Source organism: Citrobacter sp. Ca225, from assembly GCF_030337175.1.
In the GTDB taxonomy this organism is placed as follows: Bacteria; Pseudomonadota; Gammaproteobacteria; order Enterobacterales; family Enterobacteriaceae; genus Citrobacter_A; species Citrobacter_A amalonaticus.
On the sequence record NZ_JAOWCD010000052.1, the window covers coordinates 1 to 57,285 of the forward strand.

The 57,285-nt window shown below is 53.1% G+C and carries 56 protein-coding genes, 2 pseudogenes and 1 other annotated feature (1 of these 59 only partly in view); of the genes and pseudogenes, 25 read left to right on the forward strand and 33 right to left on the reverse strand.

From position 1 onward, the window contains the following. Together OGW13_RS04265 and OGW13_RS04270 are read right to left on the reverse strand one after the other, a co-directional pair. Positions 1-1,084 (reverse strand): IS3 family transposase gene (locus tag OGW13_RS04265; protein WP_287115741.1). Its coding sequence is split into 2 segments (ribosomal slippage), with 1,085 coding nucleotides annotated over them: positions 1-847 and positions 847-1,084; the frame shifts between segments, so codons are not numbered across the junction. This gene is flagged as partial in the annotation. Between the two features lie 65 nt (positions 1,085-1,149). Then, a pseudogene (locus OGW13_RS04270) lies at positions 1,150-1,668 on the reverse strand (recombinase family protein); the annotation flags it as partial. Positions 1,669-1,758: 90 nt separating this feature from the next. Between OGW13_RS04270 and tonB the strand changes: the two are divergent. Then, positions 1,759-2,475, forward strand: coding sequence for a TonB system transport protein TonB (gene tonB, locus OGW13_RS04275; RefSeq protein ID WP_196010261.1), 717 nt, complete (start codon positions 1,759-1,761; stop codon positions 2,473-2,475). 48 nt (positions 2,476-2,523) lie between these two features. On the opposite strand, the gene yciA is transcribed toward tonB, so the two are convergent. From yciA to OGW13_RS04300, 5 genes and pseudogenes are all read right to left on the reverse strand, one after another. Continuing rightward, complete coding sequence (yciA, locus tag OGW13_RS04280; protein ID WP_043000515.1) at positions 2,524-2,922, reverse strand: acyl-CoA thioester hydrolase YciA; 399 nt, start codon at positions 2,920-2,922, stop codon at positions 2,524-2,526. Between the two features lie 99 nt (positions 2,923-3,021). Beyond that, complete coding sequence (locus OGW13_RS04285) at positions 3,022-5,208, reverse strand: TonB-dependent siderophore receptor (protein ID WP_287115743.1); 2,187 nt, start codon at positions 5,206-5,208, stop codon at positions 3,022-3,024. Between the two features lie 175 nt (positions 5,209-5,383). Continuing rightward, complete coding sequence (locus OGW13_RS04290) at positions 5,384-5,923, reverse strand: septation protein A (RefSeq protein WP_043000517.1); 540 nt, start codon at positions 5,921-5,923, stop codon at positions 5,384-5,386. Positions 5,924-5,978: 55 nt separating this feature from the next. Beyond that, positions 5,979-6,722, reverse strand: coding sequence for a YciC family protein (locus OGW13_RS04295; protein ID WP_043000518.1), 744 nt, complete (start codon positions 6,720-6,722; stop codon positions 5,979-5,981). A gap of 28 nt (positions 6,723-6,750) precedes the next feature. Next, positions 6,751-6,828, reverse strand: a pseudogene (locus OGW13_RS04300) (YkgJ family cysteine cluster protein); the annotation flags it as partial. Positions 6,829-7,078: 250 nt separating this feature from the next. Here OGW13_RS04300 and ompW point away from each other — a divergent pair. Further along, on the forward strand, positions 7,079-7,732 hold the full coding sequence (gene ompW / locus OGW13_RS04305) for an outer membrane protein OmpW (protein ID WP_043000519.1): 654 nt from the start codon (positions 7,079-7,081) through the stop codon (positions 7,730-7,732). 73 nt (positions 7,733-7,805) lie between these two features. Here the strand turns inward: ompW and OGW13_RS04310 are convergent, their stop codons facing one another. From OGW13_RS04310 to OGW13_RS04325, 4 genes are all read right to left on the reverse strand, one after another. Further along, entirely contained in the window at positions 7,806-8,684 is an 879-nt protein-coding gene (locus OGW13_RS04310) for a manganese catalase family protein (RefSeq protein ID WP_044267184.1), read from the reverse strand. A gap of 20 nt (positions 8,685-8,704) precedes the next feature. After that, positions 8,705-9,211 carry a ferritin-like domain-containing protein gene (locus OGW13_RS04315; RefSeq protein WP_043000521.1) on the reverse strand — a complete coding sequence of 169 codons (507 nt, stop codon included), beginning with the start codon at positions 9,209-9,211 and terminating at the stop codon, positions 8,705-8,707. A gap of 64 nt (positions 9,212-9,275) precedes the next feature. Further along, positions 9,276-9,776, reverse strand: coding sequence for a YciE/YciF ferroxidase family protein (locus OGW13_RS04320; RefSeq protein WP_044267182.1), 501 nt, complete (start codon positions 9,774-9,776; stop codon positions 9,276-9,278). A gap of 88 nt (positions 9,777-9,864) precedes the next feature. Continuing rightward, positions 9,865-10,047, reverse strand: coding sequence for a con-10 family general stress protein (locus tag OGW13_RS04325; RefSeq protein ID WP_044257720.1), 183 nt, complete (start codon positions 10,045-10,047; stop codon positions 9,865-9,867). 581 nt (positions 10,048-10,628) lie between these two features. Here OGW13_RS04325 and OGW13_RS04330 point away from each other — a divergent pair. Next, entirely contained in the window at positions 10,629-12,092 is a 1,464-nt protein-coding gene (locus OGW13_RS04330) for a GGDEF domain-containing protein (RefSeq protein WP_043000524.1), read from the forward strand. A gap of 36 nt (positions 12,093-12,128) precedes the next feature. Here the strand turns inward: OGW13_RS04330 and trpA are convergent, their stop codons facing one another. Genes trpA through OGW13_RS04355 form a run of 5 tightly spaced genes read right to left on the reverse strand, consistent with a single transcriptional unit; the run spans position 12,129 to position 18,657 of the window. Further along, positions 12,129-12,935 carry a tryptophan synthase subunit alpha gene (trpA, locus tag OGW13_RS04335; RefSeq protein ID WP_044327870.1) on the reverse strand — a complete coding sequence of 269 codons (807 nt, stop codon included), beginning with the start codon at positions 12,933-12,935 and terminating at the stop codon, positions 12,129-12,131. Further along, positions 12,935-14,128 carry a tryptophan synthase subunit beta gene (trpB, locus tag OGW13_RS04340; RefSeq protein WP_044257721.1) on the reverse strand — a complete coding sequence of 398 codons (1,194 nt, stop codon included), beginning with the start codon at positions 14,126-14,128 and terminating at the stop codon, positions 12,935-12,937. The genes trpA and trpB overlap by 1 nt, the downstream gene beginning before the upstream one ends. A gap of 9 nt (positions 14,129-14,137) precedes the next feature. Beyond that, complete coding sequence (gene trpCF / locus OGW13_RS04345; RefSeq protein WP_054176349.1) at positions 14,138-15,496, reverse strand: bifunctional indole-3-glycerol-phosphate synthase TrpC/phosphoribosylanthranilate isomerase TrpF; 1,359 nt, start codon at positions 15,494-15,496, stop codon at positions 14,138-14,140. Between the two features lie 3 nt (positions 15,497-15,499). Next, the gene (trpD, locus tag OGW13_RS04350) at positions 15,500-17,095 is read right to left on the reverse strand and encodes a bifunctional anthranilate synthase glutamate amidotransferase component TrpG/anthranilate phosphoribosyltransferase TrpD (protein WP_044257722.1); all 1,596 of its coding nucleotides are present in this window, start codon (positions 17,093-17,095) and stop codon (positions 15,500-15,502) included. Beyond that, complete coding sequence (locus OGW13_RS04355) at positions 17,095-18,657, reverse strand: anthranilate synthase component 1 (RefSeq protein ID WP_287115744.1); 1,563 nt, start codon at positions 18,655-18,657, stop codon at positions 17,095-17,097. The genes trpD and OGW13_RS04355 overlap by 1 nt, the downstream gene beginning before the upstream one ends. Before the next feature lie 23 nt (positions 18,658-18,680). Further along, positions 18,681-18,775 (reverse strand) — a sequence feature (Trp leader region). 158 nt (positions 18,776-18,933) lie between these two features. On the opposite strand from OGW13_RS04355, the gene rnm reads away from it, so the two are divergent. The 3 genes from rnm (at position 18,934) to rluB (ending at position 21,408) form a co-directional block, all read left to right on the forward strand. Further along, positions 18,934-19,815 carry an RNase RNM gene (rnm, locus tag OGW13_RS04360; protein ID WP_287115745.1) on the forward strand — a complete coding sequence of 294 codons (882 nt, stop codon included), beginning with the start codon at positions 18,934-18,936 and terminating at the stop codon, positions 19,813-19,815. Further along, positions 19,812-20,432 (forward strand): L-threonylcarbamoyladenylate synthase, encoded by a 621-nt coding sequence (locus OGW13_RS04365; protein ID WP_043000530.1) that lies wholly within the window; start codon positions 19,812-19,814, stop codon positions 20,430-20,432. The genes rnm and OGW13_RS04365 overlap by 4 nt, the downstream gene beginning before the upstream one ends. A gap of 100 nt (positions 20,433-20,532) precedes the next feature. Then, complete coding sequence (rluB, locus tag OGW13_RS04370; protein WP_043000531.1) at positions 20,533-21,408, forward strand: 23S rRNA pseudouridine(2605) synthase RluB; 876 nt, start codon at positions 20,533-20,535, stop codon at positions 21,406-21,408. 42 nt (positions 21,409-21,450) lie between these two features. Here rluB and cobO read toward each other — a convergent pair whose 3' ends face one another. After that, the gene (gene cobO, locus OGW13_RS04375; RefSeq protein ID WP_044257724.1) at positions 21,451-22,041 is read right to left on the reverse strand and encodes a cob(I)yrinic acid a,c-diamide adenosyltransferase; all 591 of its coding nucleotides are present in this window, start codon (positions 22,039-22,041) and stop codon (positions 21,451-21,453) included. Further along, positions 22,038-22,799: a YciK family oxidoreductase gene (locus OGW13_RS04380; protein ID WP_125339770.1), complete on the reverse strand. Its 762-nt coding sequence runs from the start codon at positions 22,797-22,799 to the stop codon at positions 22,038-22,040. Before OGW13_RS04380 ends, cobO begins: the two co-directional genes overlap by 4 nt. A 214-nt stretch (positions 22,800-23,013) precedes the next feature. On the opposite strand from OGW13_RS04380, the gene sohB reads away from it, so the two are divergent. Next, positions 23,014-24,060: a protease SohB gene (gene sohB / locus OGW13_RS04385; protein ID WP_043000534.1), complete on the forward strand. Its 1,047-nt coding sequence runs from the start codon at positions 23,014-23,016 to the stop codon at positions 24,058-24,060. Between the two features lie 50 nt (positions 24,061-24,110). Here sohB and OGW13_RS04390 read toward each other — a convergent pair whose 3' ends face one another. After that, complete coding sequence (locus tag OGW13_RS04390; RefSeq protein ID WP_042318668.1) at positions 24,111-24,362, reverse strand: YciN family protein; 252 nt, start codon at positions 24,360-24,362, stop codon at positions 24,111-24,113. Positions 24,363-24,757: 395 nt separating this feature from the next. On the opposite strand from OGW13_RS04390, the gene topA reads away from it, so the two are divergent. The 6 genes from topA to acnA all read left to right on the forward strand — a co-directional run bounded on the left by topA (position 24,758) and on the right by acnA (position 32,416). Beyond that, positions 24,758-27,355 carry a type I DNA topoisomerase gene (topA, locus tag OGW13_RS04395; RefSeq protein WP_043000535.1) on the forward strand — a complete coding sequence of 866 codons (2,598 nt, stop codon included), beginning with the start codon at positions 24,758-24,760 and terminating at the stop codon, positions 27,353-27,355. Between the two features lie 216 nt (positions 27,356-27,571). Further along, positions 27,572-28,546, forward strand: a complete 975-nt coding sequence (gene cysB, locus OGW13_RS04400; protein WP_287115747.1) for an HTH-type transcriptional regulator CysB — start codon at positions 27,572-27,574, stop codon at positions 28,544-28,546. A 300-nt stretch (positions 28,547-28,846) separates the two neighbouring features. Continuing rightward, positions 28,847-29,008 carry a YmiA family putative membrane protein gene (locus tag OGW13_RS04405; RefSeq protein ID WP_072140644.1) on the forward strand — a complete coding sequence of 54 codons (162 nt, stop codon included), beginning with the start codon at positions 28,847-28,849 and terminating at the stop codon, positions 29,006-29,008. Positions 29,009-29,010: 2 nt separating this feature from the next. Continuing rightward, the gene (locus tag OGW13_RS25820) at positions 29,011-29,184 is read left to right on the forward strand and encodes a YciX family protein (protein ID WP_229233559.1); all 174 of its coding nucleotides are present in this window, start codon (positions 29,011-29,013) and stop codon (positions 29,182-29,184) included. Positions 29,185-29,313: 129 nt separating this feature from the next. Next, a complete protein-coding gene (ymiC, locus tag OGW13_RS04415) occupies positions 29,314-29,409 on the forward strand; it encodes a small membrane protein YmiC (protein ID WP_225738869.1) in 96 nt (31 codons plus the stop codon). A gap of 331 nt (positions 29,410-29,740) precedes the next feature. Continuing rightward, positions 29,741-32,416, forward strand: coding sequence for an aconitate hydratase AcnA (gene acnA / locus OGW13_RS04420; RefSeq protein WP_043000537.1), 2,676 nt, complete (start codon positions 29,741-29,743; stop codon positions 32,414-32,416). A 50-nt stretch (positions 32,417-32,466) separates the two neighbouring features. Here acnA and ribA read toward each other — a convergent pair whose 3' ends face one another. Beyond that, positions 32,467-33,057, reverse strand: a complete 591-nt coding sequence (gene ribA / locus OGW13_RS04425) for a GTP cyclohydrolase II (protein ID WP_044257729.1) — start codon at positions 33,055-33,057, stop codon at positions 32,467-32,469. A gap of 196 nt (positions 33,058-33,253) precedes the next feature. Here ribA and pgpB point away from each other — a divergent pair, with 196 nt between their 5' ends. From pgpB to yciH, 5 genes are all read left to right on the forward strand, one after another. Continuing rightward, a complete protein-coding gene (gene pgpB / locus OGW13_RS04430) occupies positions 33,254-34,018 on the forward strand; it encodes a phosphatidylglycerophosphatase B (RefSeq protein WP_287115748.1) in 765 nt (254 codons plus the stop codon). Positions 34,019-34,168: 150 nt separating this feature from the next. Then, positions 34,169-34,477, forward strand: coding sequence for a LapA family protein (locus tag OGW13_RS04435; RefSeq protein ID WP_042318731.1), 309 nt, complete (start codon positions 34,169-34,171; stop codon positions 34,475-34,477). A 6-nt stretch (positions 34,478-34,483) separates the two neighbouring features. Then, a complete protein-coding gene (gene lapB, locus OGW13_RS04440; RefSeq protein WP_043000540.1) occupies positions 34,484-35,653 on the forward strand; it encodes a lipopolysaccharide assembly protein LapB in 1,170 nt (389 codons plus the stop codon). A 176-nt stretch (positions 35,654-35,829) separates the two neighbouring features. Continuing rightward, positions 35,830-36,567 (forward strand): orotidine-5'-phosphate decarboxylase, encoded by a 738-nt coding sequence (gene pyrF / locus OGW13_RS04445; RefSeq protein WP_043000541.1) that lies wholly within the window; start codon positions 35,830-35,832, stop codon positions 36,565-36,567. Next, the gene (gene yciH, locus OGW13_RS04450; RefSeq protein ID WP_043000542.1) at positions 36,567-36,893 is read left to right on the forward strand and encodes a stress response translation initiation inhibitor YciH; all 327 of its coding nucleotides are present in this window, start codon (positions 36,567-36,569) and stop codon (positions 36,891-36,893) included. The genes pyrF and yciH overlap by 1 nt, the downstream gene beginning before the upstream one ends. Before the next feature lie 113 nt (positions 36,894-37,006). Here yciH and osmB read toward each other — a convergent pair whose 3' ends face one another. The 13 genes from osmB to pspF all read right to left on the reverse strand — a co-directional run bounded on the left by osmB (position 37,007) and on the right by pspF (position 51,573). Beyond that, complete coding sequence (gene osmB, locus OGW13_RS04455) at positions 37,007-37,225, reverse strand: osmotically-inducible lipoprotein OsmB (protein ID WP_042318738.1); 219 nt, start codon at positions 37,223-37,225, stop codon at positions 37,007-37,009. Positions 37,226-37,483: 258 nt separating this feature from the next. After that, positions 37,484-38,233 carry a DNA-binding transcriptional regulator YciT gene (gene yciT, locus OGW13_RS04460; RefSeq protein WP_043000543.1) on the reverse strand — a complete coding sequence of 250 codons (750 nt, stop codon included), beginning with the start codon at positions 38,231-38,233 and terminating at the stop codon, positions 37,484-37,486. A gap of 90 nt (positions 38,234-38,323) precedes the next feature. Continuing rightward, positions 38,324-38,506, reverse strand: coding sequence for a YciZ family protein (locus tag OGW13_RS04465; RefSeq protein WP_044257733.1), 183 nt, complete (start codon positions 38,504-38,506; stop codon positions 38,324-38,326). 182 nt (positions 38,507-38,688) lie between these two features. Next, complete coding sequence (gene pdeR / locus OGW13_RS04470) at positions 38,689-40,680, reverse strand: cyclic di-GMP phosphodiesterase (RefSeq protein WP_044257827.1); 1,992 nt, start codon at positions 40,678-40,680, stop codon at positions 38,689-38,691. A 247-nt stretch (positions 40,681-40,927) separates the two neighbouring features. Further along, a complete protein-coding gene (locus tag OGW13_RS04475) occupies positions 40,928-42,862 on the reverse strand; it encodes an exoribonuclease II (protein ID WP_287115749.1) in 1,935 nt (644 codons plus the stop codon). Between the two features lie 89 nt (positions 42,863-42,951). Continuing rightward, positions 42,952-44,091, reverse strand: coding sequence for a carboxymuconolactone decarboxylase family protein (locus tag OGW13_RS04480; RefSeq protein WP_142765170.1), 1,140 nt, complete (start codon positions 44,089-44,091; stop codon positions 42,952-42,954). A gap of 200 nt (positions 44,092-44,291) precedes the next feature. After that, positions 44,292-45,080, reverse strand: a complete 789-nt coding sequence (gene fabI / locus OGW13_RS04485; protein WP_125339767.1) for an enoyl-ACP reductase FabI — start codon at positions 45,078-45,080, stop codon at positions 44,292-44,294. A gap of 123 nt (positions 45,081-45,203) precedes the next feature. Beyond that, positions 45,204-46,010, reverse strand: coding sequence for a peptide ABC transporter ATP-binding protein SapF (gene sapF, locus OGW13_RS04490; RefSeq protein WP_043000548.1), 807 nt, complete (start codon positions 46,008-46,010; stop codon positions 45,204-45,206). Between the two features lies 1 nt (position 46,011). After that, positions 46,012-47,004 carry a peptide ABC transporter ATP-binding protein SapD gene (sapD, locus tag OGW13_RS04495; protein WP_043000549.1) on the reverse strand — a complete coding sequence of 331 codons (993 nt, stop codon included), beginning with the start codon at positions 47,002-47,004 and terminating at the stop codon, positions 46,012-46,014. Continuing rightward, positions 47,004-47,894, reverse strand: coding sequence for a peptide ABC transporter permease SapC (gene sapC, locus OGW13_RS04500; protein ID WP_043000550.1), 891 nt, complete (start codon positions 47,892-47,894; stop codon positions 47,004-47,006). Before sapC ends, sapD begins: the two co-directional genes overlap by 1 nt. After that, the gene (gene sapB, locus OGW13_RS04505) at positions 47,881-48,846 is read right to left on the reverse strand and encodes a peptide ABC transporter permease SapB (protein WP_043000551.1); all 966 of its coding nucleotides are present in this window, start codon (positions 48,844-48,846) and stop codon (positions 47,881-47,883) included. The genes sapC and sapB overlap by 14 nt, the downstream gene beginning before the upstream one ends. Beyond that, positions 48,843-50,486 (reverse strand): ABC transporter substrate-binding protein SapA, encoded by a 1,644-nt coding sequence (sapA, locus tag OGW13_RS04510; RefSeq protein ID WP_044257738.1) that lies wholly within the window; start codon positions 50,484-50,486, stop codon positions 48,843-48,845. Before sapA ends, sapB begins: the two co-directional genes overlap by 4 nt. Before the next feature lie 112 nt (positions 50,487-50,598). Beyond that, positions 50,599-51,573, reverse strand: coding sequence for a phage shock protein operon transcriptional activator (pspF, locus tag OGW13_RS04515; RefSeq protein WP_044267222.1), 975 nt, complete (start codon positions 51,571-51,573; stop codon positions 50,599-50,601). 168 nt (positions 51,574-51,741) lie between these two features. Between pspF and pspA the strand changes: the two genes are divergently transcribed. From pspA to OGW13_RS04550, 7 genes are all read left to right on the forward strand, one after another. Next, the gene (gene pspA / locus OGW13_RS04520) at positions 51,742-52,410 is read left to right on the forward strand and encodes a phage shock protein PspA (protein WP_287115750.1); all 669 of its coding nucleotides are present in this window, start codon (positions 51,742-51,744) and stop codon (positions 52,408-52,410) included. A gap of 54 nt (positions 52,411-52,464) precedes the next feature. After that, entirely contained in the window at positions 52,465-52,689 is a 225-nt protein-coding gene (pspB, locus tag OGW13_RS04525; protein WP_042318763.1) for an envelope stress response membrane protein PspB, read from the forward strand. Next, positions 52,689-53,048, forward strand: coding sequence for an envelope stress response membrane protein PspC (gene pspC, locus OGW13_RS04530; RefSeq protein WP_043000555.1), 360 nt, complete (start codon positions 52,689-52,691; stop codon positions 53,046-53,048). The genes pspB and pspC overlap by 1 nt, the downstream gene beginning before the upstream one ends. Positions 53,049-53,066: 18 nt before the next feature. Then, the gene (pspD, locus tag OGW13_RS04535) at positions 53,067-53,291 is read left to right on the forward strand and encodes a phage shock protein PspD (RefSeq protein ID WP_043000556.1); all 225 of its coding nucleotides are present in this window, start codon (positions 53,067-53,069) and stop codon (positions 53,289-53,291) included. A 159-nt stretch (positions 53,292-53,450) separates the two neighbouring features. Next, positions 53,451-55,160, forward strand: coding sequence for a sugar phosphorylase (locus OGW13_RS04540; protein ID WP_099433053.1), 1,710 nt, complete (start codon positions 53,451-53,453; stop codon positions 55,158-55,160). 13 nt (positions 55,161-55,173) lie between these two features. Continuing rightward, positions 55,174-56,466, forward strand: a complete 1,293-nt coding sequence (locus OGW13_RS04545; RefSeq protein ID WP_044257746.1) for an ABC transporter substrate-binding protein — start codon at positions 55,174-55,176, stop codon at positions 56,464-56,466. Positions 56,467-56,486: 20 nt separating this feature from the next. Then, positions 56,487-57,285 carry the 5' portion of a carbohydrate ABC transporter permease gene (locus OGW13_RS04550; protein ID WP_043000559.1) on the forward strand. It continues 83 nt past the right edge of the window, so the window shows 799 of its 882 coding nt (coding positions 1-799); it begins with the start codon at positions 56,487-56,489; the stop codon falls past the right edge of the window.

Genomic DNA, 57,285 nt, shown 5'->3' on the forward strand with positions numbered 1-57,285 from the left:
GAACCATGCCGACGCTTACTGTTATAAAACATTTCGATGTAATCAAAAATATCGCTGCGGGCTTCTTCCCGCGTTCCGTAGATTTTTTTCTTTATCCGTTCACGTTTCAACAACTGGAAAAAGCTTTCTGCAACCGCATTATCATGGCAGTTACCGCGACGGCTCATGCTGCCCTCCAGGCCGTGTGATTTCAGGAACGACTGCCACTCATGGCTTGTGTACTGACTGCCCTGATCCGAATGAACCAGCACCTGTTTTTGGGGATTACGCCGCCATACAGCCATCAGCAGTGCGTTCAGGACAATGTCCTTTGTCATCCGGGATTGTATGGACCAGCCGATAATTTTGCGTGAGAACAGATCAACAACCACGGCAAGATACAGCCAGCCTTCGTGGGTCCTGATGTAGGTTATGTCCGTTACCCAACTCTCATCCGGAGCATCCGGATTGAACTGTCGCTGGAGCCTGTTGGGCGACACGATACTGGCCTCGCCTTTACGTGCCCGCGGGCTCCGGTATCCGACCTGAGCCTTTATCCCGACACGTTTCATCAGTCGCCAGACTCTGTTCACTCCGCACTGTTGCCCGCTGTCCCGCAGATCCAAATGGATTTTGCGATAACCATAGACGCATCCCGATTCCAGCCAGAACTGTTTAATCTGCCCTGTCAGCCTCAGGTCTGCCTGATGGCGTTGTGAATGCGGCTGCTGAAGCCAGGCGTAAAAACCACTGGGATGAACATCCAGCACCCGACAGAGCAGGCGAACAGGCCAGCAACAGGTGTTGTCACGGATAAAGGCGTACCTCAGTCGGACAGCTTTGCGAAGTACGCCGCGGCTTTTTTTAATATGTCCCGTTCGTCGGTAACCCGCTTCAGCTCTTTCTGGAGACGGCGGATCTCGGCCTGAGCATCTGACTCTTCTTTATTAGTGGAAGAATCTGGACCGTACTTCTTTATCCAGGCGTAAAGGCTGTGGGTGGTGATATCGAGACGTGTTGCAACGCTGGCAACAGAATAACCGCGATCAACAACCTGTTTGACTGCTTCAATTTTAAACTCTTCGGGATAACGCTTACCGCTCATGGGCACCTCTCTTTAAGCCATCTTAAATGACTCTGAGGTGTCTGTTAAACCCGTGGCGATTCATTTCTTGTAAGACGCTGTTCACCAGCAAGGGCAAGTTTTGCACGTTGTTCCCACTTCTGGCTAACACGGAAAGACTTCTGCTTAGATTCCTGATGCGCTATATAGGCTTTGACACGCTGAATAATGCTTATACCAAGGTCATCGGCTAAAGCATCCTTTGTGTAGATAAGACCATCTTGTAGCGTGTGAATCTCTAACCCGTTGCCTAAGATGCGATTCATCAAGGCTTCTGTTTCAAGATGCTCTAAGCGGCCTATACGGTCGATACTCTCAACGAGCAAAATTGTACCTTCTGGAAACTCCCCAGCCTCAATACGGGCTAACATGTCACCAAACTGACCAGTAAGGTGTTTACCTTTGTAACCACTCAACCCTTCATCACTGAAAGACGCTACTATTTGAGCATCGCCATTCTTCTTCAGCCACTGCTTGAACAGGTCGTTTTGTCGTCTGGTTGAATCAGCACCTTCAACACCTTGTATAGCTGAACTGTACCGAAGGTATGTAATTACGCTTCTCATGGTGATAAACTCCCATGCAATTGATTCTCATTTAAAGATGAACTTATAAACGTTATGGCTAATGCTACAATGCCGAATAGCTACAATACAATGACCCTTGATTTACCTCGTCGCTTTCCCTGGCCGACGCTACTTTCTGTCGGCATTCATGGCGCTTTAGTGGCGGGACTCTTGTATACCTCGGTACATCAGGTTATTGAATTGCCTGCCCCTGCGCAGCCCATCTCCGTAACGATGGTTTCGCCAGCCGACCTGGAACCGCCGCAGGCTGTCCAGCCGCCGCCGGAACCGGTTGTCGAGCCTGAACCTGAGCCGGAACCGATTCCCGAACCGCCCAAAGAGGCGCCGGTTGTTATCGAGAAACCGAAGCCTAAACCTAAGCCCAAACCGAAACCGGTGAAAAAGGTACAGGAGCAGCCGAAGCGTGATGTCAAACCTGCCGAGCCGCGTCCGGCGTCGCCGTTTGAGAATACCGCGCCTTCGCGTCCGGCCACCAGCAGCGCGCCGGCAACCAGCAAGCCGACAGTGAGCGTTCCGGCAGGTCCACGTGCGTTAACGCGTAACCAGCCGCAGTATCCTGCGCGCGCTCAGGCATTACGCATTGAGGGGCGGGTAAAAGTGAAGTTTGATGTTACGTCCGATGGCCGGGTGGACAACGTACAAATCGTGTCAGCGCAACCGGCTAACATGTTTGAACGTGAAGTGAAGAATGCGATGCGCAGATGGCGCTATGAAGCCGGTAAACCGGGTTCAGGGCTGGTCGTGAATATCGTCTTCCGTCTGAACGGCACCACGCAAATCGAATGATCATCTGGTGATAACGTAAAAGCCTCCGTAATGGAGGCTTTTTTGTATTTATTCTACCGGTAGCGGGCGGGGTTTACCGTCTGGATCTACCGCGACGTAGATAAACAGTGCCTCTGTCGCTTTGTAGCGCTGGCCAATTGGCTCTGACGCCACTTTCTTGACCCAGACTTCAATATTGATGCTGACGGAAGTGGTTCCGCGCTTCACACAACGGGCGTAGCAACATACCACATCGCCGACGGCAACCGGACGCAGAAAGCTCATTCCTTCCACGCGGACGGTCACCACGCGACCATGGGCAATCTCTTTGGCCTGAATAGCACCGCCAATATCCATCTGCGACATCAGCCAGCCGCCAAAAATATCACCGTTGGCATTGGTATCGGCAGGCATAGCCAGTGTGCGTAAAACCAGTTCGCCCTGCGGGGCGTGAGTTGTTGTTGTCATTGTAAAACCGACTGTAGAAAAAAATTTCAGGCGCGATGCTACTATGATTTTAGCATGGAGAACAGAGGGGAAACGCCCGCGAGACGGGCGTTTGGGTGATTAGAATGACATCGTTACGCCCGCATAGTAAGCGCGTCCGGGTTCGTTGTAGGTTGAGGCGCCATCGTTTTCACGATAGATCCGCTTGTCGAAGAGGTTACTGATCCCGGCATTCAGGCGCAGGTTTTTCGTCATCTGGTAATTAGCGCCGAGTCCGACAACCGCGTAGGCACCCATCTCCTTATCCGACATGGCACCCGTTTCGTTGCGCGTTTCAGCATACTCGCGCGGTTTTTGTCGACCGTACTGCGTCCACTGTAGCTGCGTGGAAAGCTTGTCGTTCACCTGCCAGTCGAGCAGGGTATTAATGGTGTATTTCGGGATCACGGAGAGCGGGTTACCGGTGTCCTTGTTCTCTGATTTGATCATATACGTCGCGTTTGTGCGCCAGCTTAACGTTTCCGGCACCAGCGGAATCACCACGTTACCTTCCAGACCTTCGACAATCGCTTTGCCACCATTTTCCCATTGCAGGATGTTATTTCCGTTGGAGGCGTAACCGATAATATCGGTCCCGGCGACGATTTTATTCTTATAGTCATTACGGAACCAGGTGATTCCCGCATCCCACCCAGCGTAATTAAATTCCAGGCCGATCTCTTTGTTAATACTGATTTCCGGGTCCAGATCCGGATTACCCAGCAGATAACAACTGCCGGTGGCGATAGTATTCGGACACCCGTTGCCGCGCGTGGAGAGCAAATATCCCTCGCTGGACTGATACAGGTTTGGCGCTTTAAAGACGCGCGCAATCCCGGCTTTCAGCTTAAACAGATCGCCCAGTTCCTGCGACATATTCAGACTGGGGCTCCAGTTGCTGCCAAATTCGTCGTGATAGTCAAAACGGATCCCCGGAATAATATCCGTGCCAGGCCGCGCTTCGATATTATCTTCCAGATATATACCGGTGAGCGTGGCGCTATTTTTGGAACTGCGACTGGAGGCGTCACCGGAGACATTGCCAATCTGCACGCCGGATGCGCTGGTGGCCTGCATAGACGCCGGATCGTTGAGTTCGTCACGGTTCCACTCCGCACCCACCGTCAGGGTTTGATCAACCAGCCAGAAGACAGGGATGTTGAGTTCTCCGGAAGAACGATAAGATTCCAGGCGGCTGGTGGCGTATTCGGTGTTATTGATCATCCCTTCCACTTTACCGGTCGAGCCTTCCTGCATTCGGGTGTTATTAGTTTTTTCGTAGTAGACGCCGAATGTAGACTGCCCCCAGTCCCAGATGCCGTTATGCGTCAGCCCCCACGACTGACGATACATCCGGTTGGTTTCATCGCCGTAAAGGGTACTGACCAGCCCGTCAGGACTGACGTTAGCGTTGCTATACTGGGTATCCCCGGCATAGATATTGCCCTGACGACTGTAGCTGTAGTCAAAATCGACAATTTGCTGTGGCGTCAGTTTCCAGGAGAGCAGGGCGTTGATGTCTTTATTGCGCACCCCTTCGCGCCCTGCGGCATAGGATCCATTTTGCCGGGTATTGATATCCGCCGCATCGGCGTCAGTTTTGTTGATGTTGCCATACAAACGCATGGTGAGAACATCGTCAATGAGCGGGCCGCTCAGATTGACGTTCGCTCGCCTGGTGGCACCTTCTTTGCTGTTCTCGGGCTGGTTGGTATAAAGAGACAGCGAGCCATGCCAGTCGTTCGTTGGCCGTTTAGTGATGATATTTACGACGCCACCCGCCGCGCCGGAACCGTAACGTGCCGCTGCCGGGCCACGCAGCACCTCAATACGCTCGACCATCTCTGCCGGTACCCAGTTTGTGTCACCACGGGTATCACGCTCCCCGCGCCAGCTATAGCGCACCGAGTTTCGCGAGGTGACCGGTACGCCGTCAATCAGGATCAGCGTGTTTTCCGGACCCATGCCGCGAATATCAATCTGACGGTTATTTCCCCGACTGCCGCTGGCGCTGTTGCCCGTCAGGTTCACACCGGGCATGGTGCGAATAATATCGGAGAGGTCGTTGACCGGTGGGGATTTTTCAATGTCTTTGGCGGTGATAATAGAAACACCGGGTTGTTGCTTGAGAGCTTCTTCGGCAGTGGCCTGGACGACCATCGTTTCACCGTCGTTCAGAACGTCGTCTGTGGCGAATGCATTTCCGCTTAATGCTGTGGCTATCAAAAGCGCCAGAGGGCGCGGAGAAATTTTTGTTATCGTATTCATCAACTGACATCCCAATTGTAAAAATTCGATACGGAATATCAATGATAATTATTCTCATTTCAATGTTGTGAAGGCAATCTCCATAATATCTTCACGATTCAGGCAATTTAGGGCGAGTACGGCAGGGGTTGTGCAGAAAGCAAAACCAGGCCCATGGACCTGGTTGGATGAGCATTTACGATTTGTCTTCTTGCGGGAGATGGCGATAGATATAAACACCACTCAACAGGGTAAAGATCAACGTCAAGGCGGTGAGGCCGAATACCTTAAAGTTCACCCAGATGTTTTGCGGCAGCCAGAAGGCGATGTAAATATTGGCAAGCCCACACAGAATAAAGAAGATGGCCCACGCGAGATTGAGCTTCGACCAGACCGGTTGTGGCAGCGTCAGTTCTTTACCCAGCATGCGCTGGATCAGCGGCTTTTTCATGATCCACTGGCTAACCAGAAGCGCACCGGCAAACAGGCCGTAAATCACCGTCACTTTCCATTTAATAAACTCATCATTATGGAAGAAGAGGGTTAACCCGCCGAACACGGCCACCAGAACAAAGGTGATCAGCGCCATTTTTTCAACTTTGCGATAGCGAACCCAGCTGTAGATGAGCACGATTGCTGTTGCGACAATGAGCGCCGAGGTGGCCGCATAGATGTCGTACACTTTGTAAAAAACAAAGAAGACAACCAGCGGTAAAAAATCAAGAAACTGCTTCATTCTTCGATTCCGTAATCAAACGCGTCGGGCATTACTGCCGGCGACGCAGACAGGGTTATTGGCGAATCAACATATACAGACGGAACAGGTAGATGAGCAATATGGCGGAGATCAGATTGCTCAACGTATTCGCGATAACGGCGCCAACGTTAGGGTCAAGCGCAGCAAAGCTGGAGGCAAACAGCAACAGTAGCGTTTTTGCCAGCAGCCAGCCCATCACCGCCGGGGCGACCAGTCGCATATTAGACCACGCCAGACGCATACTGTTGCGCATTGCGGCGAATACACCCATTTTATCCTGAACCAGCATAATCGGCGCAAGCGCCAGCAGGATAGCCAACAGGATGCCTGGTACCACGACCAGCATAATCCCGAGCTGTACCAGCAGGGTCGTCAGTAAAATCAGGATGAACAGACGCGGCAGGATCGGCGCACTGGCACCGATCGCGCGCAGGGCGCTGACGCGATGACCGGCTGAAATTAACTGAATCATCAGCAGAACGCCACCGGCCAGGACGGCATTACCAATCAGTCCTGAAAAGGTAGACGCTGCCGAGGCGCGCAACAGGATCTGCTGCTGCTCCGGCGTCATGTTTTGCACCAGTTCGAACAAGCCTACGCTTCCTTCAAGATGATCCCCTTCACTCAGTTGCGCAATCTGCGTATCGCTGGGTGAGAAGGCATGCCCTAATACCACCGTGATGAACGCGCACAGCAGCGAGATCAGCAGGATGGTTAAAAATTGATTACGGAAAAAATTCCCGGTGTCACGGTATACAGATTTCGCCGTGATAGACATGCACTCTCCTTGAGTTCTGCAGGTGTTGTTAAGCATGCAATTGTACCCTGGATAACTGCGCAGTGGCAGCATCAAGGGGTGTATGGAAAAGCATATCTTTGTAAAGCCAGAGTAATTTGCTCAACAAATCTACGGGGAGTCAGTTTTAACAAACGCAAAAACGCAAGAAATGCATTCATCATGGAAATATTAAAAATTGATCTGATTCCAATAATTGTATTTTCAATACCACTTCTACTTTAATCTGGATCAACAAACATTGAATTTGATAGTCGAATGTGACCCTGGAGAGATCACTTATTACTCCAATGTAGGTATATTTGTAACGTATTTATAACCATAACGATGGAGCGGATATGAAAAAATTAACAGTGGCGGCGTTGGCAGTATGTACACTTCTCTCTGGCAGCGTTTACGCGCATGAAGCTGGTGAGTTCTTTATTCGTGCCGGTTCGGCGACGGTAAGACCGACGGAAGGTGCGGATGGAACGTTAGGCCATTTAGGCGGCTTTAATGTCAGTAACAACACGCAGTTAGGTTTGACATTCACTTATATGGCGACCGATAACATCGGTGTTGAACTGCTGGCGGCAACGCCATTCCGCCATAAAGTAGGCACGCAGGCGACCGGTGATATCGCCACCGTTCATCACCTGCCGCCAACCCTGATGGCGCAGTGGTATTTCGGTGATTCCAGCAGCAAATTGCGTCCTTATGTTGGCGCAGGCGTTAACTACACCACCTTTTTCGACACGAAATTCAATGATGATGGTCAGAATGCAGGGCTGTCCGATCTTAGTCTGAAAGACTCGTGGGGTGTGGCAGGGCAAGTCGGTCTGGATTATCTCATCAACCGCGACTGGCTGATCAACATGTCAGTGTGGTACATGGATATTGATACCGAAGCCAAATATAAATCTAACGGCGCCGTACTGCCGGAAGGTCGTTACAACGACAACATCCGCCTCGATCCGTGGGTATTTATGTTCTCTGCCGGTTACCGTTTCTGATTGGCCTAAAAAAGACCCCGTATTTACGGGGTCAACAGGGACATGACACACACGGTTTTATCGCTATATCTGCTTATGCTTTGTCCTTTGGTTCGCCATCACCCAGCTCAGCGCCGGTTAATGGGTCTGCGTTCGGATCGGACTGGGTCCTTTTCGCCATGGCTTTGACCATCGCCTGTTGCTCTTTGGTCAGTTTGACGGTCGCCAGGCCATCTCCGCCATCCACGGCAGGCTGCGGATCGGCAACATAATCGAAATAGTCATCGCTGTTCCAGCTTCCACGCGGATCGTCGCCTTGCGACATGTTGTAATACACATTCGTGTATTGCTCGACCGGCGGCAATTTGCCCGGCGGAAAATTATTCCGAATAGAGTAGAGCGCCTTTTCAAAGGAGAGCTGGTGTGCCGCTTCGCGCGTCATCAAAAATGCCAGTGCATCCTTAACACCGGGATCGTCCGTTACGTTGATCAGGCGTTCGTAGATGATTTTAGCGCGTGCTTCAGCCGCGATATTGGAGCGTAAATCGGCTGTCACTTCGCCAATCGTATCGATATACGCCGCAGTCCAGGGCACACCGGCGGAGTTAGTGAGGGCCGGACCGCCGCCATACAGCAGCGAGGTGATATGGCTGTCATTCCCATTTGCCGTTAAGGATCGGTACAGTTCGGCTTCATTTTCCGTCCCCTCTGCCAATGCGCCTTTGGCCCCTTTATTCAGCATCCCGACAAGGGAGCCGATGATTTCAAGGTGACTCAGTTCTTCGGTCGCAATGTCCATCAGCATCTCTTTGCGTCCAGCATCATCATCACCCAGGCCCTGAGTGAAGTAACGACATGCCGCAGCCAGTTCGCCCTGTGGGCCGCCAAATTGCTCAAGCAAAAGATTCGCTAAACCAGGGTTAGGCTCGCTGACTCGCACCGTATATTGAAGTTGCTTAACGTGTCGAAACATTATGCCTCCTGATGTATTTGTTATTTTTTGGCTTCTACGCCGTCAGTTTCCGAGCGCAGTAAAAATTGTTCCGTCGTTTGCGGAATATGCTTAATCAGCCAGTCAGCCATTTGTTTCTCTTCATTGAGAATAGATTCAATAGCCGGAATTGAGGCGGTATCGCCTGCTTTTTGCGCCGCAGCAAGCAGGGAGGTATAGCAGGCAATTTCGAATTGTTCAAAAACATAACCGCTGATCGAACCTTTTACGATTTCATCAGATGGAAAAATACCACCAATGGATTGTCCCAGCGCCGCCATTTTACTCATGGAATCTTTAATGACAGAACGTGAGATATTATTGCGGTCGAGGATCTCTTCCAGAATCGTAATTTGATGTTTGGTTTCGCTAATATGTTGCTCAATTCTCGAGCGTAGATCAGGATAGTTATCGATACGACCCGCCATGGATTCCAGCATCGATTCGGCTTGTTTTTCCATAGCATGGGCGTCACGAAGCCAGTCATGATAATGTTCGATAGCATTCATTTGTAATGTCCTCTGGGAATGAATTAATTAAAAGCGGATATTTAATAACCAGGATAAAAATAATTCAGGATTTATTTTGCGCTTTCTTATTCACGTTGCCGATGGCTAAATCGGTCAGTTTAATATCGGTTGCTTTCTCTTCTTCCAGGGTTTCATTCAGCAGTTTCACTGCTTTGCGATAGCCCAGTTGCTCTGCGAGAGTGGCAAGGGTGCCGTAGCTGGCAATCTCATAGTGCTCAACTTTCTGTGCGGCGGCAATAAGCGCAGCGTCACGCACTTCGTTTTTCTCGGTGCTCTCAATGACCTCGTTGGCCTCTTCGATCAGACCTTCCATCGCCACACACTTCATGCGTTTTACTTTAATACCCGCTTCGGATTCAACGATCTGATCAATACGTTCAATTTGCCCTTGGGTCTCTTCAAGGTGGGACTGAAATGCCTGACTTAATTTTTCACTGGAGGCAGCTCTGGCTAATTTCGATAGCGCCCGAGTCAATTGTTTTTCTGCGCTGTAGGTGTCTGAAAGCAGGTGGATAAAAACATCTTCAACAGTTTTAATATTCATCTCTATTCTCCTGGGATGATACTGCGAGTCGAAAGACTCGCAGCGTTCGTAAACGATAAATCTTAAAAATTATAAAAAAAAAGGATGTCTACGATTTGTCGGATTTATTTCCGCCACGGCTGTTTTGGCCGCCTTTTTTACCTGCTTCAGAAGCACGTTGCGGATCGTTTTTAAAATTTCCGCCGCTATGTTGGCCACCTTTACGGCCCGCTTCTGATGCTTTTTCACGATTCTCGGCGAAATTTCCAGAACCACCACGATGTTCGGCCATGTTATTTCTCCTGTTTCGTTGGTAAACATAAATGTTAATTTGTGACCGGTGTCGGTACCTTTCTAAAATTAGTCGCTATCCCGGGATAGTCAAATTGTTACGGATTTGTCACGAGGGGGAAATATAATGTGGTGCAGCCATCAGAAAATAATAATGTAGCCCTTTAGAAATGAGCGACTTAACGCCTTATAATTCACTATTCTATTAATAACTCATGGTATCATAATGTGTGGTTATATTAATACTGTTAATGTAATTGACGTAAATTTACATTTATGTGGATGGGTTGACATTGTAAATAATCATAAGACTGTCTCTTTAAGAATATTCCTGGTCGCAGATCTGTGCTACAACCCAGAGGACGCAGGCATCAAAACCGCTCTTTCAGCCTGATGACAGGCTAACGCTGAGTGTTTGCGCACCACGTAAAGCGGCGCAGGTAGACTAAAATTATTTGTAGCGGGGCGGTTCTACTCACAAGTCGTCTGACAGAAGGGCGAGATTCTCCCGTGAGACCTGTACTGCCTTCTTAAAATCGAATAACGTAGTGTTAACAGCGTGTTGATGCTCAGGGTGCCTTAGTGAAAATCGTGCAGGACAGTTTAAGAAACAGACAGGCACTTATTATTTCAGCGCTAACCACGCTGCTATTTACATCACTTTTCTTGTTTATTATTTATGAGCAGCGACTGGCAGCAGTCAATGAAGGAATGAACCGCCTGCAAACGCGGATGCTTGATATCTTCAATGATAATGAAATGATCGCGGATGCGACCGGCGTGCGCTACCGGCAGATCAAAGCCGCCGATCAGTGTGGTGCCATGTCACTATTTCTCCCTCGTGGAAGGGTCTGGGGAATTAACGCCGACAGGAAACGCATTCACTCCGCATCGGGCGCGATGGTGGCGCGTGAACCGACGTTGAACGCACTGTGCATGTATACCGCCGCTGAGTTTATTCGCGGTAGGGTGAATGCGCTTAACCCCGGAAATTTCGATGCTCATCGCTACGTTATTGCCGAGGATGCGAGCTATTTTTACTGGTTTACGCCGACTGACACCAAAGCGTTTAATTATCGTACGTCGCAAATGGCGCAGAATATCTCCGACTTCTTTTTACCTCCCGTCGATTTTTATACCCGCCTGTTGGAAAAGAGTGTCAAAACGAAGGCCTTAAGCTCCACGGATTTTTATAACGATAAAATCACGGATGAGAAAGCCTTTAGCGTCGTGAGTTATATTTATGACCTCTCGCGTACTGAGATTTCCGACCATATCCTTGGCTATCTGGTTTACGATCATGCGAAGCCGGAACTTCAGGAGGCATTACGCGACGCCTTTGATGGACAGGTGCCGCATGGGCTGAACGTTTCGCTGGTGAATACTTTGAATCAGCAGTCGCTTTGTCTGTGGGGGGAATGTAAAAAGCGTCCGGAAATTGCCTTCAAAGTGCTCTCTGAGAAATATGTCATTCACTACGCTATCTCGCTCAGTGGGTTTGCGATGCATGACACCCAGGCGGGGTTGCTGATCCTGATGGCACCGTTCTTCTTTGTACTGATCATGATGGGGTTAAAATCCTGGCTAAATGAGAGCGATCTGAAAGTCTACATCGACTCGTTGACGGGCTGTTTCAACCGTAAAATTCTCGACATCATCAAGCGGCGGGATCTCTCTGACAGTTCGGTGGTGTTGGTTGATTGCAATAAATTCAAAGCAATTAACGACACCTGGGGACACGTTGCCGGGGACAGAGCGCTACAGATTATTGCCAACCGGATGTTGTCCAACACCCGCACCAGTGACGATCTGGTGATTCGCACCGGGGGAGATGAGTTCGTGATTGTGCTGTATAAGGCGAAAACGAGCGATGCGGTCGCCATCGCGGAACGTATCACCCAGCAAATCAATGAGTATCAGTTTCTCGTGAAGGAGACGCAGGTGCCGCTTTCCATCTCATGGGGCGTAGCCGAAGTGACTGAGGGCATTGATGATGCCATTCAGTATGCAGATGGCGAGATGTACAAAATGAAGCAGGCTAAATAATGGGACCGCCAGCGCGAGACTGGCGGTCTTTGGGTATTACTGACGGGTAGCGGCTTTTAATCTGCTGACGAATGATTTGAGTTCTGCGAGCATCTGATCAGGCTGCTCGACATTTTTCTCAATGATTTTGACGATCGCGGAACCGGAGATCGCGCCAGCGGCGCCGGCGTCAATGGCGGCAGACACCTGCTCCGGTGCCGAGATGCCAAAGCCCTGCAAAGCAGGCGCGGCGTTGTACTCTTTCAGTTTCTCTACCAGATGATGCAAAGGCAGCGCAGCGCGGTTTTCTGCGCCCGTCACCCCTGCGCGAGACAGCAGATAAGTATAACCCCGGCCATAAGAGGCGATCTGGCGCAGCAGGTCATCATCGGCATTGGGCGGGCAGATGAAAATCGGCGCAACGTTGTGGCGCAGCGCCGCCTGACGGAATGGCGCAGACTCTTCCACCGGCACGTCGGCGACCAGAACCGAATCCACGCCGACCTCGGCACATTTGGCATAAAACGCGTCAATACCTTTGCTGAATACCAGATTCGCGTACATCAACAGACCAATGGGAATGGTCGGATGTTTTTCGCGAATGGCGGCCAGCATCTCAAAACAACGGGTCGGCGTGACGCCAGCGGCAAACGCGCGCAGCGTGGCGCTCTGAATGGTCGGGCCATCAGCGAGCGGATCGGAGAAAGGGATCCCTAACTCCAGCGCATCTGCACCTGCCTCAATCAGGGCATCGATAATCTTCAGCGACTGTTCAACGCCAGGGTCGCCGAGGGTCACGAAGGGAACAAAGGCACCTTCCTTGCGATCGTTTAGTTGTGCAAACAAACTTTCATAGCGTTCCATCAGATTTCCCCTCGCGCTTTCAGAATATCGTGTACGGTGAAAATGTCTTTGTCCCCACGACCGGAAAGGTTAACCACCAGCAGTTGCGCTTTCTCCGGATTCTCACGCATCATTTTCAGCGCGTGGGCCAGGGCGTGTGACGACTCGAGCGCCGGGATAATGCCCTCGTGCAGACAGAGCGTTTTAAAGGCGTCCAGCGCTTCATCATCGGTGATCGACACGTAGTCGGCACGACCAATGCTGTTCAGGTACGCATGCTGTGGGCCGACGGACGGGAAATCCAGACCTGCAGAGACGGAGTAGGACTCCTCGATCTGTCCCTCATCGGTCTGCATCATTGGCGCTTTCATACCAAAATAGATCCCGACGCGACCGTGCTTCAACGGCGCACCGTGTTCACCGGTTTCAATCCCGTGACCACCCGGTTCTACACCAATCAGCCCAACGTTTGGCTCATTAATAAAATCGGCAAACATCCCGATGGCGTTGGAACCGCCGCCCACGCAGGCGATCACCGCGTCCGGCAGGCGCCCCTCTTTTTCGAGGATCTGCGCTTTGGTTTCTTCGCCGATCATGCGCTGGAATTCACGCACGATGGTCGGGAACGGGTGCGGGCCAGCAGCGGTGCCGAGCATGTAGTGCGCGGTGTCGTAGCTACCAGACCAGTCACGCAGCGCCTCGTTACAGGCGTCTTTCAGCGTGGCTGAACCGCTGTGAACCGGAATCACTTCCGCACCCATCAGACGCATACGGAAGACGTTTGGTGACTGGCGCTCAACGTCTTTCGCCCCCATGTAGATACGGCATTTCAGGCCGAGCAGGGCGCTGGCGAGCGCCGAAGCTACCCCGTGCTGGCCCGCGCCCGTTTCCGCAATAATCTCGGTTTTACCCATGCGTTTTGCCAGCAATGCCTGACCTAACACCTGGTTGGTTTTATGCGCGCCGCCGTGCAGCAGATCTTCACGTTTCAGGTACAGCGTGGTATTGGTCCCGGCTGTGATGTTCTGACATTTGGTCAACGCGGTGGGACGCCCTGCGTAGTTTTTCAACAGGTCGGTAAACTGGGCCTGAAACTCGGGATCTTTTTGCGCACTGACAAACGCGTCTTCCAGTTGACGCAGAGCAGGCATCAGAATCTGCGGCACATACATGCCACCGAATTCACCAAAATAGGGATTGAGTAATGTTGTCATGTCCTTTCCTTAATATGCGCGCAGTGTCTGAAATACCGAGGCCAGAAGGCGTGCATCTTTGATGCCCGGCTGTGACTCTACACCTGAATTAAAATCGAGACCGGCACAGCCGGTTTTAGCCGCCTCAACGCAGTTATCCGCGCCAAGACCGCCTGCCAGCAATACGTTATCCAGCGATTGTCCTTGCAGTAACGACCAGTCAAAACGCTGACCGCTGCCGCCCTGGCCGTTATCCAGCACGTATTTGTCGACATGCTGATAGTCGCGGGCCGGGAGAGTGTCACCGACGCTCAGCGCTTTCCAGATCTGTACGTTTTCAGGCAGCGCGGCGCGTAGTGCATCAACATACGCCTGATCTTCGCGGCCATGCAGCTGTACGGCTGTCAGTGAAAGCTGTGTTGCTTTTTCACAGACGTCGGCGATGTCGTGATTACGGAATACGCCAACATACTGTAGCGGGGCGGCGGACTGCACTTCGCGGGCCTGTTCAATATTGACAAAACGAGGTGATGAAGGGACAAAAATCAGTCCACCATAGATCGCGCCAGACTCGCAGGCGGCTTTGGCATCTTCCGGACGCGTCAGGCCACAGACCTTATTCTCGCCCAGCAGAACACGGCGTACGGCGGCGTTAAGATCGTCATGCGCCATGAGTGCGGAACCAATCAGGAAACCATTAGCAAAATGGCTCAACTCGCGAACCTGAGCGTAGGTGTTGATCCCCGATTCGCTAATCACCGTCACACCCTGGCCCAGTTTCGGCGCCAGTTGGCGCGTCCGATTTAAGTCAATCGACAGGTCGCGCAGGTCGCGGTTGTTAATCCCGACCACTTTCGCGTCAAGCGCAATGGCGCGCTCCAGTTCGTCTTCATTACTGACTTCTGTCAGCACGCCCATTTTGAGACTGTGTGCCACGGCAGAAAGCTGGCGATACTGCTCGTCGTCGAGGACCGAAAGCATCAGCAGGCAGGCGTCGGCCTGATAGTGGCGCGCAAGGTAAATCTGGTAAGGATCGATAATAAAGTCCTTACACAAAATCGGCTGCGGCGCGATGCGGCTCACGATCGGCAGGAAATCAAAACTGCCCTGGAAGTACTTCTCATCCGTTAGAACGGAAATGGCGGAGGCGTAATGTTTATACACCCCGGCAATCCGCGCCGAGTCGAAATCATCGCGGATCACGCCTTTAGACGGGGAGGCTTTCTTACACTCCAGAATAAAAGCCGTACGCGCGCCCTGTAAGGCGTCATAAAAGTGACGCGAGCTGGGCTGGACATCGTTTTGAAAACTGGCCAACGGTTGTTGCTGTTTGCGGGCTTCCACCCAAATCGCCTTGTCTGCGACGATTTTCGCTAAAACGGTTTGCATCATTTACCCTCTTGCCGCCAGAGCGGTGACTCGGTCATAAGCGGAACCACTGTGCAAGACCTCGAGAACGGTTTGCGCATTAGCCTTGAGATCTTCTTCACCATGCAGTCGCATTAACATTGCGACGTTTGCGGCAACGGCTGCCTCATGGGCGGCGTCACCTTTACCTTGTAGTAAGCGTGTCAGAATGTCACGGTTTTCTTCCGGCGTACCGCCTGCCAGTTGTTCCTGGTGGTAAGGGGTCAGGCCAAAGTCATCTGCCGTCAGCTGATAGCTTTTGATCTCGCCGTCATGTAGCTCCGCCACAATGGTCGGCGCATGCAGAGAGACTTCATCCATTCCGCCGCTGTGTACGACCGCGGCACGCTGGTAACCCAGCACGCGCAGGGTTTCGGCAATCGGCAAAACCAGTTCAGGGCTATAAACGCCAATCAGCGCCAGCGGCGGATGCGCCGGGTTAATCAGCGGCCCCAGTACGTTGAACAGCGTACGGGTCTTTAACTGCTGGCGTACCGGCATCGCATGACGGAATCCGGTGTGATATTTCGGGGCAAACAGGAAGCAAACGCCCAGTTCGTCCAGCGCCTGACGCGATCGGTCGGCATTCATATCGAGATTGATACCGAAGGCGGCCAGCAGGTCTGATGAGCCGGATTTACTGGAAACGCTGCGGTTGCCGTGTTTTGCCACCTTCAGGCCGCATGCCGCCGCGACAAATGCACTGGCGGTAGAAATATTAATGCTGTTACTGCCGTCGCCGCCGGTGCCAACGATATCGGCGAACAGATAATCAGGGCGGGGGAACGGCGCAGCGTTTTCCAGTAAGGCGGTTGCCGCACCGGCAATCTCATTCGGATGCTCGCCGCGAATCTTCATGCTGACCAGCGCGGCAGCCAGCTGTTCCGGTTTCAGTTCACCGCGTACCACGGCGGAGAACAACTGGTGGCTTTCCTGCTGGCTCAGGGTCTGTGCCTGATACAGTCTTTCGAGGATCGGCTGCAAGGTATTGGTCGGCTCCAGCTTCTGCTGCGCCCAGGCCAGCGTCTGCTCAAGCAGACGTGCACCCTGGGTGGTCAGAATGGATTCCGGGTGGAACTGTAAGCCGCACACGCGATCGGCATCATGACGAACCGCCATCACCATGCCGTTAAAATGGGCGTTGATGGTCAGGCCGGCGGGGATATTGCTACCGATCAGAGAGTGATAGCGGGCAACCGGCAGCGGATTCGTCAGACCGGCAAACATAGCCTGTCCATCGTGTTCAATGCTGGACGCCTTACCGTGCAGGATCTCACCTGCCTGTCCGACGTAGCCGCCGTAGGCTTCGACAATCGCCTGATGGCCCAGGCAGATGCCGATAATTGGCAGCTTGCCGCGCAGACGGGTCAGCAGTTCCGGCATGCAGCCTGCTTCACTGGGTACGCCAGGGCCTGGAGACAGCACCAGAACCGGGTTCTTCATGGTGGCCAGACGCTCAATCAGAGTCTGAGCCGGAATATGGTTACGGTAAATCACCACGTTATGACCGTTGGTACGCAGCTGATCTGCCAGGTTATAGGTGAATGAGTCGATGTTGTCGAGCAGCAGAATGTCAGCCATCAGAAAGTCTCCTGTGCGTGGTGCGCGGTGGCAATGGCACGCAGGACCGCGCGCGCTTTGTTACGGGTTTCGTCGGCTTCTGACTGGGGAACAGAATCGAGCACAATACCGGCGCCCGCCTGGACGGTGGCGATACCGTCTTCCACCAGCGCGGAGCGAATCACAATGCAGGTATCCAGATCGCCGTGCGCGGTGAAGTAACCGACTGCACCGCCGTAGCTGCCGCGTCGACGGCCCTCGGCTTCGGCAATCAACTGCATTGCCCGCACTTTCGGTGCCCCGCTCAGCGTGCCCATGTTCATGCAGGCGCGGTAGGCGTGCAGGACATCGAGATCGTGGCGTAATTCGCCGACGACGCGAGAGACCAGGTGCATAACGTGAGAATAACGGTCAACTTTCGTCAGGTCTGCCACGTACCGACTGCCTGGCGTACAGATTCGGGCGAGATCGTTACGCGCCAGGTCAACCAGCATCAGATGCTCGGAAAGCTCTTTATGGTCGGTGCGCATCTCCAGTTCAATGCGGCTGTCGAGGTCGCGATCCAACGTTCCGTCGGCGTGACGACCACGAGGACGCGTACCGGCAATCGGGTAAATTTCAATCTGGCGGCTGGTGGCATCGTATTTCAGTGAACTTTCCGGCGACGCACCAAACAAGGTGAACTCGTTGTCCTGCATAAAGAACATGTACGGGCTGGGGTTACTCTTCTTCAGCACGTAATAGGCCGCCAGCGGCGACGGGCAGGGCAGTGAGAAGCGGCGGGACGGGACCACCTGAAAAATTTCCCCGGCGCGGATCGCTTTCTGCATTGAGCGAACCACCGCGCCAAATTCTTCATCGCTCTGATTACATTCACAGCGCATTTGTGGCACGGAAACGACCGGCAACGGCGGCGCAGGTTCGGTCAACTGCTGGCTCAGACGTGCCAGACGTGCGGTGAGTCGCTGTTTTTCCGCGTCATTCTCGCTGAACAGGCTGGCCTGAATGCGGGAGCTTTGTTTCTGGTGGTCGATCACCACAAGCGTTTCCGCCAGATAGAAACAGTAATCCGGGCAGCGGTTGCCAGCCTCAAGCTGTGGTAAATCTTCAAAACCGGCAACCAGATCGTACGCAAACAGACCGCCAAAGAACATCGCTTCGCGCTCTTGCGCCGGGACGTTCACCAGTCCCTGCAGCAGGCGGAAGGCGTCAAAGACCGAGAGTGCGCACAGGCGTGCATCTTCGTCTAATAATGGGCTGACTGGCGGGAAACGCAGCACGCGACCTGCGTCCTGGCGTTCATTTTCAACGCCTGCGGGCAGGGCGGCATCGAGCAATGTCAACAGTGCGGCGCCATTGTCAGTTAAGGCCTGAATGGTGACAGTGTCACCGGTAGCGGTGATGCGTAGTGCGCTATCCACCAGTAACAGGCTTTTAAGGTCGTCTTTGCTGTCGATATCCGCAGATTCCAGCAGCAGCGTTGCCGGACGATTGCCGCAAACCTGGTGGAACAATTCCGTCGGGTTTTTGCGATAGGCGGCATCGCAGGTAATGAGTTCAAGTGTCGGTTTTGATGTCTGCATGGTTATTCTCATTAATTTTGTTCAAAAAAAAGCCCGCGCTGTTGGCGGGCCGGGTATCTGGTGGCGATCTACACGCGAAATACACTGCCCGAAATCAGGAAGTGCGCCACCCACCGTGCAGAACAAACGTTGCTTTCATTTCGATACCCTTTTGCTTGTGAACTTTCGTACTAGTTAACTAGTTCGATGGGTTATTGTCAACACCTGATTTCAGTAAATTTGCCGGAACCGTTATGATGCGCAGGAAAGACTATTTTTGAGAGACGGGAGTTCGCCTTGAGCGACACGAATTATGCAGTGATTTATGACCTGCACAGTCACACCACGGCATCCGATGGCCGGCTGACGCCAGAAGCGCTAGTCCACCGCGCCGTCGAGATGCGTGTAGGCACGCTGGCGATTACCGACCATGACACCACAGCCGCGATCCCCGCGGCAAGCGAAGAAATTTCACGTTCTGGCCTTGAGCTGACTTTGATCCCTGGCGTTGAGATCTCCACGGTCTGGGAAAACCACGAAATCCATATTGTGGGTCTGAACATTGATATTGAAAATCCGGCGATGTGCGCGTTTCTGGCGCAACAGACGGAACGCCGACAGCAGCGGGCGCGGCTCATCGCTGACCGCCTGGAAAAAGCGCACATCACCGGCGTATGGGAAGGGGCATTGCGCCTGGCCGATGGCGGCGCGGTGACCCGTGGCCATTTCGCCCGTTATCTGGTGGAGTGTGGTAAAGCGACCACCATGGCGGATGTGTTTAAAAAGTATCTCGCGCGCGGGAAAACAGGATACGTTCCGCCACAGTGGTGTACAATAGAACAAGCTATTGATGTCATTCATCATTCTGGCGGTAAGGCGGTACTGGCCCATCCTGGGCGGTATGATCTTAGCGCTAAGTGGCTGAAAAGGCTGGTGGCGTATTTTGCGCAACATCGTGGTGATGCGATGGAAGTCGCGCAGTGCCAACAGTCCCCGAATGAGCGCACGCAACTGGCTACGCTCGCCCGCCAGCATCAGCTATGGGCATCGCAAGGATCTGATTTTCATCAACCTTGCCCGTGGATCGAGTTGGGTCGCAAGCTCTGGCTGCCGGCAGGCGTTGAAGGCGTCTGGCAGACGTGGGAGCAGCCACAGAACACCACAGTGAGGGAAGTATGAGCCAGTTTTTTTATATTCATCCTGATAACCCACAGCAGCGCCTGATCAACCAGGCGGTTGAGATTGTGCGTAAGGGCGGGGTGATTGTGTATCCAACCGACTCCGGCTACGCGCTCGGTTGTAAAATTGAAGACAAAGGCGCGATGGAACGGATTTGCCGTATTCGCCAGTTGCCGGATGGACATAACTTCACCCTGATGTGTCGCGATCTGTCCGAACTGTCGACCTATTCGTTTGTCGACAACGTGGCTTTTCGCCTGATCAAGAACAATACGCCGGGTAACTACACCTTCATCCTTAAGGGGACGAAAGAGGTACCGCGTCGGTTGTTGCAGGAAAAACGTAAGACCATTGGTCTGCGCGTGCCGTCGAACCCGATCGCGCTCGAACTATTGCAGACGCTGGGCGAGCCGATGCTCTCTACCTCGCTGATGCTGCCAGGCAGTGATTTTACCGAGTCCGATCCGGAAGAAATTAAAGATCGACTGGAAAAGCAGGTGGACCTGATTATTCATGGCGGTTATCTGGGCCAGCAACCCACAACGGTGATTGATTTAACCGATGATTCTCCGGTTGTCTTGCGTGAAGGCGTCGGAGACGTTAAACCTTTCTTATAAGGACGCAACTCTGTATACTACGCGGCCTTAAAATGGCGCTGAAAAGCGCCGTTGATTCTCCTGTTCGACGCCTGTGAAGGCGACAGCTAAAGGAAGCTCTATGAGCGAAAAGTTACAGAAAGTGCTGGCGCGCGCTGGCCACGGCTCCCGCCGTGAAATTGAATCCATCATTGCAGCAGGTCGCGTCAGTGTAGACGGCAAAATTGCCACGCTGGGCGATCGCGTTGAAGTGACTCCCGGCCTGAAAATTCGTATCGACGGTCACCTGATTTCGGTGAAAGAGTCGGCGGAACAAATTTGTCGCGTTCTGGCCTATTACAAGCCGGAAGGTGAACTGTGCACGCGTAACGACCCGGAAGGTCGTCCTACGGTGTTTGATCGCTTACCGAAACTGCGCGGTGCTCGCTGGATTGCGGTAGGGCGTCTGGACGTTAATACCTGCGGTCTGCTGCTGTTCACTACCGATGGTGAACTGGCAAACCGCCTGATGCATCCGAGCCGTGAAGTTGAACGTGAATACGCGGTGCGCGTCTTTGGCCAGGTTGACGATGCTAAACTGCGCGATCTGAGCCGTGGCGTGCAGCTGGAAGACGGTCCGGCAGCGTTCAAGACCATCAAGTTCAGCGGTGGTGAAGGGATAAACCAGTGGTACAACGTCACCCTGACCGAAGGGCGCAACCGTGAAGTGCGTCGCCTGTGGGAAGCCGTTGGCGTGCAGGTAAGCCGTCTGATTCGCGTACGCTACGGTGATATTCCGCTGCCGAAAGGTCTGCCGCGCGGCGGCTGGACGGAACTGGATCTCGCCCAGACCAACTATCTGCGTGAGCTGGTGGAACTGGAGCCGGAAACCACCTCGAAAGTGGCGGTAGAGAAAGATCGTCGCCGCATGAAGGCAAATCAGATTCGCCGTGCCGTGAAGCGTCACAGCCAGGTGAGCGGCGGTCGCCGTGCAGGCGGTCGTAATAACAACGGTTAATTCGCTATCCCGTAATTGCTAAAAGGCCCCGAGGGGCCTTTTTTAATAATCAATCCCCATCTGGGCTTTGACCCCTGCCTCAAAGGCATGTTTAACCGGACGCAGTTCACTGACGGTATCGGCCAGTTCGAGAATATCCCGATGGCAGCCGCGACCGGTGATGATCACCGTCTGGTGAGACGGGCGCGCATTCAGCGCGTTAATCACCTCTTCAAGCGGCAGATAGTCGTATGCCACCATATAAGTCAGTTCGTCCAGCACCACCATATCCAGTTGCGGATCGGCAAGCATGCGTTTGCCGTGATCCCATACAGCCAGACAGGCTGCGGTGTCAGCTTCGCGGTTTTGCGTCTCCCAGGTAAACCCGGTCGCCATCACCTGAAATTCAACGCCGTGCGGCTCCAGCAGGTTACGCTCGCCGTTGGGCCAGGTCCCCTTGATAAACTGCACCACGCCGACCTTTTTACCGTGTCCCACTGCGCGAGTGGCGGTGCCGAAGGCGGCGGTGGTTTTTCCTTTCCCGTTGCCGGTGAAGACAATCACGATGCCGCGTTCGTCCTGGGCCTGGGCTACCCGGGCGTCAACCCGGTCCTTCACGCGCTGCTGGCGCTGTTGATAGCGTTCTTCACTCATTGGGCGATTCCTGGTTTGCGGCCCGGTTGGGCGTCGAAGGTCATGCCGGTCTTGCGGCGGCTGTCGTCGCCCATTAGCCACAGGTACAACGGCATAATATCGGCGGGTGTTTTGAGTTTTTGCGGATCTTCCGTTGGAAAGGCGTTGGCGCGCATCCCGGTACGGGTGCCGCCCGGATTGATGCAATTCACGCGTAGCGGACGGTTTTGGTACTCATCTGCCAGCACCTGCATCATGCCTTCGGTAGCAAATTTAGAGGCCGCGTAGGCGCCCCAGTTAGCACGACCCTGCTGGCCCACGCTGGAGGAGGTGAAGACTAACGATCCGGAATCTGACTTAAGTAATAAAGGAAGCAATGCCTGGGTCAGCATAAACGTTGCATTGACGTTGACCTGCATAACCTGTTGCCAGACCTGCGGGTCCTGCTCGATCATCGGACAGACGTCACCCAGTAAACCGGCATTGTGTAAGACGCCGTCCAGTCGCGGATACTGTCCGCCGATGCGCTGCGCCAGTTGATGACAGTCATCAGCGGTGCAGGTTAACAGATCGAGTGTAAACCACTGCGGCTGGCGGTCCGTTTGCTGGGTAATGCTGTCGGCGACGTGGCGCAATTTCTCATCATTACGGCCGAGCAAAATGACGTTGGCGCCGTAGCGAGCGTAGGTCAGGGCCGCTTCACGGCCAATGCCGTCGCTGGCGCCGGTCACCAGAATAATGCGCTCCTGCAGAAGGTCTTGTTTCGGTTGATAATGCATGGGGACTCCTCGGCGACATGCCTGGTCGCTCTGCTTCTCGTTGGTGTGTCGGGTTTATGCCTGAAACAGGACTCAATTTCAATCAGCCAACGGCGATAACGCCCTAAAATGAACACTTTGTCATACTTTTATCCATCCGCATATCCCGCGAGACGACGCATTACACCTGATGTACACTGAGCCGACGCTAAGTTGTTTAACCAAGGTGGGACGTGTGGAATTGTTGTCTGAATATGGCTTGTTTTTAGCAAAAATCGTGACCGTTGTGCTGGCTATCGCGGCGATTGCCACCATTATCGTGAATGTTGCCCAACGTAAGCGCCAGCGTGGCGAACTGCGGGTTACCAACCTCAGCGAACAATATAAAGAAATGAAGGATGAACTGGCGATGGCGCTGCTCGATAGCCATCAACAGAAACTCTGGCATAAAGCGCAAAAGAAAAAGCATAAGCAGGAAGTGAAAGCCGCCAAAGTAAAAGCCAAACGGGGCGACAGCGACACGTCGGATAAACCGCGCGTCTGGGTGCTGGATTTCAAAGGCAGTATGGATGCCCACGAGGTCAGTTCACTGCGTGAAGAGGTGACGGCCGTACTGGCGGTGGTGAAACCGCAGGACCAGGTGGTGGTGCGTCTGGAAAGCCCTGGTGGCGTTGTGCACGGTTACGGCCTTGCCGCATCACAACTGCAACGCTTACGCGATAAAAAGATCCCGTTGACCGTGACCGTGGATAAAGTCGCGGCGAGTGGCGGTTACATGATGGCCTGTGTGGCGGACAAAATTGTCTCCGCACCCTTCGCGATTGTCGGTTCGATTGGCGTGGTTGCGCAGATCCCCAACTTCAACCGTTTCCTGAAAGGCAAGGATATCGATATCGAGTTGCATACCGCCGGACAGTACAAACGGACGCTGACGCTGCTGGGTGAGAACACCGAAGAAGGGCGGCAGAAGTTTCGTGAGGATTTAAACGAAACCCATCACCTGTTTAAAGATTTTGTCCATCGTATGCGTCCGACTCTGGACATTGAACAGGTTGCGACGGGTGAACACTGGTACGGACAGCAGGCGCTGGAGAAAGGGCTCATTGATGAGATAAATACCAGCGACGAGGTGATCCTTGGGCTGATGGAAGGACGAGAGGTGCTGAACGTTCGCTATCTGCAACGGAAGAAACTGGTCGATCGGGTGACAGGCAGCGCCGCGGAAAGTGCCGATCGGCTGCTCCTGCGCTGGTGGCAGCGCGGACAAAAACCGTTGATGTAAGAGACGGTATTAATGAAAAACGCGAGGCTCCAAGGCCTCGCGTTTTTGCTTTAATCAATCAGGTGATACTTTTCAGAAAGTACATGCGCCAGATGTTTAAACATATTGAACACGGCAGTGCTCTTTGGCGTGGGTAAACCTTGCTCGTCTAAAAAGTAATCCCCACTGAAGACCAACACCCCATTTCGCTGGGTCACACCGGTGGCAACAATGCCCGCCAGCGTATCTTCATGCTCACGAATGATTTTGTTGGCTTCAATCAACAGCGTTTCGCGATCGATAGGTTGTGTCTCTTTGCGCATTTTTTACTCCTTAAACAAGGGCATTAGTCTACGCCGACCAACTCTTTTGGGCAAATATTCCCTCAGTGTGTACAAGGGGTTGTCAACCTTTGCTGACTGGCAGGATTTAGTTTTGCATGCTAATAAAGTTGCGTAACGAATTTTATCAGGTACAGTGTGACGCTTTCGTCAACCAGGCAACAGATTTGCTTGACATTCGACCGAAATTCCGTCGTGCTATAGCGCCTCTGTGCGAAAAAACCTGTCAACTCAGTCACCTGGCTATTTAGTGTACAGAGTCAGTACAAGGGGTTGATATCCGCAGACGCAGAGACCATATCCGTGGCTCGTCGCCAGTGGATGGTGTATCAACGTGCGACGCATTCCTGGAAGAATCAATTTAGGTAAAGGTGAATATGGGTAAAGCTCTTGTCATCGTTGAGTCCCCGGCAAAAGCCAAAACGATCAACAAGTATCTGGGTAATGACTACGTGGTTAAGTCCAGCGTCGGTCATATCCGTGACTTGCCGACCAGTGGCTCAGCAGCTAAAAAGAGCGCCGACTCTACCTCCACCAAAACGGCTAAAAAGCCCAAAAAGGATGAACGTGGCGCGCTCGTCAACCGTATGGGCGTTGACCCGTGGCACAACTGGGATGCGCACTATGAAGTGCTGCCCGGTAAAGAGAAGGTCGTCTCTGAACTGAAACAACTGGCTGAAAAGGCCGACCACATCTATCTCGCAACCGACCTTGACCGCGAAGGGGAAGCCATTGCATGGCACCTGCGGGAAGTGATCGGGGGTGATGACACGCGTTACAGTCGCGTGGTGTTTAACGAAATTACCAAGAATGCGATTCGTCAGGCGTTTGAAAAGCCGGGCGAACTGAACATTGACCGGGTTAACGCTCAGCAGGCACGTCGCTTTATGGATCGCGTGGTGGGCTATATGGTCTCGCCGCTGTTATGGAAAAAAATTGCTCGCGGTCTGTCAGCCGGTCGCGTTCAGTCCGTGGCGGTGCGTCTGGTCGTTGAGCGTGAGCGCGAGATTAAAGCGTTTGTACCGGAAGAGTTCTGGGAAATTGATGCCAATACCACCACGCCTTCCGGCGATGCGCTGCCTTTGCAGGTGACCCATCAGAACGACAAGCCGTTTCGTCCGGAAAACCGTGAGCAGACGCTTGCGGCGGTAAGCCTGCTGGAGAAAGCGCGCTACAGCGTTCTGGAACGTGAAGACAAGCCGACCAGCAGCAAGCCGGGCGCGCCGTTTATCACCTCCACGCTGCAACAGGCGGCCAGCACGCGTCTCGGTTTTGGCGTGAAAAAGACCATGATGATGGCGCAGCGTTTGTACGAAGCGGGCTACATCACCTATATGCGTACCGACTCGACCAACCTGAGTCAGGATGCCGTGAATATGGTGCGCGGTTACATCGGCGACAATTTCGGCAAGAAATATCTGCCGGAAAGTCCGAATCAGTACGCCAGCAAAGAAAATTCGCAGGAAGCCCACGAAGCGATTCGTCCTTCCGACGTCTCCGTACTGGCGGAAACGCTGAAGGATATGGAAGCCGACGCGCAAAAACTGTATCAGCTGATCTGGCGTCAGTTTGTCGCCTGTCAGATGACCCCGGCGCAGTACGATTCCACCACCCTAACCGTGGGTGCGGGTGATTTTCGTCTGAAGGCGCGCGGTCGTATTCTGCGCTTCGACGGCTGGACGAAAGTGATGCCCGCGTTGCGTAAAGGTGATGAAGACCGGACGCTGCCGGCGGTGAATAAAGGTGATGCGCTGTCTCTGGTTGAACTGATCCCGGCTCAACACTTCACCAAGCCACCGGCGCGCTTCAGCGAAGCCTCGCTGGTGAAAGAGCTGGAAAAACGCGGAATTGGCCGTCCGTCGACCTATGCGTCGATCATTTCGACCATTCAGGATCGTGGCTACGTGCGGGTGGAAAACCGTCGCTTCTATGCGGAAAAAATGGGTGAGATTGTCACCGATCGTCTGGAAGAGAATTTCCGCGAGCTGATGAACTACGATTTCACCGCGCAGATGGAAAACAGCCTCGACCAGGTCGCGAATCACGAAATCGAATGGAAAGGCGTGCTCGACAACTTCTTCAGTGATTTTACTCAGCAACTCGACAAAGCGGAGAAAGATCCGGAAGAGGGCGGGATGCGTCCGAACCAGATGGTGTTGACCAGCATCGACTGCCCCACCTGCGGACGCAAAATGGGAATTCGCACCGCCAGTACCGGCGTGTTCCTTGGCTGCTCGGGTTATGCGTTGTCGCCGAAAGAGCGCTGCAAAACCACCATTAACCTGGTGCCGGAAAACGAAGTCCTGAACGTGCTGGAAGGTGATGACGCGGAAACCAACGCCCTGCGCGCCAAACGTCGTTGTCAGAAGTGCGGTACGGCGATGGACAGCTACCTGATCGATCCGAAGCGCAAGCTGCATGTTTGTGGTAATAACCCGACCTGCGACGGCTACGAGATCGAAGAAGGCGAATTCCGTATCAAAGGGTATGACGGTCCGATCGTCGAGTGCGAAAAATGTGGCTCTGAGATGCACCTGAAGATGGGGCGTTTCGGTAAGTACATGGCATGCACTAACGACGAGTGTAAAAACACCCGTAAGATCCTGCGTAACGGTGAAGTTGCACCGCCGAAAGAAGATCCGGTTCCGCTGCCCGAGTTGCCGTGTGAAAAATCGGATGCGTATTTCGTGCTGCGTGATGGCGCTGCCGGGGTCTTCCTGGCCGCCAATACTTTCCCGAAATCCCGTGAGACGCGCGCACCGCTGGTGGAAGAGTTATACCGCTTCCGCGATCGTCTGCCAGAAAAACTGCGTTATCTGGCCGATGCGCCGCAACAGGATCCGGAAGGCAATAAAACGCTGGTGCGTTTTAGCCGTAAGACCAAACAGCAGTATGTTGCCGCTGAAAAAGACGGGAAAGCGACCGGCTGGTCTGCCTTCTTTGTTGATGGCAAATGGGTCGAAGGCAAGAAGTAACCGCCCACGGTGCAGTTGTGCTGAAGAGGGTCGCGTAAGCGGCCCTTTTTTTGTTTTTATAGCGGACTTATTATTTTTTACTCACCGCTATACAGCCTGTTTATTAATGATATAGTGGTTATAGTTAACGGCTTTTTTATTATTAAATCGTATTAGCAGCGCATCACTGCCTGCTCTGAAACGATGACCTGATGGCGCTAATCTGGATGGTTTAACATGAAATTACAGCAGCTTCGCTACATTGTTGAGGTGGTGAATCACAACCTTAACGTCTCCTCCACCGCGGAAGGCCTTTATACCTCGCAACCGGGTATCAGTAAGCAGGTTCGCATGCTGGAAGACGAACTTGGCATCCAGATCTTTGCCCGTAGCGGTAAGCATCTGACTCAGGTGACGCCGGCTGGTCAGGAGATTATCCGCATTGCGCGCGAAGTGCTCTCCAAAGTGGATGCGATAAAGTCCGTTGCCGGTGAGCATACCTGGCCGGATAAAGGCTCTCTCTATATTGCGACGACGCATACCCAGGCGCGTTATGCGCTACCGAATGTGATTAAAGGTTTTATTGAGCGCTATCCGCGTGTGTCGCTGCATATGCACCAGGGGTCACCCACACAGATTGCCGAAGCGGTTTCAAAAGGAAATGCCGACTTTGCCATTGCCACGGAAGCGCTGCATCTGTATGACGATCTGGTGATGCTGCCGTGCTATCACTGGAATCGTTCGATTGTGGTCACGCCTGAGCATCCGCTGGCCAATAAAGGGTCGGTGACCATTGAAGAACTGGCACAGTATCCACTGGTGACGTACACCTTTGGCTTTACGGGGCGCTCTGAACTGGATACCGCGTTTAACCGCGCAGGTTTGACGCCACGTATCGTCTTTACGGCGACTGACGCCGATGTGATCAAAACCTACGTGCGTTTAGGCTTAGGAGTGGGGGTGATTGCCAGCATGGCCGTCGATCCGCTGTCCGACCCGGATCTGGTTCGCGTGGACGCCCACGACGTCTTCAGCCCCAGCACGACAAAGATCGGTTTTCGTCGCAGCACGTTCCTGCGCAGTTACATGTATGATTTCATTCAACGTTTCGCCCCGCATTTGACGCGTGACGTGGTGGATACCGCCGTGGCGTTGCGCTCGAACGAAGAAATAGAAGAGATGTTTAAAGATATCAAATTACCTGAAAAGTAATCGTCACAGAAAACGGTCGGTATCTTTTGTTAGCAGGAGATACCGAAAGTTTTAATTAAATCGCCATTGGTTTTATTAAGGCTGGCGTAATAATAATGTCCACATGATGATTATGGATAATCGACCGTAAAGTAGTGTCTTATTCCCCGCCTCGCAAATTTCCCTTTTCAAATATTTATTTTCGATCAAAAGATTGATTTATTCACTGGAAACGATTCGTAAATTCACTGGATTTTTGACTAAAGTTTCATTAGGATTTGTCTCATCTGATGATTAATTGTACCGATTGTTGGTGCTTAAATGATAAGTGATGCCGATTGTATGAGGTTAGCAATGCCGTCTGAAAACCAGGAGCCACGTCGGGACCCTGAGATGAAACGCAAAGCCTGGCTTGCGGTTTTCCTGGGCTCAGCGCTGTTTTGGGTCGTGATCGCACTGTTGATCTGGAATGCCTGGGGGTAAAAATGGAGGTTCACGACCCACAACAGACGTCGTTACCTACATGTCACTCTGGTGACACTGTACGAGAAACGAAAAAAGGCGCGTGCGTGAAAACTGTTCCCAAATCCTGGAAGCTGACTCAGCAACAGCAAAAGTTTATTGAGTTATTCGACGAAGACGATCAACGGAAACAATAATCGTCACCATTCTTATTACCGTTTCTTTTGTACCGATAAATTATCACGGTGCGCTTTTACCTATACACCGCAGCAATAAAGCGTTGAGAAAGTCTCAACACAATGTATTAAACAAAACGGGTATAGCTGATGATGACTGCAAATATGAAATACTGGTCCTGGATGGGCGCATTTTCCGTCTCGCTGCTCTTTTGGGCTGAACTGCTCTGGATCGTGATGAATTAATCTCAACCCTTCCGCCTGATGGCGCTACGCTTAGCAGGCTCATATGTGGCATGAGTCACGCATTGATATCGAAAAGTCTGTAGAACGGTAAGCCTTAGCCGCCCCCGGCATAAACACAAATCTACAGGTTGCCAGCAATCTGAAACCTCGCTATGGCGAGGTTTTCCTCCCCCTCATACACGTGCTCGTCCTCACTTGTATCTTCGCCGTTCGGTTTTTCCTCTTTTATCAATTTGGGTTGTTATCAAAACGTTACATTCAGTTTGTGTTATCTTTAATATTCACCCTGAGGAGAATCAGGGTATCGCAACCCTGTCATTAAGGAGGAGCTATGTCGTCAACCCTACGAGAAGCCAGTAAGGACACACTGCAGGCCAAAGACAAAACCTACCACTATTACAGTCTGCCGCTGGCTGCGAAATCTTTGGGCGATCTCACCCGTCTGCCCAAATCACTGAAAGTCTTACTGGAAAACCTGCTGCGTTGGCAGGACGGCGATTCGGTTACCCAGGACGATATCCAGGCGCTGGCAGGGTGGCTAAAAAATGCCCATGCCGATCGCGAAATTGCCTACCGTCCAGCACGCGTACTGATGCAGGACTTTACCGGCGTCCCGGCGGTGGTGGACCTCGCCGCAATGCGCGAAGCGGTAAAACGCCTGGGCGGCGATACGGCGAAAGTGAATCCTCTCTCGCCAGTGGATCTGGTGATCGACCACTCCGTCACCGTTGACCATTTTGGCGATGATGATGCATTCGAAGAGAACGTGCGCCTTGAAATGGAACGTAACCATGAGCGCTATGTGTTTCTGAAATGGGGCCAACAGGCCTTCAGTCGCTTCAGCGTCGTGCCGCCGGGAACCGGTATTTGCCACCAGGTTAACCTGGAATATCTTGGCAAAGCGGTGTGGAGCGAATTGCAGGACGGTGAATGGGTGGCTTATCCGGACACGCTGGTCGGCACAGATTCACACACCACCATGATTAACGGTCTGGGTGTTCTGGGCTGGGGCGTGGGTGGTATCGAGGCTGAAGCGGCAATGTTGGGGCAACCTGTCTCAATGTTGATCCCGGATGTGGTGGGTTTCAAACTGACCGGAAAACTGCGTGAGGGGATCACTGCAACGGATCTCGTGTTAACCGTCACCCAGATGCTGCGTAAGCACGGTGTAGTCGGCAAATTTGTCGAATTTTATGGCGACGGGCTGGATTCCTTACCGCTGGCTGACCGGGCCACCATTGCCAATATGTCGCCGGAATATGGTGCGACCTGTGGTTTCTTTCCGATCGACGGCGTGACGCTGGACTATATGCGGTTGAGCGGACGCAGTGAAGACCAAATCGAACTGGTGGAGAAATACGCGAAGGCGCAGGGGATGTGGCGCAACACCGGTGATGAACCGATCTTCACCAGTACCCTGGCACTGGATATGAATGATGTCGAGGCAAGCCTCGCCGGACCGAAACGTCCGCAGGATCGCGTCGCACTCGGCGATGTGCCGAAAGCCTTTGCTGCCAGCAGCGAACTGGAACTGAACACTGCGCAGAAAGACCGTCGGCCAGTAGAGTATGTGCTAAACGGACAGTCATATCAGCTTCCTGACGGTGCGGTGGTCATCTCGGCCATTACCTCCTGTACCAACACCTCTAACCCCAGCGTGCTAATGGCGGCGGGTTTGCTGGCGAAAAAAGCCGTTACGCTGGGACTGAAGCGTCAGCCGTGGGTGAAAGCGTCGCTGGCGCCAGGGTCGAAAGTGGTGTCAGATTATCTGGCAAAGGCGAAACTGACACCGTATCTCGATGAACTGGGCTTTAACCTGGTGGGATATGGCTGTACGACCTGTATTGGTAACTCTGGACCGCTGCCGGAGCCTATCGAAACCGCGATTAAGAAGGGCGATCTGACCGTAGGCGCGGTGCTGTCAGGCAACCGTAACTTTGAAGGTCGTATTCACCCGCTGGTGAAAACCAACTGGCTGGCGTCACCGCCGCTTGTCGTTGCCTACGCGCTCGCGGGCAATATGAACATCAACCTGGAGAAAGATCCGCTCGGCCACGATCGCAAAGGCGATCCGGTCTATCTGAAAGATATCTGGCCGTCGGCGCAGGAAATTGCCCGCGCCGTCGATCTGGTCTCTTCAGAAATGTTCCGCAAAGAATATGCGGAAGTGTTCGAAGGGACGCCTGAGTGGAAAGCAATCAATGTTGACCGCTCAGACACTTACGGCTGGCAAAATGACTCGACCTACATTCGCCTGTCGCCGTTCTTTGACGAGATGCTGGCGCAGCCAGCACCGGTGACCGATATTCACGGCGCGCGCATTCTGGCGATGTTGGGGGATTCGGTGACCACTGACCACATTTCTCCGGCCGGGAGTATTAAAGCTGATAGTCCTGCAGGGCGGTATCTGCAAAACCACGGCGTGGAGCGCAAAGACTTCAACTCCTACGGTTCGCGACGCGGTAACCACGAAGTGATGATGCGCGGGACCTTCGCTAACATCCGTATTCGCAACGAAATGGTGCCGGGTGTGGAAGGCGGAATGACGCGACATCTGCCTGGCACCGAGGTGTTGTCTATCTATGATGCGGCTATGCAGTATCAGCAGGAGAACATCCCGCTGGCGGTGATTGCTGGTAAAGAATATGGGTCGGGTTCCAGTCGTGACTGGGCGGCGAAAGGGCCGCGATTGCTGGGAATTCGCGTCGTCATTGCGGAGTCGTTCGAACGTATCCACCGCTCCAACCTGATTGGGATGGGGATCCTGCCTCTGGAGTTCCCACAGGGTGTTACGCGCAAAACGCTGGGGCTAACCGGGGAAGAGACTATCGATATTGCCGATCTGCAACAACTGAAACCTGGCGCGACGGTGCCGGTGACGTTAACCCGGACCGACGGGAACAAAGAGGTGGTGCAGTGCCGTTGCCGCATCGATACCGCGACCGAGTTAACTTACTACCAGAACGATGGCATTTTACATTACGTGATTCGTAACATGCTGAAGTAAGTCGTAAAACAGCCTGCATGATACGATGCAGGCTTTTTTTAACGCATGGCTTACTTACTCAACAAGTGACCCATCTTGGCCGCTTTGGTATCCAGATAATGTTCATTATTGGGATTACGGCCCACAATCAGCGGGACCCGCTCAACGATATTGATCCCTGCTTCAGTGAGAATCTCAACTTTCTTCGGGTTATTGGTGAGCAGACGTACTTCGTCAACGCCCAGCAGCTTGAACATATCCGCGCAGAGGGTGAAATCGCGCTCATCCGCGGCAAACCCTAACTGGTGATTGGCCTCTACGGTGTCGTAGCCCTGGTCCTGCAACGCGTAGGCGCGAATCTTATTGAGCAGGCCGATGTTACGTCCTTCCTGACGATGATAAAGCAGAATACCGCGTCCTTCTTCCGCAATATGCGTCAGGGCGGCTTCCAGTTGAAAACCACAGTCGCAGCGCAGGCTGAACAAGGCATCGCCCGTCAGACATTCTGAATGGACACGGGCCAGAACCGGCGTCTGACCTGAAATATCACCATATACTAACGCGACGTGATCGTGTCCGGTTGCCAGTTCTTCAAATCCCACCATCAGGAAATCGCCCCATGGGGTTGGCAGTTTGGCTTCTGCCACTCGTTTAAGCTGCATGTGTTTCTCCAGATAATGCCGGCACGCGATGTTTTGCCGTTGCCTGTTGGCTTATCTTCTTATTTTGCCATAAGGCGACGGACTTCACCTAATCGCCGCCGCGCAATCATCCTGCGAATGGCACAAATCTGTCAATTTCCCCGAACAGGGGATTTTTCGGTTATGATTGTGACACTTATCCGTTAAAGAGGTGTTCATGCTGTCGATTGCAAAGCGTACTGCGGCTGGCGCGGGATTGTTGTTGATTATGCCCGTTACCGTGTGGGTGTCCGGCTGGAGCTGGCAACCGGGGCAGGATACCGGATGGCTAAAAGCGATGTACTGGATAACCGAAACGGTCACTCAGCCGTGGGGTATCATCACACATGTTATTCTCTGTGGCTGGTTCTTCTGGTGTTTGCGCTTTCGTCTTAAAGCGGCGGTAATGCTTTTTACTATTCTGGCGGGGGCAATCCTGCTAGGTCAGGGCGTCAAGTCGTGGGTGAAAGAGCGGGTACAGGAACCGCGTCCTTTCGTGATATGGCTGGAAAAAACGCATCATATTCCGGTTGTTGAGTTCTACACTTTAAAACGTAAGGATCGCAGCGACCTGGTGAAGGAGCAACTTACCACCCAGCAGGCTATTCCACACTTTTTACGCCAACACTGGCAAAAAGAGACCGGGTTTGCGTTTCCGTCAGGTCACACGATGTTTGCGGCAAGCTGGGCGCTGCTCGCTGTCGGCTTATTGTGGCCGCGACGCCGGACGGTGACGATTGCCATTTTACTGGTGTGGGCGACGGGCGTGATGGGCAGTCGTTTGCTGCTCGGCATGCACTGGCCGCGTGATCTGGTGGTCGCGACGCTGATTTCATGGGCGCTGGTGACGCTGGCGACCTGGCTTGCACAGCGGTTCTGCGGGCCTTTGACGCCGCCGCCAGAAGAAAGGCAGGAGATTGCTGAACGTGAGCAAAACCGCTGACCAGGGTTGATTTTGACTGGTTTACCCTTAAATCATCCAATAGCTGACTGCTTTCCCATTTCGCACACGCCGTGAAAATGGTAATTTAAAAGGCTAAATGCGGTAAGTTGAACACGATTTATTCGCTTAAACCACATAACGGGAAGTAATGTGAAATATTTACTCATTTTCTTACTGGTGTTGGCGATATTTGTTATCTCGGTAACATTGGGTGCGCAGAACGATCAACAGGTGACCTTTAATTACCTGTTGGCTCAGGGCGAGTATCGTATCTCAACCTTGTTGGCCGTTTTGTTCGCTGCGGGTTTCGCCATTGGTTGGTTGATCTGCGGTCTTTTCTGGCTGCGGGTTCGTGTTTCTCTGGTGCGTGCTGAACGTAAAATTAAACGACTGGAAAACCAACTCTCGCCTGCGACAGACGTTGTGGTGACGTCTGGTACGTCGGTCGCGAAGGAATAATCGTTTATGCTGGAGTTGTTGTTTCTGCTTTTACCTGTTGCTGCCGCCTATGGCTGGTATATGGGTCGCAGAAGTGCGCAACAAACAAAACAGGATGAAGCTAACCGCCTGTCCCGCGATTACGTCGCGGGGGTTAACTTCCTCCTGAGCAACCAACAAGATAAAGCGGTGGATCTGTTCCTCGATATGTTGAAAGAGGATACCGGCACCGTTGAGGCTCATCTCACCCTCGGAAACCTGTTCCGCTCTCGCGGCGAAGTCGACCGCGCCATCCGTATTCACCAGACTCTCATGGAAAGCGCCTCGCTGACCTATGAACAGCGGCTGCTGGCGGTTCAGCAGTTAGGCCGTGATTACATGGCCGCCGGGCTGTATGACCGGGCGGAGGATATGTTTAATCAGCTTACTGATGAAACGGAATTTCGCGTAGGTGCGTTGCAGCAACTGTTGCAGATCTATCAGGCGACCAGTGACTGGCAGAAGGCCATTGAGGTTGCCGAGCGACTGGTCAAACTGGGTAAAGATAAACAGCGTATCGAAATCGCCCATTTTTACTGCGAACTGGCGTTGCAACAGATGGGCAGCGACGATATGGATCGCGCCATGGCGCTGCTGAAAAAAGGGGCAGCGGCGGATAAAAATAGCGCCAGGGTTTCTATCATGATGGGCCGCGTCTGGATGGCGAAGGGCGATTACGCGAAGGCCGTTGAATGTCTCCAGCGGGTGATTTCCCAGGATAAAGAACTGGTCAGCGAAACGCTGGAAATGCTCCAGACCTGCTATCAACAGCTAGGTAAAAATGATGAATGGGCGGAATTCCTGCGCCGTGCGGTAGAAGAAAATACCGGCGCGGCCGCAGAACTGATGCTGGCCGATATTCTCGAAGCGCGCGAAGGGACGGAGACCGCGCAGGTGTATATTACCCGTCAGCTCCAGCGTCATCCGACGATGCGCGTATTCCATAAGCTGATGGATTATCACCTTAACGAAGCCGAAGAGGGTCGTGCAAAAGAGAGCCTGATGGTGCTGCGTGATATGGTGGGCGAGCAGGTGCGTAGCAAGCCGCGCTACCGCTGCTCTAAATGCGGTTTTACCGCGTATACCCTGTACTGGCACTGTCCATCCTGCCGCGCCTGGTCAACGATTAAGCCAATTCGTGGACTTGATGGATTGTAATTTTTAAAAAAAAATCCGCTTTAGTTACAACATACTCATAGTTTAGTCCATTTCCTCACGTTGGCATCGGCGCCACATCGCCTGGCAGTGGTGTAATCGCGTCTGTTAATTTTTGCGCCTGACAGGTAGAATGCACGCCGTTTACCCATTTGCCCCCTTAGCAAGAAGGCCTGGTTATGACGTTAACTGCTTCATCTTCTCCCCGCGCTGCTACCGATTCTCCCGTCGTCGTTGCTCTCGATTATAATAACCGTGATAGCGCCCTGGCGTTTGTCGATCGAATCGACCCGCGCGACTGTCGTCTGAAAGTTGGCAAAGAGATGTTCACGCTGTTCGGACCTCAACTGGTACGCGATCTCCAGCAGCGTGGCTTTGATATCTTTCTGGATCTGAAATTCCATGATATCCCAAATACCGCCGCTCATGCGGTGGCTGCTGCAGCGGATCTTGGCGTCTGGATGGTCAACGTCCATGCGTCGGGTGGGGCGAGAATGATGACCGCCGCCCGTGAAGCGCTGGTGCCGTTTGGTAAAGATGCGCCGCTGTTAATCGCGGTCACCGTGTTGACCAGTATGGAAGCCAGCGATCTGGCGGATATCGGCGTGACACTGTCACCGGCTGAGCACGCCGAGCGCCTGGCGGCATTGACGCAAAAATGTGGTCTGGATGGCGTGGTCTGTTCAGCTCAGGAAGCGGTGCGCTTTAAGCAGGCATTTGGCCGCGATTTTAAACTGGTTACCCCGGGTATCCGACCGCAGGGGAGCGCCGCTGGCGATCAGCGGCGGATAATGACCCCTGAACAGGCACTGGCGGCGGGTGTTGATTATATGGTTATTGGTCGTCCGGTGACGCAGTCTGACGATCCGGCGCAGACGCTGAAGGCCATCAATGCGTCATTGAAGCGGGAGGCGTAATGAGCGATTCCAACAGCCGTCTGGTTTATTCGACGGAGAGTGGGCGGATTGATGAACCTAAAGCCGCGCCCGAACGTCCGAAGGGCGACGGGATTGTCCGTATCCAGCGCCAGACCAGCGGGCGCAAGGGGAAAGGCGTGTGCCTGATTACTGGTATTGATCTGGATGACGGCGAACTCAGCAAACTGGCTGCGGAACTGAAGAAAAAATGTGGCTGCGGTGGAGCAGTCAAAGATGGCGTAATTGAAATTCAGGGTGATAAGCGCGATTTAATTAAGTCGCTACTGGAAGCTCGCGGCCTGAAAGTGAAACTGGCAGGTGGTTAACGAAGAAGCCACGATATAAATATCGTGGCTTTTATTGTTACTGCTAAATAAACTGTGTAGTGCAGACCAGAAAAAAATAATCGTATTATTATATCGAGCCGGACAACCGTAGATTATTTACCTACCTGGTGGCCGATAATACCACCGACAGCGGCACCACCCAGCGTACCCAGTGTGCTACCATCCGTTAAGACAGCGCCACCTAATGCACCCGCACCCGCACCAATAGCGGTGTTACGATCACGTTTAGACCAGTTAGAACAGGCGCTCAGGGACATTGCCAGGGCAATCGCCAGCACGGCGGCGGTCATTTTTTTGCTCGTTACAAACATAATACTTTCTCCTGAATTAATGATTCACGGAAGTAAGCTCTCTTTAACTATAGTTAAAATATCGGTCATTAAAGAGGGCATCCGTGAAACCTTAGTGCGCAGGGTAATATCACGCAGGTGATAGTCACTTCCTGTTATATCGCTAATAGTAATTTTACGACTTTCGCCTGTGAACAACAGGTAAATAGTCTTAATTCGGGAGTCAGAATAGTCTCAGAGCGCAAATGATCTGCGATGAGCAAATCATTTGCGGATATTTTACTCGGCGTCGACGATATTAACGGTCAGACCACGCTGTTCCATCAGCGCCCGGTCACTGGCGCTAATTCTGGCATCGGTGATCACACGGCTAAACCGCTCGATAGGGCCAAGGGTGTAGGGATGGACCGCACCGAATTTTGAACTGTCGGTCAGGACAATGGCTTCCGATCCTTTCTCCAGCACGGCATTGACCACATCAGCACGCATCATGTCGCGCCCCGTGAATCCCGTTTCGGTCTGCCAGCCATCAATGCCGATAAACGCCTTACTGAAGTGGACCTGCTGAATAAACTGGCGAGTCAGCGGTCCCACCATGCTTTCGCTTTTTTTCTGATAAATACCGCCAAGCAGGATCACTTCGCAGGGCGTCTCTTTTAGCAGGTGCGCAATGTAACTGCTGACCGTGATGATGGTGACGTCCTTTTGTTCCGCCAGCGTTCTTGCCAGCAGGGCATTGCTACTGCCATTTTCAATGAATACCGACTCGCCAGGGCTGACCAGCGACGCCGCAAATTCGGCAAGCTGACGCTTCAGGGTGTAGTTGGTCATCATCCTGGTTTCCACATCTTCGCTATCCAGCGAAACGGCGAAACCGTGCGCGCGCCGCAGAAAGCTCTGCTTCTCGAGGGTATTTAGATCCTGTCGAATGGTAACTTCAGAAACGCCAGTGATTTTGGCCAGTTCAGAGACGCTCATCTGGCCTTTATCAATGACCATTTGCAAAATTTTTTGTTGTCGGGAGTTCATAGCGTTAGTTTTTATAGCGGTAATGATACCGCGAGATTAAACACATGCGGCGGTGTGGCATCCAGGCGACACAAGCTGCGCGCGAAAAATTTAGATCTCCCACGGTGCCCGGGGCTTGTTCGCCGCTGATATGGCGTCATCCTGCACCTTACTCAACAATTCCGCCTTCAGAATTTCGAGATTATGGATGGCGGAGTGGACATCACCGGCCACCAGGATATCAAGCACGGTATCAATACGCTCGGCAACCCGTTTAGCATCGATATCAGACATGGGGGGATCCTTGGTCAAAGTATGAAAGGATTTAATGATGCAAAAAATGGCGGCAAAAGAGAAGGGAAAATTCAGCCAGACCTGAACCTTTGGGGAATATTATATATTCCGCGATTACAGACAGATATGAATAGGGCGAAAAGCGAAACTTCCCGTTTCGCCCGGATGATCATATTGCTGGCTTAGCGCTTTTTCTTGTTGAGGTAACGTTTGTACCAGCGCTCAAACGCAACGGCAGGCATCGGTTTGGCAAATAAAAAACCTTGTCGCTCATTGACGCCGTTTTTCGTCAGAAAAGCATCCTCTTTGGCGCTCTCCACACCTTCGGCAATCACCTGGAGATTCAAAGCCTGTGCCACGGCGACGATCGCGCGCACCATCGATTGTGACACCGACTTTTTGTGAATGTCGCGGACAAAAATCTGATCCAGCTTAATGGCATCAATTGGGAAACGCGTCAGTTGCGAAAGCGAGGAATAACCGGTACCAAAGTCATCCAGGTGCACCTGAGCGCCAAGCTGGCTAAACTGCTGAATGACGGATAGCGCAAGTTCTTCGTTCTCAATCAGGCAACGCTCCGTCAGTTCGACATCAATAGGGCAATATTCGAAATTGAGCTCGCGCAATACGCGCTTCAGATCGGTGAAAATCGTTTGATCAGCCAGTTGCCGGGCAGAGATGTTAACCGCCACGCGCAGGTTAATGCCTTTATCCCGCCATTTCGCGACCTGGCGTATAACATCGAGGATCACCCAGCGGCCGAGCGGCACAATCAGCCCGGACTCTTCAGCGTATGAGATGAACTCCAGCGGAGGGATAAGCCCACGTTCAGGGGACTGCCAACGCACCAGCGCCTCAAGGCCGCGGACTTCACCTCGCCAGGTCACTTTCGGCTGATAGTGAATCAGTAACTGATCGTTTTCCAGCGCTTTGCGCAGGTTGGTGTCCAGCCACAGGTATTCGAATACCCGCTCGTTCATTTCTGGCGAGAAAACGCAGAACTGGCCACGTCCGCCTTCTTTGGCGGTGTACATTGCAGTATCCGCATTGCGGATCAGGTTGCTGCTGTCCTCGCCGTGCTGAGGCGCCATCGCGATACCGACAGAACAGCCGGTATAGACTTCTATGAGGCCGATACGAAAGGGCTGGCGCAATCGGGTGAGGATCCGCGAGGCGACCGCCTCAAGTGAGCTCTGAGACGTCTGGCTGGCCAGCACAATAAACTCGTCACCGCCGAGACGTGCCAGCAGTTGATTCTCTTCCAGACAGCTCAGGAGGGCTAACGATACCGCCTGCAAAAGCTGATCGCCAAACATATGACCATAGGCATCGTTCACCTTCTTGAAGTTATCCAGGTCGAGATAAACAATACCCACCTGACTGTCGCCAGCCTGTTCGATGGCCTCGTTGATCAGTTCATGGATAGCGTTGCGGTTTGGCAACCCGGTAATCGTGTCGGTATTCGCCAGCACGCGCAACCGTTCCTGCGTACGTCGTTCTTCCGTGATGTCCGTACCGGAACAGATCAAGTAGATTTCGTTTTTACCGCTGCCGCTGTGGACAAATTTATTGCGGAACAGGAACAGACGCTGTCCCTTGCGGGTCTTTACCCAGCGTTCCACTTCATACGAGTTGCCGTTGCGAAAGAAGCCGCTGATGTTGCGACGCGAAGCGGCGGCTTCCCGGCGGCTCATGAAGAGTTTAAAGACGCTCTGTCCAATCACTTCCTGCTCTTTCAACCCGGTGTACTCTTCACACAGGCGATTGAAGCGCTGAATGTTACCCCGACTGTCGAGGATCACAATCGCCGAGTTGGCTTCTGTCACTACTTGTTCAGCAAACGAGAGCCCCTTGACCAGGTCACGCGCAACAGAAGGGGTGTCGTGCCAGGCCGACGCACTGCCAGCCCATTCATGTTTGTTAATTTTGCGGCCCACCAGGTGCACCGGGACATCGTTGTCTTCAAAGGGGAGTGTCATCATGAGACCGGAGGTGATGACGGTCATTTCACGGATCCGTTCGGCTTGCTCGGGCGCAAGCTCAACGCTCTCCACTCGGTCGGTCGCTTCGGTGACGGACAAATGCAGGGTGTTGGAATCTTCTGACAAACGCCAGTAAGGCGCGTGAGTACCCAAAAAGCTATACAACGTTGTGGACTCCAGACTGTCTTTCATCATGAACACCCTCCCGCTTAAAGCACAAACAACCCTGAATGGAAGGGATTAGCCAGCGTTAATTAAAAATTACGGTAGCTGAACATCTTGTTTTGTTTATGTATTTATTTGTAATTCAGAACCGGGAAAAAGCATAGGCGCTGTAGAAAATATATCCGGCTGACAGTCAGAGTGTAGTGAGAGAATGGCGATTTGGGGGAAAGAAAACGGCCTTTCCTGAAAAGAAAGGCCGTTACTGGGCAGGTCGTCAGGCGGCAGGACGGGCGATGATGCTGCGGGTTTCCATCCGCACTTCGGCGATGGTGACATCAATCACATCCGTCACTTTATAGACGGTTTCACCTTTGATCTGGATGGTGCCGCTCTCCTGGCTGCAAACCAGTTCATCGCGCACCGCATGCAGGAATGGCGCAGGGATAAAGGCTACCGCGCCGTTATCCACCAGACGTACACGCATCCCGCCACGGCTGACATCAATGATTTCCGCCGAGAAGCGCGTATCCGTGCCCACTTTATCACTCAGGAAGCGGGCATATAACCAGTCGCCAACATCGCGTTCCGCCATGCGGTTCAGGCGACGACGCTCAGCCATCTGTACGGTGATCTCTTCCTGCGGACGGTTAATGGTTTCACCTTTGATGACGGCTTTCAGCAGGCGATGGTTGATCATATCGCCATACTTACGAATCGGTGACGTCCAGGTGGCGTAAGCCTCCAGACCCAGCCCATAGTGCGGACCCGGCTCAATGCTGATTTCCGCAAAAGACTGGAAGCGACGAATACGGCTGTCGAGGAAACCTGACGGTTGCGCATCCAGTTCACGACGCAGCTTGCAGAAGCCTTCCAGAGTTAATACTTCTTCGGCGTTCACATGCATTCCGTGAGATTGCAGCAGCGCGGCCAGCGCATCGGCATTGGCCGGGTCAAAGCCCAGGTGAACGTTGTAAATGCCAAAGCCGAGTTTGTCGCGCAGCACGCGTGCGGCGCAGATGTTGGCCGCAATCATGGATTCCTCGACAATCCGGTTCGCGATGCGACGCGGTTCTGCGACGATATCGAGCACTTCACCTTTTTCGCCGAGAATGAAGCGGTAGTCTGGGCGATCTTTAAACACCAGCGCATGCTGATGACGCCACTCACCACGGCTCAGGCAAATACGCTGCAGCAGACGAATCTGCTGGGCGATGTCTTCACTTTCAGGCTGCCAGCGACCGCGGTTTTCCAGCCAGTCAGAGACGTTGTCATAAGCCAGTTTTGCTTTTGACTCAATGGTGGCAGCGAAGAACGTGATGTCATCTTCAATGGTGCCATCAGCGGCAATGGTCATGCGACAGGCGAGCACCGGGCGCACTTCATTGGCGCGCAGTGAGCAGAGGTCGTCAGACAGTTCGCGTGGCAACATTGGAATGTTGAAGCCCGGCAGATAGTTAGTGAACGCCCGGATTTTCGCGGCGTTATCCAGTTTGCTGTCTTCGGCGATCCAGGCGGTAGGGTCGGCAATCGCCACGGTCAGTTGCAATTTGCCGTCAGCCAGTTCTTCGGCATACAGCGCATCGTCCATATCTTCCGTGCTGGCGCTATCGATAGTAACGAAATTCAGCGCTGTCAGATCCTGACGTTCCAGCCCTTCATCCAGCATTTCCGTCGCTACGCCATCCGGCGCTTCTTTTTCAAGATTATGCCGCGCCAGGGTGACCCACCAGGGGACGAAGTGGTCGTCGGCAAACGTGATGAACTGGGTTAATTCGGCGAAGAAGGTGCGATCGCCTTTGAGCGGATGACGGCGCATTTCAGCAACGGCCCAGTCACCCTCTTTAAATTCATGCTCCACACCGCGAGCGGCGCGGCAGGGAATGGCGTCTTTCAACAGCGGGTGATCCGGCACGATGGACAGGCGATCGTTCTTACCCTGTACTTTACCGACAAAGCGGGTCAGGAACGGCTCAACCAGCTCTTCCGGCTCCGCAGATTCGCGATCTTTTTCAGTGTGGATGACGGCGATGATACGGTCGCCATGCATCACTTTTTTCATCTGCGGCGGTGGAATGAAATAACTTTTTTGCGCATCGACTTCCAGGAAGCCAAAGCCTTTTTCCGTGGCTTTTACCACCCCTTCAGCACGTGGCGTCTGGGAATGCAGTTGCTGTTTAAGCTGCGCTAGCAGCGGGTTGTCCTGAAACATATTTGTCTATTTTCGTGGCCATAAGAGCGGCTGACAGTTTTACGCGAAAGTACCTGATGCGGCAAGCGCTCTTTATGGCAATGAAAGGGTTAATGTGTCTCGCCCAGCGCGATTTTCAGGCGATTCAGCCATCCGCATAACCCCGACCAGGCCAGCAGGTTGATTGCCTGTTCAACGGAGGTACAGGACTCGCTGAACGGGTTGAACTGCGCGGCACTAAAACGATCGGGGGCCCGCGTCAACAATTGTATCGCCTGGAACAGCGGACGCTCAACCGGCTGCTGTTGTTCCCGGCGTTCTATTTCGTGTTCGCTCTGGCGCAATAAGTCGGCGATTTCCACTGACGTCGCCAGTTGGTTAAAGCAGCTTGCACTGCCGTTAATTCGCGATGTCAGTAGTGTGGTGAAATTGTGCGCGGGGGACTCAATGGACAATGTGCTTTTAAGCAGGGTACCGAGCAGCGTAAGCAGCGTCGGTTGATGAACCAGATTAGGAGCGATGGGCTGAAGGGCGGCGATTGGCTGATAACACGACAGACACTCCAACTGTTCCGCCGTTGCGTAGCGCAGTTCGACCTGCTCGTGCGCCGAATGCCAGGTGGCATCGGGTTGCTGAAACAGGGATACGTCGGCGAATGATTGTGTGTCCAGACCTGGCACCCAGCGTACCGGTTGCCCCAGCCATGCCTGAAACGTAGCGACGACACGCGCCTGAAAACCGACATAGCCGATGATTTGGTTCATCAATGCGATATCCCACGCAGAAAGGCCAACATCGCATAAATGCTGGCGCGCGCGGTTATCAATCACTGAGGGTGAACTGGCGAGCTGGCGCGCGTACTGAGTAATCTGCGCCAGCCGGTGATTACTTTCACGTGACGAATCCGGGCCGGGAAGCGGCGTCAAACGGGCGGCATAGTGGTTGCAAAGCCGCTGAACACCATACACCTGGGCGACCGTCAACGCGGTACTCATGCGTTCATAGGCGCTGAAGGTATGTAGGCGGTTCAACAAAACGGTGTCAGGGAACAGTTCATGAGCAAGCTGGCGGGCCGGTTGCAGCCAGGACTGAAAGGGTAAAAGCGCATCTTCAGGGATCACCAAATCCAACAGAAAGCGGTCTTCAACGTGTGCGGCTTCGGGCACCAGCGGCAACACGTCCTGCGGACCGGTGCTGGACTGGGTTTCATGATACCAGTGGCTTTTGCCGTTGAATCGGCGTTGTTCCATGGGCGTTCCTTGGTCTGTATGTGGCGACCCGGACACGTCGTCGTCGAATCACGCCGGATCGTTCTCGCTGCTTTATCCTGGCGTAAGCGGGGGAAGGGATGAAAGATTGTTGCGTGATAACAAAGATCAAAAAGCTATATTGCTGGGAAGAGTTAAGAGCATGGGCGGCAGGGCGCCGCCCACGGGGGAAGTCGGCACGATTATTTCAGTTCCAGTTCGTTCATTGCAGCGATACTGAATCCGCCGTCAACGTGAACCACTTCGCCAGAGATACCGCCGGACAGATCGGAGCACAGGAAGGCTGCAGAGTTGCCCACATCTTCGATAGTCACGGTACGACGAATCGGGGTTACCGCTTCGCAATGCGCCAGCATTTTACGGAAATCTTTGATGCCGGAGGCGGCCAGAGTCCGGATCGGACCGGCAGAGATGGCGTTAACACGTACACCTTCCGGGCCCATCGCGTTCGCCATATACCGAACGTTCGCTTCCAGAGACGCTTTTGCCAGCCCCATTACGTTGTAGTTCGGGATCGCGCGCTCAGCGCCCAGGTAGGAGAGCGTCAGCAGGGCAGAACCCGGATTCAGCATAGAACGGCAGGCTTTCGCCATTGCCACAAAGCTGTAGGAGCTGATGTCGTGAGCGATTTTAAAGCCTTCGCGGGTGACCGCGTTCACGTAGTCGCCGTCCAGCTGATCGCCAGGGGCAAAACCGATCGAGTGAACGAAACCGTCAAATTTCGGCCAGGTTTTGGCCAGCTCTGCGAACAGGGTGTCGATGCTTTCATCTTCTGCAACATCGCATTGCAGAACGATGTCTGAACCCAGTTGAGCAGCAAATTCTTCCACACGGCCTTTCAGTTTGTCGTTCTGGTAGGTGAATGCCAGTTCCGCACCTTCGCGGTGCATCGCCTGAGCGATACCCCAGGCGATGGACAGTTTGCTGGCAAGACCAGTCACCAGAATACGCTTACCGGAAAGAAAACCCATAGCTTAAATCCTTATGTGAATGTTGTGGCGACCGGCCTCGGTTAGGAGGCCAGATGCCGTTAAAGCGCGGTCATTCTAACATGTGACATCGGGCGATCGAGTCCGACCACAACAGGAGAGCGGTTAACGGTCTTTTCGCCAGGCATCGGCCGTCAGCGCTTCGCCAAAATGACCGGCGATTAATCGTTTTGTCAGTTCATGCAGCGGAGAGGCCAGTACATCGGCGGTACTGCCGCGTTCGACGACTTCCCCCTGATGCATCACCAGAACCTGATCGCTAATGTGTTTCATCATGCCAAGATGCTGGGTGACGTAGATATAAGAGATACCCTGTTTCTCCTGCAATTCCAGCATCAGGTTGATTAACTGCGAGCGCATCGACATATCGAGCGACGCCAGCGCTTCATCGGCAATAATGACTTTCGGGCGCAGTATCATCGCGCGGGCGAGTCCCAGACGCTGTTTTTGTCCTGGCGCCAGCATATGCGGATAATAGCTGACATGATCGGGCAGCAGTCCTACCATCCGCATGGTCTCAATAATCTGCTTGCGTCGCTGTTCCGGCTCAAGGTCGGTATTCAGGCGCAACGGAAAATCGAGGATTTGCGAAATACGCTGACGCGGGTTCAACGAGGTCGACGGGTCCTGGAAAATCATGCGAATGCGCTGACTGCGAAACGAATAATCACCAAATTCGAGCGGATGATCGTCAATCAGTAACTCGCCGCTGGTTGGCTCGACCATTCCTGCCAGCATTTTGGCCAGCGTGGATTTGCCGGAACCGTTCTCGCCGATGATGGCCAGTGTCTGTCGCTCACGGAGGGTAAAGCTCAGCGGTTTCACGGCTTCTACGGTCTGACGGCGAAACCAGCCTGTCCGGTAGCGGAAGGTTTTACTCAGATTGCGAACTTCAAGTAAGGTCTCAACCATCTCACTCTCTCTCCATGTTGAGGGGGAAATGACAGGCGTAGAGATGATTTTTCGCCCCGGTCAGACGCGGCGTTTCTATACATTCGCGCTGTGCGTAGGGACAGCGTGGCCCAAGACGGCAACCGATGGGCAATTGTTCCAGCAAAGGGATGGCTCCGGGCATGGTGTTCAGACGACTTTTGTGCGGCATGGCGCTACCAAAGTCAGGAATAGCGCGGATCAGCGCCTGGGTGTATGGGTGATGGGGCGTCGTCACCAGCTCTTTACTCGGCGCGGTTTCCACCGTCTGACCACAGTACAGCACGTTAATCTTATCCGCCCACTGGCTGAGCATCTGCAGGTCATGGCTGATCAGCAAAATGGTAGTATTGCTGTTCTGATTCAGGCGCGTCAGCAGGCGGAAGATCTGCGCCTGAGTGGTCGGCTCCATCGCGTTGGTCGGCTCATCCGCAATCAACAGTCGCGGTTGATTCGCCAGCGCAATGGCAATCATGACTTTCTGACATTCACCGTCGGTCAGTTCATACGGGAAGCTGCGCATGGCGTCTTTATGATCTTTAATCCCGACGCGGTGCAGCAGTTCAATGGCGCGACGTTTCCGCCAGCCAATACGTTGCCACCAGCGGCCTTTGTACGTCCATGCCGGAATGTTTTGCATCAACTGGCGACCCACGCGCTCGGACGGATCCAGACACGACTGCGGCTCCTGGAAAATCATCGAAACGTTATGTCCCACCAGTTTACGTCGCTCACGCGGCGAAAGGCGCAGCAGGTCGATATCGTCAAAACGCATCCGGTCGGCGGTGACGCGCCAGTTATCTTTGGCAACGCCGCAGATGGCTTTGGCAATCAGGCTCTTACCGGAGCCGGATTCACCCACCAACCCACGAATTTCCCCTTCGCTCAAGGTCATGCTGACGCGGTCGACGGCTTTGACCCACTCTTCACCGGCCTTAAATTCAATGGTCAGGTTGCGGATATCCAGTAATGGCATTATTCCACCCCCGCAATGATAGCGCGGCGAACGCCGTCACCCAGCAGGTTGACCAGCAGGACGCTGATCATGATGGCTGCACCGGGCAGCATCACCGTCCATGGCGCAACGTAAATCAGCTCCAGCGCATCGCCCAGCATCGCACCCCATTCGGGAGAGGGGAGCTGCGCGCCAAGATCGAGAAAACCGAGCGCGGCAATATCCAGTATCGCCATCGACAGCGCGCGGGTGATTTCGGTGATCAGTCCTGCGGTAATGTTGGGCAATATGGCGAACCAGAGGATGTTCAGCGTCGAGGCGCCATCAAGACGCGCCGCGATGACGTACTCTTTTTCCAGTTCGTCATGCACCATGCTGTAGACCGAACGGACCATGCGTGGCAACAGCGCCAGCCAGACGGCAAACATGGCATGGGTTAAATGCGGCCCGGCGAAGGCGACAACGATAATCGCCAGCAGCAGAGACGGAATCGACAGCAGCGTATCGAGAATATGATTCAGCACGGCAGAACGCAGACCGTGCGTGGCTCCGGCGACCACGCCGAGAAACAGCCCGCACAGCGTTGCGGCGAGCGTAACGACAAACGCGCCGCCCACGGTGGGGGCTGCGCCGCTGAGCAGTCGGCTCAGGACGTCGCGTCCCAGATCGTCAGTACCGAGGAAGAAGGAGACTTCGCCATAGCGTGACCAGGAGGGCGGCAACAACTGATAGCCGAGGAACTGCTGATCGATGCCATACGGCGCAAACCAGTTGCCGAACAGGCACAGTACCACCAGCCCTGCACAGCCGTACAAGCCAACCATTGCCGTAGTATCGCCATAAAATTTGCGCCATGCGGTGCGCAGCGTACCTGGCGGGCGCTTTTCGCTATAAACGCTATCGTAAGGCATACCATTCCTTATGTTTCAGAGGGTTAGCCATAGCACCCAAAATATCGGAAATCACGTTGACGATGATGACCAGCGAACCAATCACCATCACGCCTGCGGATATCGCCGCGTAGTCCTGCTGACGGATGGCGTTAATCAACCAACGACCGAGACCAGGCCAGCTAAAGACCATCTCGGTGATCATTGCCAGCGTCAGCATCGTTGAGAATTGCAGGCCCAGGCGGGGGATCACCGGCGGTAAGGCGTTATGCAGTACATGGCGGCGCAGGATCGTAAATCGTGACAAACCGCGCGTGGCCGCAGCCTTCACGTAGTTCTGATCAAACACCTCAATGGTACTGATACGCATCAGGCGAATCACTTCGGTGGTCGGCGCAACCGCCAGCGTCAGCACCGGCAACACCATATGGCGCACGGCGCTCATCACCATCTCATCCCGCCAGGGAGAGTCAGAGATCCACGCATCGACAATAGCCAGACCGGTGACCGGTTTCACTTCGTAAAGCAGATCGAATCGGCCCGACACCGGCAGCCAGCCGAGAGTCAGGGAAAAGAAAAGGGTCAGCAGCAGTGCCAGCCAGAACACGGGGATTGAAAATCCGAGCAGGGCGAGGGCGCTGATCAAGCGGTCCTGCCACTTGTTGCGGGTAATGCCCGCCAGCATACCCACCGGAATCCCCACCATTAGCGCAAAGCCGAACGCCAGCGTGCATAGCTCCATCGTGGCCGGGAACACCTCTTTGAGCTGTTCAGTGATAAGCTGTCCGTTGATGCTGGAGACGCCAAAGTCCCAGTGGATGAGGCCATTGAACCAGAACACCCAGGCATTCCACAACGATGCGCCTTGTAGCGGCGCATGCGGCGTAAAATAGCTCAGACTGAAGCCGATAAAGGTCAGAAAAAACAGCGTGACCATCAGCAACAGCAAACGACGCAAGGTGAAGATAATCATGGTTTTTTCACCTCATCGTTTTTTTCGCGCGACACGCCGGCGAAAGAGGCATTACCAAATGGGCTCAACACCAGGCCTTTAATGTCATACCGATAGGCCTGCAGGCGCAGTGACGAGGCGAGCGGCAGGATGGGCAACTCTTTAGCGAGAATGTTCTGCGCTTCATCATACGCATCAATACGCGCAGAAAGCTGCTGAGAAGAGAGCGCTTTGCGCAGCACGTTGTCGAACTCCGGGTTGCACCAGTGGGCGAAGTTAGTCTGTGAATTGATGGCCGCGCAGCTGAGCAACGGGCGGAAGAAACTGTCCGGATCGTTACTGTCGGTTGCCCAGCCGGACAACGTCAGATCATGGTTCATGTCCATCAACCGCGCCTCCTGGAAACGACCTTCAACCGGTACAATCACCACGTTCACCCCAACCTGCGCCATATCCGCCTGGATAAGTTCAGCGGTTTTCAGCGGGCTCGGGTTCCACGCCTGTGAACTGGTCGGCACCCACAGGCGCAGCGTCAGATTCTCCAGCCCCAGCGCTTTGAGTTGCTCACGAGATTTGGCCGGATTGTATTCTGTTATTTTAGCCTCGTTATCATAGGCCCACGAGGCGCGAGGTAAAATAGAGGCCGCCGTTTCTGCCGTGCCGTAATAGATAGATTGCATCAGACGCTGGTTATTAATGGACAGCGCCAGCGCGTGGCGAACCGCCGGATTATTCAGCGGAGGCTTGTCGGTATTAAACGCCAGGTAGGCGATGTTCATCCCCGGACGCAAGGTCAGGCGCAGGCGTGGGTCGTCGCGCAGGATCGTCAACTGGCTGGCGGCGGGCCAGGCCAGCACGTCACATTCGCCGGTAAGCAGTTTCGATAAACGTCCGGTTCCGCCGGATCCGAGATCCACTACCACCTGCGGCATCAGCGGCTTGCCCCGCCAGAATTTGTCATGACGTTGCAGGCGGATGTATTGTCCAGCGCGATACTCGGAAAGCTGGAACGGGCCGGTGCCAACCGGCTGGCGGTCAAGCTGTTCCTGGCGATCCTGTTTTGTCAGTTGATCAGCATACTCCGCCGACATCACGGACGCATAGTGGGTTGCGAGGTGCCATAAGAAAGAGGCGTCCGGCTTCGTCAGGCGAAATTCCACGGTGTGACTGTCGAGCTTACGCACGCTCTGCACGTTATCGGCGAACTGCAGACTGTCGAAATAGGGGAAATTGCCGCCGTTGACGTTATGCCACGGATGGTTGCGATCAAAGATGCGCTGAAAGGTAAAAACCACGTCGTCGGCATTCAGTTTACGCGTAGGCGTAAACCAGTCCGTTTTCTGAAACGCCACGTCGCGGCGCAGATGGAAGCGGTAAGTGGCGCCGTTATCCAGCACTTCCCAGCTTTCCGCCAGTTCCGGGACCAGACGATAAGTATAGGGATCGACATCCAGCAACCGATCATAGAGCTGGGCGGCGAGCGTGTCGACAATCAGCCCGCTGCTCACTTTTTGCGGATTGAAGGTATTGACCTGTCCATTCACGCAATAGACAAAGCCGCTGTCACGAATATCTTCACGTGGGGCGGTTTCAGGCGCAGCAGTAGCCTGACCACTCAGAAGTCCAGCCATCACGATCAGAGACGATAAAACCAGGCGCATAATTTTTAAGGTTTTTAGGTACGATTTGCAAAGTGTATCGCACTATCGCCCGCGAGGTACAAATGTCTGCGGGCAACTGGCGTAAATATGCGCAATCAGGGGGTGAGACGCGCTAAATCTGATGTTTTTTGAGCAATGCGCGCAACTGGTGATAGGTCAGCCCGAGTAATTCCGCCGCCCGTTTCTGATTAAATTTTGCCTGTTCCAGACTGGTTTGCAGCAGCTCTTTCTCCTGTTGCTGCTGAAACGCACGTAAATCGAGGGGCAGCGAAGGACCCGTTGCTGCAGTTTCAGCGGCAGGGGGCGTTGGCGCGTGGCGTTTAAATGGGTCGATCACAATCTCATCCAGCGGCGTTTCGCTGGTGCCATGCCGGTATACCGAACGTTCGACCACGTTTTTTAATTCGCGGATATTTCCCGGCCAGGCGTAGTTCAGCAGCGTCTCTCTGGCATACGCTGTAAATCCGGGGAACAGCGGCAGACGAATTTCCCGGCACATCTGAATAGCAAAGTGTTCCGCCATGAGCATGATATCCGCCTGACGTTCGCGCAGCGGCGGCAGTTGCACCACGTCGAACGCCAGTCGGTCAAGCAAATCTGCCCGGAAGGATCCTTCGTTAACCATCGACGGAAGATCCGCATTGGTCGCACAAACCAGACGGACGTTTACCTGTAATGGCTGACTGCCGCCGACGCGCTCGAGCTCGCCGTACTCAATCACTCTGAGCAGCTTTTCCTGTACCAGCATTGGGGCGGTGGCGAGTTCATCCAGGAACAGCGTGCCGCCGTCGGCCCGTTCAAAACGTCCGGGATGGCGCTTTTGCGCACCGGTAAACGCCCCGGCTTCATGACCGAACAGTTCACTGTCGAGCAGGTTTTCATTCAGCGCCGCGCAGTTAAGCGAAATAAACGGCCCCTGCCAACGAGAGGAGAGATAATGCAGACGGTTGGCAATCAGTTCCTTACCGGTACCGCGCTCGCCGATAATCAGTACCGGTTTGTCCAGCGGCGCGAGGCGGGAAACCTGCTCCAGTACCTCCAGAAAGCTGTTGGCTTCCCCTAACAAATTATCTTTGTATTCTGCCATGATGAATTTCGCCACATGTTAGTGTATTTCACCACTTTACCCTGTTTTCTCGTCGAGGTAAAACCGTACATCTCAATATAAATCAATAAATTAAAAAGTTGGCACGCGGATTGTATTAGAGAATCAGCAGGGCATCGCCCGACATCAGAAAAATGTGAGGATAGAATTATGGGTATTTTTTCTCGTTTCGCCGACATCGTGAATGCCAACATCAACGCACTGCTCGAGAAAGCGGAAGATCCGCAGAAGCTGGTTCGTCTGATGATTCAGGAAATGGAAGATACGCTGGTTGAAGTGCGTTCCAATTCGGCACGTGCGCTGGCGGAAAAGAAACAGTTATCACGCCGCATCGAACAGGCGACGACTCAGCAGGCAGAGTGGCAGGAGAAAGCGGAGCTTGCGCTGCGTAAAGAGAAGGACGATCTGGCCCGCGCCGCGCTGATCGAAAAACAGAAGTTGACCGATCTGATTGGCAATCTGGAGCATGAAGTGACGCTGGTGGACGATACGCTCACGCGCATGAAAAAAGAGATTGGCGAGCTGGAGAACAAACTCAGCGAAACCCGTGCCCGTCAGCAGGCGCTGACGTTGCGCCATCAGGCCGCCAGCTCATCCCGTGACGTGCGTCGTCAACTGGACAGCGGTAAGCTGGATGAAGCGATGGCGCGCTTTGAATCTTTCGAGCGTCGCATCGACCACATGGAAGCGGAAGCTGAAAGCCACAACTTTGGCAAACAGAAAACGTTGGATCAGCAGTTTGCCGACCTGAAAGCGGATGATGAAATCAGCGAACAACTGGCGCAACTGAAAGCCAAAATGCAGCAAGACAAGCAATAATAATACCTGGCGGCGCTCGAACGCGCCGCCGCTCATCACCTGTAAGGAGACCTCATGAGCGCGCTATTTCTGGCCATTCCGTTAACCATCTTCGTGCTGTTTGTGTTACCGATTTGGCTATGGCTGCATTACAGCAACCGTTCCAGTCGCGGAGAATTATCGCAAAGCGAACAGCAACGTTTAGTTCAGTTGACCGATGACGCGCAGCGCATGCGTGAACGTATTCAGGCGCTGGAAGATATTCTCGATGCGGAACATCCGAACTGGAGGGATCGCTAATGGGCGGCATTGATCTGAACAAAAAATTATGGCGTATTCCGCAGCAGGGCATGCTGCGAGGCGTGTGCGCAGGGATCGCGCAGTATCTGGATGTGCCGGTAAAACTGGTGCGTATTTTAGTGGTGTTGTCGATCTTCTTCGGGCTGGCCTTTTTTACCCTGGTCGTCTACATCATTCTGGCATTTGTGCTTGATCCGATGCCGGATAACCTTGCCGCAGGCGAGCAGCAACCGTCCAGCGGTGAGCTATTGGATATCGTCGATAAAGAACTGGCGGCGGGGGAGAAACGCTTACGTGAAATGGAGCGTTATGTCACCTCGGACACGTTTACTTTGCGTAGCCGTTTCCGTCAATTGTAAGTCATTAAGAGAGCTGAGATGAATAATCGCTGGCAACGCGCCGGGCAAAAGGTAAAACCCGGTATGAAAATAGCAGGTAAGCTGGTGCTTCTGACTGCGCTACGCTACGGCCCCGCGGGTGTCGCAGGGTGGGCAGTTAAATCCGTCGCCCGTCGTCCGCTAAAAATGTTGCTGGCGCTGGCTCTGGAACCGTTTTTAAGCCGTATGGCGGCGAAAATTTCAAAACATTATTCTGGAAGTTAATTTCCATTGCCTTCTTTTTAACAATTAAATCACATCCTGGTTATTAATTTGCGGCAGCTCACAAATCGATTGTTGAGCTGCTAAAATTCTATTAATTCCTGCTTTTAACCTCTTTCACTGCATTGACAGTTAATTTCCTCGAGAGTAGTCTTTTTTGTCATGGGACCGCTACCACGGAAAAACAAAGTGAACCGAAAAATTAAGGAATGCCTCAGCGCCGTCTATGGCGATACATGGACAGGGCTTCACGATGGGTCATTAAAAATGCGCATGGAAAGGGCGCGTAAGATTATTAATAAAAAGCGTAAACCTCATTGGGATGAAAGTGATGTGGTGCTCATTACGTATGCCGATCAATTTCATAGCGAGAAAGAAAAACCGCTGCCAACCTTTAATCAGTTCTGGACGCGCTGGTTTTCCTCGGTATTCTCACATGTTCACCTTTTGCCATTTTACCCCTGGTCATCAGATGATGGTTTTTCGGTTATTGATTACTATCAGGTGTCTCCCGAAGCCGGCGAGTGGAATGATATTCGTGAGTTAAACCGCTCCTGTTGTTTGATGTTTGATTTTGTTTGCAATCATATGTCAGCAAAAAGTGACTGGTTTGAACGTTATTTGCGGCAAGCTCCTGGATACGAAAACTTTTTTATTGAGATGGACCCAGAGACTGATTTACATGCCGTAACGCGTCCACGGGCATTGCCGTTATTAACACCGTTTACCATGCAGGATAAATCCGTTCGTTATTTATGGACGACATTTAGCGAAGACCAGGTTGATCTCAACTACAGTAACCCGGACGTGCTACTTGCCATGATTGACGTACTGCTGACCTACCTGGAACACGGAGCCGATTATGTACGTCTGGACGCCGTTGGCTACATGTGGAAAACGCCGGGTACGACCTGCATTCATCTGGAAAAAACGCATCAACTGATCAAGTTATTTCGCGCGATAGCAGATGAGGTCGCCCCCGGCACGGTCATCATTACTGAGACCAATGTCCCGCACAAAGACAATGTTTCCTATCTGGGTAACGGGCATGACGAAGCACATATGGTTTATCAGTTCTCTTTGCCGCCACTTGTCCTGCACTCCCTGCATCGCCAGGATTGCCGGGTGCTGTGCCAATGGGCGCAGTCGTTATCATTGCCTTCGACAGAGACCACCTGGTTCAACTTTCTGGCTTCGCATGATGGCATTGGATTGAATCCACTGCGCGGGCTGTTAGCGGAAGACGATATTCTGACACTGGTGACGGATCTGCAGAAAGAAGGGGCCTTAGTGAACTGGAAAAATAATCCAGATGGCACCCGGAGTCCGTATGAATTAAATGTGACCTGGATGGATGCGTTAGGCCATCAGGATGACAGCGATGAAGAACGTCTTGCCAAATTTATTCTCACCCATGTTCTGCTATTAACCTTCCCTGGCGTTCCTGCGATTTATATTCAGAGCATTCTGGGGTCGCGCAATGACTACGAAGGCGTCGAAAAACACGGTTATAACCGGGCTATTAACCGAAAAAAATATGAGCAAAAATCAATTGAACAGGAATTGATGACTGAAGGTTCTCTTCGTCATGAGATTTATCAGGCGTTGTCCCGATTAATTGTTATTCGCAGGGGTAATAAGGCGTTTCATCCCGAGAGCATGTTTGATATTCGCTGTCTGACACCTTCTGTTCTGCGGATTATTCGCTCGGCCGATGAACATGAAAAAATCAATGCACTTTTTAATTTTAGCGATCGCCAACAAATCATTGATGCCAGTATTTATACAGGCGTTGATTTAATTAGCGGAGTGAGTGTTTCCGGAGAGACATTAACACTGCAACCCTGGCAGGTTATGTGGATTAAAAAATAAAAAGGAATATCTGATGATCAAAACTAAAATGGTGCTGTTATCAGCACTGGTTTCCTGCGCCCTGATTTCTGGTTGTAAGGACGATAAACCCGCCCATGTTTCAATTGAGTTTATGCACTCTTCTGTGGAACAGGAGCGCCAGGCCGTTATTACCACGCTGATTAAACGCTTTGAAAAAGCGAACCCGGATATCAGTGTTAAACAGGTTCCAGTTGAAGAAGATGCCTATAACACCAAAGTTATTACGCTGGCGAGAAGCGGGTCGCTACCGGAAGTGATCGAAACCAGTCATGACTATGCCAAGGTCATGGATAAAGAGCAGTTAATCGATCGGGATGCGGTGGCGAACGTCATTCAGAAGGTCGGGGAAGATATCTTCTACGATGGCGTATTGCGCATCGTTCGTACCGAAGATGGCAGCGCGTGGACAGGGGTTCCGGTGAGCGCCTGGATCGGCGGTATCTGGTATCGCAAAGACATCCTTGCTCAGGCGGGACTGGATGAACCGAAAAACTGGGAAACGCTGCTTGCCGCTGCGCGAAAACTCTATGATCCGGCGCATAAAAAATATGGCATTGCCCTGCCGACCGCAGAAAGCGTGCTGACGGAGCAATCTTTCTCGCAGTTTGCCTTATCCAATAATGCCAACGTCTTTGATGCCCAGGGCCACATCACGTTCAACACGCCTGAAATGAATCAGGCGTTGGGATATTACCGCGATCTGGCCGCCACCACGATGCCGGGCTCTAACGACATCATGGAGGTGAAAGATGCCTTTATGAATGGTACTGCGCCGATGGCGATTTATTCCACCTACATTCTCCCCGCGATAATTAAAGAAGGGGATCCCCAGAACGTGGGCTTTGTGGTTCCGACCGAAAAGACAGCGGCCGTTTATGGCATGTTGACCTCACTGACGATCACGAATGGGCAAAAAGAAGAGGAGACGGCGGCAGCCGAGAAGTTTGTCGCGTTTATGGAACAGGCAGACAACATCGCTGACTGGGTAATGATGTCGCCGGGCGCTGCGTTGCCGGTCAATAAGGAGGTCGTAAAAACCCAAACCTGGCAAAACAACAGCGTGATTAAAGCGTTAGGTGAGCTCCCGGCACAACTCATTGCTGAGCTACCGAATATTCAGGTTTTTGGCGCGGTAGGGGATAAGAACTTCACCCGTATGGGAGACGTCACCGGTTCTGGCGTGATAAGCACGACGGTACATAACGTGACGGTAGGCAAAGCCGATCTCCCGACAACGCTTCAGAAAAGCCAGCAAAAACTGGATGCCCTGGTAGGGCAGCGTTGATGGGTAAGAGGAACGTCGTTATGGCCCGATTATTCTCCGGTCGCTCCGATATGCCCTTTGCGATGCTATTGCTGGCACCCAGTTTGATTCTGTTGGGTGGACTCGTGGCATGGCCGATGCTATCGAATATTGAAATCAGCTTTCTGCGCCTGCCGCTGAATCCGCGTATCAACGCCACGTTTGTTGGGGTCGCGAATTACGTTCGCATCCTTTCCGATCCGGATTTCTGGCATTCGTTGTGGATGACGGTCTGGTATACCGCGCTGGTGGTGACGGGCAGTACCGTGCTCGGACTCGGGGTGGCGATGTTCTTTAATCGCGAGTTCCGGTTACGCAAGACGGCGCGCTCACTGGTGATTCTCTCTTATGTCACGCCGTCTATCTCGCTGGTCTTTGCCTGGAAGTACATGTTCAACAGCGGATACGGCATCGTGAACTATCTGGGAGTCGATCTGCTGCATTTGTACGATCAGGCCCCCTTGTGGTTCGACAATCCCGGTAGCAGTTTCGTGCTGGTGGTGCTGTTTGCCATCTGGCGCTATTTCCCGTACGCCTTTATTTCGTTTCTGGCAATTTTGCAGACCATCGATAAATCGCTCTATGAAGCAGCCGAAATGGATGGCGCGAATGCCTGGCAGCGTTTTCGTATCGTCACGCTGCCCGCCATTATGCCGGTCCTGGCGACGGTGGTTACCCTGCGTACCATCTGGATGTTTTATATGTTTGCCGATGTGTATCTGCTGACGACAAAGGTCGACATTCTCGGGGTGTATCTCTACAAAACAGCGTTTGCTTTTAATGATTTAGGTAAAGCTGCAG

Bases quoted from the DNA above. Each gene is read 5' to 3' on its own strand.
- OGW13_RS04380 (WP_125339770.1), bottom strand. From the start codon at position 22,799: ATGCATTATCAACCGAAACAAGACCTTCTGCAGGAGCGCATTATTCTG.
- OGW13_RS04540 (WP_099433053.1), top strand. From the start codon at position 53,451: ATGGGACCGCTACCACGGAAAAACAAAGTGAACCGAAAAATTAAGGAA.
- yciH (WP_043000542.1), top strand. From the start codon at position 36,567: ATGAGCGATTCCAACAGCCGTCTGGTTTATTCGACGGAGAGTGGGCGG.
- OGW13_RS04365 (WP_043000530.1), top strand. From the start codon at position 19,812: ATGAGCCAGTTTTTTTATATTCATCCTGATAACCCACAGCAGCGCCTG.
- trpB (WP_044257721.1), bottom strand. From the start codon at position 14,128: ATGACAACATTACTCAATCCCTATTTTGGTGAATTCGGTGGCATGTAT.
- cysB (WP_287115747.1), top strand. From the start codon at position 27,572: ATGAAATTACAGCAGCTTCGCTACATTGTTGAGGTGGTGAATCACAAC.
- acnA (WP_043000537.1), top strand. From the start codon at position 29,741: ATGTCGTCAACCCTACGAGAAGCCAGTAAGGACACACTGCAGGCCAAA.
- OGW13_RS04285 (WP_287115743.1), bottom strand. From the start codon at position 5,208: ATGAATACGATAACAAAAATTTCTCCGCGCCCTCTGGCGCTTTTGATA.
- OGW13_RS04315 (WP_043000521.1), bottom strand. From the start codon at position 9,211: ATGAATGCTATCGAACATTATCATGACTGGCTTCGTGACGCCCATGCT.
- pspC (WP_043000555.1), top strand. From the start codon at position 52,689: ATGGGCGGCATTGATCTGAACAAAAAATTATGGCGTATTCCGCAGCAG.
- cobO (WP_044257724.1), bottom strand. From the start codon at position 22,041: ATGAGTGAAGAACGCTATCAACAGCGCCAGCAGCGCGTGAAGGACCGG.
- ribA (WP_044257729.1), bottom strand. From the start codon at position 33,057: ATGCAGCTTAAACGAGTGGCAGAAGCCAAACTGCCAACCCCATGGGGC.
- OGW13_RS04355 (WP_287115744.1), bottom strand. From the start codon at position 18,657: ATGCAGACATCAAAACCGACACTTGAACTCATTACCTGCGATGCCGCC.
- OGW13_RS04325 (WP_044257720.1), bottom strand. From the start codon at position 10,047: ATGGCCGAACATCGTGGTGGTTCTGGAAATTTCGCCGAGAATCGTGAA.
- OGW13_RS04480 (WP_142765170.1), bottom strand. From the start codon at position 44,091: ATGGAACAACGCCGATTCAACGGCAAAAGCCACTGGTATCATGAAACC.
- sapC (WP_043000550.1), bottom strand. From the start codon at position 47,894: ATGCCTTACGATAGCGTTTATAGCGAAAAGCGCCCGCCAGGTACGCTG.
- OGW13_RS04545 (WP_044257746.1), top strand. From the start codon at position 55,174: ATGATCAAAACTAAAATGGTGCTGTTATCAGCACTGGTTTCCTGCGCC.
- OGW13_RS04465 (WP_044257733.1), bottom strand. From the start codon at position 38,506: ATGTCTGATATCGATGCTAAACGGGTTGCCGAGCGTATTGATACCGTG.
- OGW13_RS04290 (WP_043000517.1), bottom strand. From the start codon at position 5,923: ATGAAGCAGTTTCTTGATTTTTTACCGCTGGTTGTCTTCTTTGTTTTT.
- topA (WP_043000535.1), top strand. From the start codon at position 24,758: ATGGGTAAAGCTCTTGTCATCGTTGAGTCCCCGGCAAAAGCCAAAACG.
- OGW13_RS04295 (WP_043000518.1), bottom strand. From the start codon at position 6,722: ATGTCTATCACGGCGAAATCTGTATACCGTGACACCGGGAATTTTTTC.
- pspA (WP_287115750.1), top strand. From the start codon at position 51,742: ATGGGTATTTTTTCTCGTTTCGCCGACATCGTGAATGCCAACATCAAC.
- sapD (WP_043000549.1), bottom strand. From the start codon at position 47,004: ATGCCATTACTGGATATCCGCAACCTGACCATTGAATTTAAGGCCGGT.
- OGW13_RS04390 (WP_042318668.1), bottom strand. From the start codon at position 24,362: ATGCGCAAAGAGACACAACCTATCGATCGCGAAACGCTGTTGATTGAA.
- pgpB (WP_287115748.1), top strand. From the start codon at position 33,254: ATGCTGTCGATTGCAAAGCGTACTGCGGCTGGCGCGGGATTGTTGTTG.
- trpD (WP_044257722.1), bottom strand. From the start codon at position 17,095: ATGGCTGACATTCTGCTGCTCGACAACATCGACTCATTCACCTATAAC.
- ompW (WP_043000519.1), top strand. From the start codon at position 7,079: ATGAAAAAATTAACAGTGGCGGCGTTGGCAGTATGTACACTTCTCTCT.
- sapF (WP_043000548.1), bottom strand. From the start codon at position 46,010: ATGGTTGAGACCTTACTTGAAGTTCGCAATCTGAGTAAAACCTTCCGC.
- OGW13_RS04310 (WP_044267184.1), bottom strand. From the start codon at position 8,684: ATGTTTCGACACGTTAAGCAACTTCAATATACGGTGCGAGTCAGCGAG.
- OGW13_RS04320 (WP_044267182.1), bottom strand. From the start codon at position 9,776: ATGAATATTAAAACTGTTGAAGATGTTTTTATCCACCTGCTTTCAGAC.
- rluB (WP_043000531.1), top strand. From the start codon at position 20,533: ATGAGCGAAAAGTTACAGAAAGTGCTGGCGCGCGCTGGCCACGGCTCC.
- yciA (WP_043000515.1), bottom strand. From the start codon at position 2,922: ATGACAACAACAACTCACGCCCCGCAGGGCGAACTGGTTTTACGCACA.
- fabI (WP_125339767.1), bottom strand. From the start codon at position 45,080: ATGGGTTTTCTTTCCGGTAAGCGTATTCTGGTGACTGGTCTTGCCAGC.
- pdeR (WP_044257827.1), bottom strand. From the start codon at position 40,680: ATGAAAGACAGTCTGGAGTCCACAACGTTGTATAGCTTTTTGGGTACT.
- pyrF (WP_043000541.1), top strand. From the start codon at position 35,830: ATGACGTTAACTGCTTCATCTTCTCCCCGCGCTGCTACCGATTCTCCC.
- pspD (WP_043000556.1), top strand. From the start codon at position 53,067: ATGAATAATCGCTGGCAACGCGCCGGGCAAAAGGTAAAACCCGGTATG.
- OGW13_RS04475 (WP_287115749.1), bottom strand. From the start codon at position 42,862: ATGTTTCAGGACAACCCGCTGCTAGCGCAGCTTAAACAGCAACTGCAT.
- pspB (WP_042318763.1), top strand. From the start codon at position 52,465: ATGAGCGCGCTATTTCTGGCCATTCCGTTAACCATCTTCGTGCTGTTT.
- sapA (WP_044257738.1), bottom strand. From the start codon at position 50,486: ATGCGCCTGGTTTTATCGTCTCTGATCGTGATGGCTGGACTTCTGAGT.
- lapB (WP_043000540.1), top strand. From the start codon at position 34,484: ATGCTGGAGTTGTTGTTTCTGCTTTTACCTGTTGCTGCCGCCTATGGC.
- pspF (WP_044267222.1), bottom strand. From the start codon at position 51,573: ATGGCAGAATACAAAGATAATTTGTTAGGGGAAGCCAACAGCTTTCTG.
- trpCF (WP_054176349.1), bottom strand. From the start codon at position 15,496: ATGCAAACCGTTTTAGCGAAAATCGTCGCAGACAAGGCGATTTGGGTG.
- OGW13_RS25820 (WP_229233559.1), top strand. From the start codon at position 29,011: ATGGAGGTTCACGACCCACAACAGACGTCGTTACCTACATGTCACTCT.
- osmB (WP_042318738.1), bottom strand. From the start codon at position 37,225: ATGTTTGTAACGAGCAAAAAAATGACCGCCGCCGTGCTGGCGATTGCC.
- OGW13_RS04405 (WP_072140644.1), top strand. From the start codon at position 28,847: ATGATAAGTGATGCCGATTGTATGAGGTTAGCAATGCCGTCTGAAAAC.
- ymiC (WP_225738869.1), top strand. From the start codon at position 29,314: ATGATGACTGCAAATATGAAATACTGGTCCTGGATGGGCGCATTTTCC.
- tonB (WP_196010261.1), top strand. From the start codon at position 1,759: ATGACCCTTGATTTACCTCGTCGCTTTCCCTGGCCGACGCTACTTTCT.
- trpA (WP_044327870.1), bottom strand. From the start codon at position 12,935: ATGGAACGCTATGAAAGTTTGTTTGCACAACTAAACGATCGCAAGGAA.
- sapB (WP_043000551.1), bottom strand. From the start codon at position 48,846: ATGATTATCTTCACCTTGCGTCGTTTGCTGTTGCTGATGGTCACGCTG.
- yciT (WP_043000543.1), bottom strand. From the start codon at position 38,233: ATGAACTCCCGACAACAAAAAATTTTGCAAATGGTCATTGATAAAGGC.